General features: G+C 66.8%; 31 protein-coding genes and 4 pseudogenes. 22 read left to right on the top strand and 13 right to left on the bottom strand.

The annotated features are described in order from the left end of the window. Nucleotides 1-604: 604 nt before the first annotated feature. From ACIRG5_RS48000 to ACIRG5_RS47985, 4 genes are all read left to right on the top strand, one after another. On the top strand, nucleotides 605-1,060 hold the full coding sequence (locus ACIRG5_RS48000; protein ID WP_402918339.1) for a glycosyltransferase: 456 nt from the start codon (nucleotides 605-607) through the stop codon (nucleotides 1,058-1,060). Next, nucleotides 1,054-1,761, top strand: coding sequence for a class I SAM-dependent methyltransferase (locus tag ACIRG5_RS47995; RefSeq protein ID WP_402918329.1), 708 nt, complete (start codon nucleotides 1,054-1,056; stop codon nucleotides 1,759-1,761). The genes ACIRG5_RS48000 and ACIRG5_RS47995 overlap by 7 nt, the downstream gene beginning before the upstream one ends. Further along, complete coding sequence (locus ACIRG5_RS47990) at nucleotides 1,758-1,949, top strand: hypothetical protein (protein ID WP_402918326.1); 192 nt, start codon at nucleotides 1,758-1,760, stop codon at nucleotides 1,947-1,949. The genes ACIRG5_RS47995 and ACIRG5_RS47990 overlap by 4 nt, the downstream gene beginning before the upstream one ends. 123 nt (nucleotides 1,950-2,072) lie before the next feature. Beyond that, the gene (locus tag ACIRG5_RS47985) at nucleotides 2,073-2,693 is read left to right on the top strand and encodes a hypothetical protein (RefSeq protein ID WP_402918323.1); all 621 of its coding nucleotides are present in this window, start codon (nucleotides 2,073-2,075) and stop codon (nucleotides 2,691-2,693) included. 538 nt (nucleotides 2,694-3,231) lie between these two features. Here ACIRG5_RS47985 and ACIRG5_RS47980 read toward each other — a convergent pair. Then, nucleotides 3,232-5,964 (bottom strand): NACHT domain-containing protein, encoded by a 2,733-nt coding sequence (locus ACIRG5_RS47980; protein ID WP_402918320.1) that lies wholly within the window; start codon nucleotides 5,962-5,964, stop codon nucleotides 3,232-3,234. A 989-nt stretch (nucleotides 5,965-6,953) separates the two neighbouring features. Between ACIRG5_RS47980 and ACIRG5_RS47975 the strand changes: the two genes are divergently transcribed. From ACIRG5_RS47975 to ACIRG5_RS47950, 6 genes are all read left to right on the top strand, one after another. Then, complete coding sequence (locus ACIRG5_RS47975) at nucleotides 6,954-8,948, top strand: hypothetical protein (protein ID WP_402918317.1); 1,995 nt, start codon at nucleotides 6,954-6,956, stop codon at nucleotides 8,946-8,948. A 23-nt stretch (nucleotides 8,949-8,971) separates the two neighbouring features. Beyond that, a complete protein-coding gene (locus ACIRG5_RS47970) occupies nucleotides 8,972-9,181 on the top strand; it encodes a hypothetical protein (RefSeq protein WP_402918315.1) in 210 nt (69 codons plus the stop codon). A gap of 201 nt (nucleotides 9,182-9,382) precedes the next feature. Next, nucleotides 9,383-12,292: an NACHT domain-containing protein gene (locus ACIRG5_RS47965; RefSeq protein ID WP_402918312.1), complete on the top strand. Its 2,910-nt coding sequence runs from the start codon at nucleotides 9,383-9,385 to the stop codon at nucleotides 12,290-12,292. Between the two features lie 326 nt (nucleotides 12,293-12,618). Continuing rightward, nucleotides 12,619-16,248 (top strand): TIR domain-containing protein, encoded by a 3,630-nt coding sequence (locus ACIRG5_RS47960; protein ID WP_402918309.1) that lies wholly within the window; start codon nucleotides 12,619-12,621, stop codon nucleotides 16,246-16,248. A 67-nt stretch (nucleotides 16,249-16,315) separates the two neighbouring features. After that, the gene (locus tag ACIRG5_RS47955; protein ID WP_402918306.1) at nucleotides 16,316-17,488 is read left to right on the top strand and encodes a hypothetical protein; all 1,173 of its coding nucleotides are present in this window, start codon (nucleotides 16,316-16,318) and stop codon (nucleotides 17,486-17,488) included. 236 nt (nucleotides 17,489-17,724) lie between these two features. Next, entirely contained in the window at nucleotides 17,725-20,181 is a 2,457-nt protein-coding gene (locus ACIRG5_RS47950; protein WP_402918303.1) for a preprotein translocase subunit SecA, read from the top strand. Between the two features lie 544 nt (nucleotides 20,182-20,725). Here ACIRG5_RS47950 and ACIRG5_RS47945 read toward each other — a convergent pair. From ACIRG5_RS47945 to ACIRG5_RS47935, 3 genes are all read right to left on the bottom strand, one after another. Then, the gene (locus ACIRG5_RS47945) at nucleotides 20,726-21,304 is read right to left on the bottom strand and encodes a zinc-binding dehydrogenase (RefSeq protein ID WP_402918301.1); all 579 of its coding nucleotides are present in this window, start codon (nucleotides 21,302-21,304) and stop codon (nucleotides 20,726-20,728) included. Nucleotides 21,305-21,410: 106 nt separating this feature from the next. After that, nucleotides 21,411-21,593, bottom strand: coding sequence for a hypothetical protein (locus tag ACIRG5_RS47940; protein ID WP_402918299.1), 183 nt, complete (start codon nucleotides 21,591-21,593; stop codon nucleotides 21,411-21,413). A 77-nt stretch (nucleotides 21,594-21,670) separates the two neighbouring features. Then, entirely contained in the window at nucleotides 21,671-22,510 is an 840-nt protein-coding gene (locus ACIRG5_RS47935) for an alpha/beta fold hydrolase (RefSeq protein WP_402918296.1), read from the bottom strand. 306 nt (nucleotides 22,511-22,816) lie between these two features. Here ACIRG5_RS47935 and ACIRG5_RS47930 point away from each other — a divergent pair, with 306 nt between their 5' ends. Further along, nucleotides 22,817-25,558, top strand: a complete 2,742-nt coding sequence (locus ACIRG5_RS47930; RefSeq protein WP_402918294.1) for an ATP-binding protein — start codon at nucleotides 22,817-22,819, stop codon at nucleotides 25,556-25,558. Between the two features lie 70 nt (nucleotides 25,559-25,628). On the opposite strand, the gene ACIRG5_RS47925 is transcribed toward ACIRG5_RS47930, so the two are convergent. The 5 genes from ACIRG5_RS47925 to ACIRG5_RS47905 form a co-directional block, all read right to left on the bottom strand. Next, entirely contained in the window at nucleotides 25,629-27,455 is a 1,827-nt protein-coding gene (locus ACIRG5_RS47925; RefSeq protein WP_402918291.1) for a carboxylesterase/lipase family protein, read from the bottom strand. A 183-nt stretch (nucleotides 27,456-27,638) separates the two neighbouring features. Further along, nucleotides 27,639-28,583: a DUF5996 family protein gene (locus tag ACIRG5_RS47920; RefSeq protein WP_402918288.1), complete on the bottom strand. Its 945-nt coding sequence runs from the start codon at nucleotides 28,581-28,583 to the stop codon at nucleotides 27,639-27,641. Between the two features lie 84 nt (nucleotides 28,584-28,667). Continuing rightward, nucleotides 28,668-29,393: a flavodoxin family protein gene (locus ACIRG5_RS47915; RefSeq protein ID WP_402918286.1), complete on the bottom strand. Its 726-nt coding sequence runs from the start codon at nucleotides 29,391-29,393 to the stop codon at nucleotides 28,668-28,670. 43 nt (nucleotides 29,394-29,436) lie between these two features. Beyond that, nucleotides 29,437-30,165, bottom strand: coding sequence for a MerR family transcriptional regulator (locus ACIRG5_RS47910; protein ID WP_402918283.1), 729 nt, complete (start codon nucleotides 30,163-30,165; stop codon nucleotides 29,437-29,439). Between the two features lie 180 nt (nucleotides 30,166-30,345). Further along, nucleotides 30,346-31,011 carry a DUF3159 domain-containing protein gene (locus ACIRG5_RS47905; protein ID WP_402918281.1) on the bottom strand — a complete coding sequence of 222 codons (666 nt, stop codon included), beginning with the start codon at nucleotides 31,009-31,011 and terminating at the stop codon, nucleotides 30,346-30,348. 972 nt (nucleotides 31,012-31,983) lie between these two features. Here ACIRG5_RS47905 and ACIRG5_RS47900 point away from each other — a divergent pair. Next, nucleotides 31,984-32,715 carry a MerR family transcriptional regulator gene (locus tag ACIRG5_RS47900; protein WP_402918278.1) on the top strand — a complete coding sequence of 244 codons (732 nt, stop codon included), beginning with the start codon at nucleotides 31,984-31,986 and terminating at the stop codon, nucleotides 32,713-32,715. Between the two features lie 310 nt (nucleotides 32,716-33,025). On the opposite strand, the gene ACIRG5_RS47895 is transcribed toward ACIRG5_RS47900, so the two are convergent. After that, on the bottom strand, nucleotides 33,026-33,949 hold the full coding sequence (locus ACIRG5_RS47895; protein ID WP_402918337.1) for a LysR family transcriptional regulator: 924 nt from the start codon (nucleotides 33,947-33,949) through the stop codon (nucleotides 33,026-33,028). Between the two features lie 180 nt (nucleotides 33,950-34,129). On the opposite strand from ACIRG5_RS47895, the gene ACIRG5_RS47890 reads away from it, so the two are divergent. The 7 genes and pseudogenes from ACIRG5_RS47890 to ACIRG5_RS47860 all read left to right on the top strand — a co-directional run bounded on the left by ACIRG5_RS47890 (nucleotide 34,130) and on the right by ACIRG5_RS47860 (nucleotide 37,833). Beyond that, entirely contained in the window at nucleotides 34,130-34,684 is a 555-nt protein-coding gene (locus tag ACIRG5_RS47890) for an NADPH-dependent F420 reductase (RefSeq protein WP_402918275.1), read from the top strand. Between the two features lie 43 nt (nucleotides 34,685-34,727). After that, on the top strand, nucleotides 34,728-35,390 hold the full coding sequence (locus ACIRG5_RS47885; protein WP_402918272.1) for a hydrolase: 663 nt from the start codon (nucleotides 34,728-34,730) through the stop codon (nucleotides 35,388-35,390). A gap of 122 nt (nucleotides 35,391-35,512) precedes the next feature. After that, nucleotides 35,513-36,046 (top strand): annotated as a pseudogene (locus ACIRG5_RS47880) (ABC transporter substrate-binding protein); the annotation flags it as partial. Further along, nucleotides 35,991-36,593: an ABC transporter substrate-binding protein gene (locus ACIRG5_RS47875; protein ID WP_402918334.1), complete on the top strand. Its 603-nt coding sequence runs from the start codon at nucleotides 35,991-35,993 to the stop codon at nucleotides 36,591-36,593. The pseudogene ACIRG5_RS47880 and the gene ACIRG5_RS47875, both read left to right, overlap by 56 nt. Nucleotides 36,594-36,733: 140 nt before the next feature. Next, a complete protein-coding gene (locus tag ACIRG5_RS47870; protein WP_402918269.1) occupies nucleotides 36,734-37,042 on the top strand; it encodes a GNAT family N-acetyltransferase in 309 nt (102 codons plus the stop codon). Nucleotides 37,043-37,129: 87 nt separating this feature from the next. Next, nucleotides 37,130-37,441: a MoaF-related domain-containing protein gene (locus ACIRG5_RS47865; protein WP_402918267.1), complete on the top strand. Its 312-nt coding sequence runs from the start codon at nucleotides 37,130-37,132 to the stop codon at nucleotides 37,439-37,441. Next, nucleotides 37,438-37,833: a nuclear transport factor 2 family protein gene (locus ACIRG5_RS47860; protein WP_402918265.1), complete on the top strand. Its 396-nt coding sequence runs from the start codon at nucleotides 37,438-37,440 to the stop codon at nucleotides 37,831-37,833. Before ACIRG5_RS47865 ends, ACIRG5_RS47860 begins: the two co-directional genes overlap by 4 nt. Here the strand turns inward: ACIRG5_RS47860 and ACIRG5_RS47855 are convergent. Continuing rightward, the gene (locus ACIRG5_RS47855) at nucleotides 37,811-38,047 is read right to left on the bottom strand and encodes a hypothetical protein (protein WP_402918262.1); all 237 of its coding nucleotides are present in this window, start codon (nucleotides 38,045-38,047) and stop codon (nucleotides 37,811-37,813) included. The two genes, ACIRG5_RS47860 and ACIRG5_RS47855, sit on opposite strands and share 23 nt — an antisense overlap. 263 nt (nucleotides 38,048-38,310) lie before the next feature. On the opposite strand from ACIRG5_RS47855, the gene ACIRG5_RS47850 reads away from it, so the two are divergent. The 3 genes and pseudogenes from ACIRG5_RS47850 to ACIRG5_RS47840 form a co-directional block, all read left to right on the top strand. Then, nucleotides 38,311-38,490: a hypothetical protein gene (locus ACIRG5_RS47850; RefSeq protein ID WP_402918259.1), complete on the top strand. Its 180-nt coding sequence runs from the start codon at nucleotides 38,311-38,313 to the stop codon at nucleotides 38,488-38,490. A 397-nt stretch (nucleotides 38,491-38,887) separates the two neighbouring features. After that, a pseudogene (locus ACIRG5_RS47845) lies at nucleotides 38,888-39,133 on the top strand (transposase); the annotation flags it as partial. A 127-nt stretch (nucleotides 39,134-39,260) separates the two neighbouring features. Continuing rightward, nucleotides 39,261-39,722, top strand: a pseudogene (locus ACIRG5_RS47840) (IS3 family transposase); the annotation flags it as partial. Here the strand turns inward: ACIRG5_RS47840 and ACIRG5_RS47835 are convergent. Both ACIRG5_RS47835 and ACIRG5_RS47830 read right to left on the bottom strand, forming a co-directional pair. Then, nucleotides 39,711-40,067: a transposase gene (locus tag ACIRG5_RS47835; RefSeq protein ID WP_402918331.1), complete on the bottom strand. Its 357-nt coding sequence runs from the start codon at nucleotides 40,065-40,067 to the stop codon at nucleotides 39,711-39,713. The pseudogene ACIRG5_RS47840 and the gene ACIRG5_RS47835 overlap by 12 nt on opposite strands. A gap of 253 nt (nucleotides 40,068-40,320) precedes the next feature. Then, nucleotides 40,321-40,569 (bottom strand): annotated as a pseudogene (locus tag ACIRG5_RS47830) (transposase); the annotation flags it as partial. Between the last annotated feature and the right edge of the window lie 298 nt (nucleotides 40,570-40,867).

Here is a 40,867-nt window from a genome sequence, read left to right as displayed (position 1 = left end):
CGGATGCGTTGAGAGGCGCACGTCCGGTGCGGGAGGCGGCTCGGGGAAACGGACTGGCTGCGAGGCCAGCACCGCGTCCCGAGTCGACCTCACCCACCCGCCCATCGTTGTCACGCCACCACCCGGACACCTCAGAGCGGAGCACCCGCCTGCCGGCCGATTACCGAACCGGCACACCACCTCGATCTCAGGCTTCGCCCCAGCGTTCTGAGGACAACCACGCAGCCATAGGCCCCTTTGTCCGGCCACAGGCGAGGCTGCTCCGCCAGCAGCGCCCGCTGCGCGGGAACCGGTGCAGCCCGAGCTCCGCGCTGCCGATCAAGTGGTGTGAGGGTTCGAGGCCCACGAAGATCAGCAACGCGATCTGCGCGCACGCTTCCGCCCACGTGAAGCTGAAGCCGGGGTTGTCCTGCGCCATCGGCCCCGCCCAGGAGACTGTTGTGCGACAGCCTCGCCATGTCGGCGGCCAGGTCGCGCAACCACGCCATGAGCAGCTGTGCGCTACCCCAGCCAGGACTCACACTGCGACCCTCCTCGTCAGGTGAGCGCGCAGGCTCACTCCTCGCCCCGACCCTTTCGACGTGGAACAGGCTGAGAAGGTCCCATCAGAACTTCGCCGGAGGAGTGGGCCCGGAAACTGATCGTCGTCGGCAACGTCAAAGGACCGCTGCCCGACCGCGTTACTGTCCGAACAGGACTTTCCGAGCAGGATCTCGCGGAACTGCTGTGCTCAGCCGAAGTGGCATGCGTTCCGTCACTGTACGAAGGCTTCGCGCTGCCCGCGATCGAAGCGATGGCGTGCGGCACTCCCCTCGTCGTCTCGGACGGAGGTGCTCTGCCGGAGGTCGTCGGCGACTGCGGCGTCGTGGTCCCAGCAGGCAACTCGTCCGCGCTCGCCCACGCCCTGCGGACGCTGTTGAACGACCACCAGCTCCGCCGTGAGCTCGGCGACCGCGGCGTGATCCGCACCGCCGGTTACACCTGGCACGCCACCGCCGAGGCGACGGCACAGGCGTACCGGCTTCTTCTCGACGACCAACGAAACGGCGTGACGTGCTGACGATCAACTTCGACCGGTTCCCCACCACCACGGGGAACCGGGTGCTCGACTTCGGCTGCGGTGACGGCCGGCACGCCTTCGAGGCCTACCGCCGGGGCGCCGACGTCATCGCGCTCGACCTCGACGACACCGCGCTCAAGAACGTCCAGGGCATGTTCGAAGCCATGGCGGACGTCGGCGAAGCACCGCCACACGCCACGGCTCGCGCCGTACGCGCCGATGGCGCCGCACTGCCGTTCCCGGATGGCGCATTCGACCGCGTCATCGCCGCCGAGGTCCTCGAACATCTTCCTGACGACGCAGCGATCTTCGATGAACTCGTCCGCGTGCTCGCGCCAGGTGGTCTGATGGCGATCACCGTGCCGCGCTGGTTCCCCGAACGCATCTGCTGGGCTTTGTCGACGCCCTATCACGAAATCGAGGGCGGCCACGTGCGCATCTACCGCCGCTCGACCCTCACCGACCTCGTGTGCAAGGCCGGATTGCGGGTGATCGGCAGCCATCACGCTCACGCGTTCCACTCGCCCTGGTGGTGGCTCAAATGTCTGGTCGGGGTCGACAATGAGACCCGGCTCGTCAAGGCCTATCACGACGCGCTCGTCTGGGAGATGAGGCGAAACCATCCACTGACCCGGCTCGCGAAACGCGCCCTAAATCCGTTGCTGGGCAAGAGCTTCGTCCTCTACGCGGTCAAGCTGTGAACGACACCGCCAAGTCCATCGCCGCGGTACAACACTCCAACGGAGCCATCCCCTGGGAGGCTGGGCGGCACGTCGACCCGTGGAACCACACCGAGGCCGCGATGGGCATGGCCGTCGCCGGCCTGCTGGACGAAAGCCGCGCCGCCTACGAGTGGCTCGCCCGCACCCAGAACGACGACGGCTCCTGATACACGTCCTATCAGGACGGTGAACCGGCCGACACCGCACGCGACACCAACTACAGCGCCTACATCGCCGTCGGCATCCACCACCACTGGCTCCTGACCGGCGATCATGGCTTCCTGACGGCCATGTGGCCCACGGTGCACGCCGCGATCGAGTTCGTGCTCGGCCTTCAACGAGCCGACGGAACCATCCCCTGGCTGCCCGGCTCTGACATCACACTGCGCGCGGGCTGCTCCAGCATCCACCACGCGATACGAAGCGCGAGCCACCTCGCACACGCCGTCGAGGATCCACGACCATCGTGGTCGGCCGCCGCGGGACAGCTGGCGGACGCGATCCGCGGACCCGAGAAGTTCCTGCCGAAGCCTCACTCGATGGACTGGTACTACCCCGTGCTGGGCGGAGTGCTCGACACGACGGCGCTGAGCCGGAGGTGGCACGAGTTCGTCGTCGCCGGCCTCGGCGTCCGCTGCGTCGACGACCAGCCCTGGGTCACCGGTGGCGAGACCGCCGAACTCGCACTCGTACTCGCCGTACGCGGCCACCTCGACCAAGCCGATCAGCTGCTCCGCGACGTCGAACGCCTCCGCGACACCGACGGTTCGTACTGGACCGGCTACCAGTACGAGAACGACGTGCTGTGGCCCGACGAACGCACCACCTGGACCGCCGGAGCCGTCCTGCTCGCACACGCCGCGCTCGCGGGAGAACCCGCTACCACAGCCACATTCACCCCGTCGGCCTGACCGACCAGGACAAGCTCGGCATCGGCGCTTCGCACCAGGACGAGTACCTCAGCGTGGCGGGAGGAACCATTCAGTGCGGTGCTCGGCGTTTGTCTGCGCGACGTTCCCGTCCACGCAGAGAGCACGACCGAATCCGGCATCGCCGAACACACTCTCATGCCGAGAACGGACGGCACCCAGTGCCGGGCCTACGGCACAGAGCCTCGTTCATCAACGAGGCGGGTTGGTGTTCCCAGGAACACATCGGCGTCGACCGGGCTGTAAGCGATGTTGAACGTATCCATCCAGTAGACCAGTCCTGCATTCCCGACGCGCTGCTGAACCGGTAGTTCAGGCCAGTTGGAGTTGTTGCGCCGGCAGTCCACCCTCGTCGAGGGTCCGGCGCACGTCGTAAATCAACTCAGGATCACGCGCTTGTCACTCGGCGATGTTCACCGACATATACGGTGCCGCGTCACCGAACTCAGTCAGCCATCGCCGCTCCTGCGGACAGGCCTCACGTAGCACCCATCGTCCCAACGGGACAATCAACTCGCTCTCAAGGTTCGAGAGCACGGCGTCGACGGGGCCTCACGGGGCTGGGATCCGGCCAGCCCAGTATCTCCAGGCTGACCGGCATTCCTGAACGTTCGCGCCGAGATCCTTCTTCCGTGGCCGGGCCGACCACGCTGAAGTCGCGCCTGCACCAGCCCTCCAAGAACTCGCGCACGTTGTCGGGAAGGTCCAGATGCCGAAGGTCAACCCGCCCTCCTGCCTGGCGAATGTCTCCCAGCGAGGGTTGGGCGCGCCGAACGTCCTGTGGATACTGCTGGCTCTCGATAGCGGTTTCCAGGAACGGCAACGCGAGCAACGAGTGCCTCATGTTCGCCTCCTTGGTGATCATGTCTCCCCGGAGACGGGACAGCCTGCGTTGCTTCCACCACGTGCCGCCGTCCAGCCAGGGCAACCGCGCCCGAAGCAAGACCTCGGGGTCGAACTCCAGGGGCGTACCCATGAGCATCTGCTGGGCCAGACTGCGGCCGATTGCTTGGGGTGACCAGTAGCAAAGGTAGAGCACGTGTGGGCCGAACTCCTCCACTAGGCCGGACAAATCGCCTGAGCTGTGCAGCACACTCGCCCAAGGTTTTGGTCTGTTCCTGCGCGGTCTTGGCCCAAACCAGCTGTACCTCAACCAGTTGGCGAGGCCTGTCTCGTACTCGCCGGAGTCCAACTCCGCGTCGAGCGCCTTCTCCACGGCTGAACGGTTGTTCCGCGAGCACTCACCGAGAATGGTGAGTGGTTCATCGTCGCGCACCTGATAGAGCTCGACCTGCCAGGGCAACCAGTAGTGGAATCGATTTTCGACCGGGTGACCGGCGGCCAGGCGCACAGCTGAGCGCACCACCGCCCGCGTGGCCTGGGGACTGGGCTGGATGTAGCGGAGCGATTCGGCGGCGAACCGCGTGCTCAGGAAGCTTCCTTCCTCTACTACCAGCCGAAGCAGATCACTCGCTCCATCGTCGTGTTTCTGATCGTAAAGTTGCAGAGCGATCTGCGGTACCACTCCACCAGAGCCCTTGAGCAGGATCGGCCGCAATGCTGCCCACAATGGTCCGGCCGTCCGGTTCGTGCGCACCAGATGATCGGCGGCGAAGAACTCCAGGAATGTTCGGTGTGTGAAGCCGTACCTCAGTTCCGCCTGGCCCGTACCGGTGTCGGTAAGAACCCAAGGGCGGCCTGTGCAGAAGTCCACAAACCTGTTTGCGTTGTCTTCGGCCTCCTCGGCGTCGAAGCCCTTGCGTTCCAGGTACTGCGTCAGCATTGCCACGATCCGGCCTCGTGGCCATGCCGTTCCGGAGTTCTCCGCGGTCAGCTGTCGCCAAGCCAGGTAACCGACCGCGCCACGAAGATGGCTTTCGAACCGGGTCGGCATCGGCAGGTCCCGCATCCGATCCCACTGGTCGAACATCATCAGCGCGCACTTCTCGTACGCCTGCGCCAAGTTGGTGGGCAGGTAGTGCTCGCTGGAGTACATGGCGCACAACAGCGCGAGCATCAACGGGTTCTTGCGCAGTTCGCCCAATGACTCGCTCTCCCGCAGGAACGACTGTGCGAGCTTCGGCCGCTCGTTCACCGGGGTGCTGCTGTCGAGCACGAACCACGATCTCACATAGCGGTTTACTCTCGGATCGTCGAACTCCTCGATCACGGCGGTCTGGAACGATCTCGGGTTCAACGGCGCGATCTCGTAACCGATCTTGCGTGCGGTCACCACGAGAGGCACGAGCGGGTAGAGCTCGGCGAACGACTCGACCAACCTCGCGAACCGCTGTCGCACGTCGGGGTCGATGAGTTCGTCGACGCCGTCCAGAAGCACCACCGCGCGGCCGTTGCGCAGGAGGTACTCGACCGCGTCCGGTGGAGGCTCAAGACCGTACGGCTCGCGGCAGACAGCCTCCAGATGCGACACGAGGCTCACCCCTCCGGCACGAAAGGCAGAGGTGAAATTCCTGAGCACCACGAGGAACGGCACTCGTCCGTTCTTGGCAGACGCGACTTCCCAGGCCATCTTCGCGACGAGCGTCGACTTGCCCGCGCCAGGATCGCCCAGTATCACCGAGCGCCTGCCTGGCAGGGTGATGTCTTCGAGATTTCCCAGGGAGGGTTTGACGTACAAGCGGTCGTACGAGACCGACCTGCTCATTCCGAGATGAGGCATCCGCATTTCAGCGTGCTGAGAACGGACCTGTGACCCCATGCGTCGTGCGAAGGAGTGAAAGGCCGCAAGAGACTCGACCCTCATGAGGAGGTTGTTGTTGCCGATGGCCGCGTTTGCGAGTTGTGCGGCCGACACGCCCACTGCTTGATCCACATCGCCCGGCTGCAGAGGGGCGATGCACCTCATCACCGCGCCCCGCATCTGGTCGTACACCACCTTCGCCGCAGTTACGAGGTCGTCTGGCCGCCAATGCCCCGCATGTCCCAGCCCCAGGTGTACCGCTTCGCGCAGGCCCTGCTGGACGTCTTTGGGTGCGGTGCGATCGGTAAGGAGCCTCCACAACGCGAATTGGCGGGTCACCTCCTCGAAGTCCGGCGATTTGAGGTATCGCCCGATGGCCTCCGTGCAGGCCGGGTTGAGAGCCTCGACGAACGCCGCCGACTCCTGCGAGCTCATGACCTCGCGCATTGCGTCACGGGCACCCTTGTGCAGCTGGTCGCGTATATCGCGCCTGACCAGCTTGTTGGTGGCTACGACCGCGACGTGGGCCGTGATGTTCGCCAGTTCGGACATAACGATCACCAATACCTGGTGCACCAGGTCAACCGCACGCCACCACTTCGACAGCCGCGAGATTGTCCACTTTTTGGCATGTCTTTCTGCTGTGGAATGGCCGACTGCGGGCAGTTCGCGATAATGTCCCCGTGACGGAGAACGTGCCGATCAGCAATGCACTCAGGCCACAGGGTGGGTGCGCTTTGGTCCGGCCGTAGAAGAAGATCGTGCAGCCTTCGTAGTGGCGGGTCAGGGTGGGGCCGCCCTCGCTTCGCAACCGCGCTGCCGCCTCAGCATGCGGGACCAGCAACTCAGCAACGTCGGTCCACCGGTGACGATGGCGCAGCTCCAAGGCCTTGATCTGTCATGCGGGCCTCGCTGAACCGAGCGCCCGTCACGGGGATCCCGTTGAGATGCTCGACGCCCCTGGTGGGGATCCGCCCGGATGGTGTGTTGATCCACGCGATGACGGGCCGAAGCCAGCCTCGGGATGGCGGCTACCTGAGCCCGCAGAACTACCGACCGGGTGATTTCTTGATCACGAAAGGACAACCGGCCGAAGCCCGAGGTCGGAACCATCAGGCACACGCGCGTGCTTCGTTCGAGCGATCCGGCCAGCTGACACCAGCAGATCCCGGTGCTCTACGCAACTACGAAGGTACTGCAACCCGTTCAGGTTGATGCCACTCACTCTGTTCAGCGATGTATTCGATCACCAAAAGTAGCTCGACTTGGAGATCTTCCAGTGTCACTCCGTTGCTAATTTCCGCGTCGGCGATCGCTCGCCGACGAAGAGCAGTGCGCTGGCGGTGACTTCTGTTTCCCCGTCAACGAACCCAGCACGAGCACCTCGTGGCTGCTGAACACCGTTCGCGCGTCGGCGCGCTCCACCCCATCGGCTCGAGCCTTCTCGTGACCGCCAGGGTGGCGATGCCGAGGGCTTCTCGCATTGATCGCGCAGGACGAGCGTGCCGACGTGCGCGCTGGACGAGCGTACGAGGAGAGTTGTGCACAGTGACGCTACGAGTGGTGACTACGCGTTCGACACTGGTTCAGAGCTGCTGACTCGCGCGGCGCAGATCAGCAGGCTCACCTACGCCCAGTTCACGACGATCCGGGACCTGGCCGTCGAGGCTGGCCTGAACCCCCAGGTCGGTGCGGTGACCGCCTGGCTCGCGGCGGATCCGCAGGACGCCATCAAGCAGTTGAAGAAGCCTCGCGAAGAGGTGCTGGCAGCGGGGGTCACCGCCAAGGTCATCAAGATCGACGTGCTCACCGCGCCGTTGATCCGCGCCCCCGAGAACCTCCGGATGTCGGCACACCGGCACGAGGGCAGGTACCGCATGCCCGCGTACACCTCCGCCGAGGACAACTCCACGTTGAAGCTGTGCCTAGACGGCACCACCGACGTGGACACGGCGATGAGGTTCTACTTCGGCGAGCTCGCCAAGGTGGACGACGAGATCCTGGCGAACAACCAGTACGGCGACGACATCAGGGCCAACGGCATCCGCGTCGGCGGCATCCTGTTCCCACTGGTGATCGAGTTCGCGCAGATCCAGCCTGGAATTGCGGGCTGGGAGACCGCCGACAGCTATGGTCGCACCTACTTCGCCCAGGACGCCGAGGGTGTCGAAGCGGCTCACGTCCTCGAGTGGCTGCGGACGATTCCCGCGAACGGCCAGGACTTCGCGAGGCATGCGCTGTCGAAGCGGCGCGCCGAGGTCCTCTCGATCGCGGGCAAGGTGCTGGCCGGCAACAGGATCGCGCGCAGTGAGGGCAAGAAGCTCCGGCGCGCGGTGATGCCCAGCGCCAAGATGGTCGTGTCCGTGACGGGCAAGGTCCGGCTCGACGAAGTGCGGCGCCGGGTCGTCGCGCAGCAGCACTTGGACCGCCCGACCCCGTTCAGCCCTGCCACCGACTGGCAGACCCGAGCGGACGCGGTCGTCTCCTGGCTGCACCAGAAGGGAACTCTCGTGGTTCCGCCGGGAGGGCACACAACCGACGACATCCGTTGGTGGCTCGATCAACCACACGCGGCTTTGGCGACCGGAACCGTCCGCCCGGACGACATCGCCATGATCGCCGTCTCGTCCATGCTCACGGTGCCCAAATCGGCTCGGGACAAGGACATCAGCGATGCGCTGAGAACCCGCGGTGTCACCGGCAACGTACGAACCCACGCCCGCAGCGAGGTCGTGGCGCACGTCGTGTGCCGGTTACTCCGGGGATGTCACGACCTGGATACCCGGCGTTCGGCGATGGAACGTGCACTGAGATGGACGGACCTGCGCGCCCAGAAGTTCGACCCGCGACCGCCGGAAGCGCTCCTCGCCGAAGCCCTCGCCGAACTCGACGAGACCGCGCCTGGCGTCCTGGACCGTGCTCTCGGGGGCAAAGCCGAGGCCGGGCCGGCCACCCTTCAGCTGGTCACCAGAGGCGCGTTCTACCTGATCTGCGCACCACAGGGTGGTGCTCCTCAGCTGACCCGCAGCAACCCCGGCGAGGGCAAGGCCGCTGAACCTGACGTGGTGCTCCAGAAACTTGCCGGTACCGCAGCCGGCCTGCAGCAGCTCGCCCAGGCAATCTTTGACGGCCGCCGGCGTCTGCCCGTGCGCCGAGTCCCCGCGGGTGGCTGCGCGTGGGACACCCCGGTGGCGCCCGACGAATCCGACGTGCTGACGGCAGCTGACCTGCGTCAGCTCGCTGTCGACCAGCGGCCGGCCCTCACCGACTCGTCCGCGGCCGCCCAGCTCGCAGCCGACTCGCACGAACTGCGATTGCTGCTCGACAGCGCCGTTGACACGGTGCGCCGGATGGCCACACGCTCGGACAGCTCGGTCCCCCTCCTCGAGGACCAGGGCTGGAACGACCCCACCGGTTGTATCCCCCTCATCGACGAACTGGCCAAGCACACCAGCTACTGGCGCCATCGCTTCACCGCGGTGAACCGGCAACGACCGGCGGACGACTTCCCGTCCCTCAGCGGGCACTCGTGGTGACCCATCGCCGTAATCTTCGAACGATGGCACAAAGTCTCGACGAGCTCCTCACCAACATCACTCTCTACTGGTTCACCAACACGGCCGCGACTTCCGCTCGCCTGTACTACGAGGCCCAGCACAACGAGGGCATGCTCGCGCCCGGCTCCGGCGGCACGCCCACCGGTTTCGCTCTCTTCGCCAAGGAAATCGTCACTCCGCCCGAGGAACTGGTGCGCCGCAGCTACACCTGACCCGATTCACCGCCTTCGACCGCGGCGGTCACCTCGGGGCATTGGAGCAGCCGGAGGAACTGGTCACCGAGATCCGCGAGTTCTTCCACCCGCTCCGCTCCTGACGCATGCGCCACACCTGACACCAAGCCGACGGAGTTTCCAGCGGCGCACCCGCACTCAAGGTGTAACGATCACCTCACCGAGAGCGACGATCTCCTCGTGGCGAGAAACCCGGCGATCTCATTCCGCGGCGCGCTGAAAATCTTCGGAGCGGACACACCAAGCTGGGTGAAAGCCCTTGACCTCGTGCTCGGGGGCTTCATCCTCACCGCGGGTGGCCTACCGACGACCAACCCCCTGAGCGCGGTGTGGGGGTGGGTCGACCAAAAGAACGAGGCGATGCGTCTTCTTCGTGAGGGTGTTGACACGGTGACGTCCAAGTTGGCCGACAAGCGTGGTCTCGAGCGACACGAACTGGTCATCGCGGCGCACACGATCATCGTGGCCACCGCGTTCTTCGACGCGGTCCGAAGCGTCTTGGACGTGCGACTCAAAGGCACGCTCGATTTGAAGGAGCCGGCCCACGCCCTCCTTCACCACATCTACACCGGTCCCGTACCGACTCCCTCCGCGACCAAGAACTTCGATCAGGTCGTCAAGGCCGTTGAGGGTTGGGCCAACGTCGCAGTGCTGCACGGCGTGGAGACAACGTTCGGCGCCTTCAAAGAGGAGGATCGGCGTCGGGTCGTGCTCGAGACCGGAGAGCGCTATCGACATCTGTATCAGCAGCTGAAAGTGAAGGTGCCGGAGTTCGCGGTATGGGCGGACCAGATGGAGCACAGATACACCCACACAGCCCTGGGCCGCCTGGAGACGCTTCTGCAGCCAGGACCGCCCGCACGTGGCGCCGCCACGACCGTTGCCACCATCAACCGAAGCGAACTGGCCCGGCCAGTAGTCGACAGCCACGGATACGGAGGCGGACTGACCTTCCCCACGGTCGACGAGATCTTCATCAGCCCCAGGTACGAGCAGGGGCATGAGACTGGCACCGATCTCGAGCTCGTCCTTGCTCGACATTTCACCTCCTTCGAAGCGACAGAACGCCCACTGGTCGTGCTCGGGCATCCGGGCGCGGGGAAGTCGCTGCTCACCAAGGTGCTCGCCGCACGTCTCTCTGAGAGGGGATACACGGTGGTGCGGGTACCGCTGAGAGCAGTGGAGGCCGATGCGTCGATCAGCGAACAGATCCGCGAAGCGCTGGTACAAAGCAGCAACGGGCGGGTCTCGTGGGCTGAACTCTCCGACCAATCCGAAGACAGCGTCCGGGTAGTTCTGCTGGACGGCCTGGACGAGCTGATCCAAGCCAGCACGCACAGCCGGCTGAGCTACCTCCACGACGTCATCGAGTTTCAGCGTGTAGAAGCTGTGCTTGACCGTCCGATAGCGGTCGTCGTCACCTCCCGCACCGTCGTCGCCGACCGCGTTCTGCTTCCAGACGGCTGCCCGGTTCTCAAGATCAAAGACTTCGACGACTCGCAGATCGAGGAGTGGCTCTCGCGGTGGAATCGGGTGAACACGAACGACTCCACCCGTCAGATACCTCTCGACATCGCACTCGCTCAACGCGACATCGCCGGACAGCCCCTGCTGTTGATGATGCTGGCGCTCTACTTCTCCGACCCTGACGTAGAACTGCGCACGGACCTCTCCAAGGCCGAACTGTACAAGCAACTGCTGGAGGCCTATGCAGAGCGCGAGGTGGCACGACCAGACCAACCCAATGTCACCGAAACGGTCCCCGATCTGCTTCGCAGGCTGGCGATCGCCGCGCTCGGCATGTTCAACCGCGGCAGCCAGAACATCAGCGAAGCTGAACTCGCAGCAGACCTGACTCACCTCGAAGAGCTGGTGACCTCCGGCGAACATGTACTCGGCCAGTTCTTCTTCGTCCACACGGCTACAGCGACCACGTCGGCGAAACAGCAACGCAGTTATGAGTTCCTGCACGCTACGTTCGCCGAATATCTGGTCGCCTCTCAGCTGTACGACACCGTAGCCGAGATCGCGGTTATCACAGCGTTGCGCGGCAAGACAAAGCCTGACGACGATCTGCTCTTCGCTCTGCTCTCACATCAACCTCTCTCCCGGCGCTCACCGATCACGAGTTTCCTGGCTCACAAGTTCCGAGTCGACCCGAACGGCTCGAACCTGGTCGGTGCAGTGGACTCGCTCATCCGCGGATTCCCGACCCGTGCCGAACCGAGGCGCTACATCGCCTACCAGTCCCTGCAACGCAACCACATCCGCACCTTGGCCGCATACTCCGCTAACCTGTTCGTACTGCGTCTCGCCATCGCCGACGGACGCCCGGTCGAGCTCGCCAGCGTCTGGCCCGATGACTCCCAAGAACACTGGAATTCGTGCGTATCGCTCTGGAAGGCGGGCTTGGACCAGCCCCAGTTCCAAGAGCTGGTCAATTCCCTCAGCATCGACAACGGCCACTTGCGTTGGAACCAAAGGCCTCTAGGGCGAGACCTCGATGTCGGAGTCCACACCTACTTGCTGGCCGACCAGAACGAAGCCGCGCAACTCCTGGCAATCGGTCATGCTGCGGTTGGCCTGAGCCAGGCGGACGAGGTGCTCAGCAACCTGAACATCGCGCACCGCCTGTTCGCCGTCCTACGTGCGGTTCCGATCAACAACTGGCCGGCTATAACCATCGAGCTGCTCGAAGAGGCGGCGGAGTACAACTCGCGGCCCGCCGAAGAAGTCTGGAACCTACTGCGCAACAAGACAGGGACGTTCCCGCACGGCTTGGCAGGCCTCCTCGCGGCGTGGGCCGTTGGTCGCGAAGAGCAGCTACCTCCGATCGCGGTAGCCGCCGCAGCCTACCGTCTCCCTGAGGTCTTCGATGTCATCGAACCGCTTGCTGAGCACCTTCCCGCGCAAGGGAAGCCGCTCTTCGAACTCGCACGGCACAAACATGGCCGAATCGACGACATCGAGCCCATGGAAGGAGCAGCAGTACATCTTCTGATCGCAGCCATGATCGAATGGTCGTGGTCAGAGGCCGGTCGGCGTCACTACCCCCCGACGACGTTGGGCGGCACCGCACCGCAATGGTGATGACAACCCCTTGCACACAACACCGAAGTGGCCCGCCCTCCAGCTTCGGCCAGACGATTTCCTTCAACCAAGCCATGATCCGACCAGCGGCCTGCTCGCTACCCAGCTCAGGGGCCGCATTTGCCCGTGGCCGGTGCGGTATCGCCGCACGCCCCGCAGATCCGCCGCACCTTAAGTCTCCACGCCAGCGGCCAACGGATCGTCGTCCGCCGCAACAGGCACGGGCCGACGGATCAAAGCGGCCGCGTCGTCGTCTCCCCGAAAGGACCACCGGAGGAAACGGGAAACGGGTGGTGCTCGCTCCGGTTGCAGAGCACCCTTCCTCCATGCTGTTCATCAACTTCCGCGTCCGTGATGGCAACGACATGGCGGGCTGGCTGGACGCAGAGCTCAGGTCGGTCTTCGGCGACGACCAGGTCTTTCGCTCAAGCAGGTCCATCGAGCTCGGACGCGACTTCGAACCGCTCCTCTGGGACGCCGTGGACAACTGCTCCGCGATGATCGTGGTGATCGGCGAGAGGTGGCTGACGGAGTTCGGAGAACGGTTGTTCACCCCAGATGACATCGTCCGCCGGGAGATCGCGACGGCGCTTGCCGCAGGTAAGCCCGTCATCCCTGTCCTCGCGCACACAGGCCCGATGCACGGAGCACAGGAGTTGCCCGAGGACCTGGCTGGTCTGGCCAAGTGCCAGTACGTCCGGCTCACCTATCGTGACCAGCACGTCTTTCCTGGTTTGATCAACCGGCTGATCAACGATGTGCCCGAACTGGGGATCGGTGTCCGGGACGGGATCAAGGACCTGGCCGCCTGGAGCCACGAGCTGTCGCTGTTCGGCGGCTCCGCGCTCCCCTCGGATCTCGTCCTCCTCGGACGGGAGGACGCCGCCGAGACCCTGCGGTCGTGGTTGGCCGGCCCTCCGGGAAACCTGGTCGTCCAGGGGCAGACCATGGACGAGGTGGCCGCGTTCGTGGCAGCGGTTCTTCACCGGCACGATCCGCACCACCGCGCGGTTCTGCTGACTTCCGAGGCCGGCTGGGACCATGCGGCCAAGATCCCGATGTCGTTTCCCGCCGTGGTGATCAGCGACAGCGTCCCGGTCAAGCAGATGCAGAACACCAGGCACGTGATCATCGCCCGCGACGGGTTCGAAGCCCTGCGAGACGCCGTTGTCCTGCCGCGGGTCCCACGCGACCGAGCACGTGACGCCTTTCTCGCCCAGGACATGCCGCTGCACGAAGCTGACGAGTACGCGGGCCTCATACGGCGCAGTTGGCGAGCGGTGAACCGCAGGCTTCACCCGAACCAGCCTCGTCCCGCCTGGACGAGGGCACCTGACGCGGCACTCGCCGCCCCGTTGGCGCTGGTGAGCAGGTGGTCCGCCACGAACGAGGCCGACCACGGCGTCATCGCGCGCATCACCGGCCACGATTATGCAGAGGTCGACAGGTTCGCGACGGCCACGGCAAACCATGGGGACCCGCTGGTCCACCGCAGCGGTTCGCGCTGGCAACTCGCTGACCCGTACGACGTGTGGACGCAGCTGAGGTCCCTGCTCACCGCCACAGACTTGCGGTTGTTCAGCGAGTCGGCGATCGAGGTGTTGAGCGAGGTCGATCCGGTGCTCGACCTTCCTGAGCCGGAGATGATGTCGGCCGGGATCAAGGGCATCAAGCGCACCTGGTCCGACGAGCTGCGCGAGGGGCTCGCTCACGGTCTGGCCCGTCTCGGTGACGCCGGAGCCGCTCTATTGGGGGGCGTTGAAGCGGCGACACACGCTGCACGCGTCGTCATTCAGCTTTTGGGGAAAGCCAACGAGGACCGCACCGGCTTGTTGTGGCGGTCCCTCAGCGATGTGCTGCCGCTGCTCGCCGAGGCAAGCCCACGAGCTTTCCTCGACGCGGCGGACTCGGCACTACGAGACGAGAACGCACTCCTTCGAGTGATGTTCGAGGATGAGACAGGCCACCAACTGCACCGGCACTCCGCGCACACGGGTCTGTTGTGGGCGTTGGAGACGCTGCTGTGGAATCAGGAGCACCGCGGCCGGGCAGTGCTGATCCTCGCCCGCCTGGCCGAGGTCGACCCGGGAGGCCGACTGAGCACCCGACCAGCCCTGTCACTGGTGAACGCGCTCACCGTCGCCCCGGTGAGCCCCATCCCGCTGGACCGCCGATCGACCATGGTCAACCAGGTCCGAGCTCGCCACCAGGCGGTGGGATGGCAACTGCTGATGGACCTGACCGAGCCGAACGGTTTCCTGTTGTACCTTGCGCGGCCAACCGTCCGGGTCGACTGGACTGGCGCCGAACAGGCATCACCTGAGGCAGCGGAGGCGTACCGCGATGACCTGCTCAGCGCCGTGCTGGCGGATCTGGCAGCTGTGCCTCAGCGCTGGGCTGATTTCCTGCAACGCATCCCCTCGCTTCACCCTGCTGGCCGTGATCGATTCCTGACAGCTCTGAAAGCGCTCGATGCCGAGGGGCTGGGCGACGACGGCGCACGAGCGTTGTGGGAGGAGGGCAACAAGATCGTTCGCCACGAATCAGGCGCCGTCGAGCTGCCCCGCAACCTCTCCTCCGAACAGCTCACGCGGTTGTCGGCCTTCCTGGACCGCAACGAGCCGGACGCCGATCCGACACGACACGCCTGGCTGTTCGGCTGGCACCCTGATCTCTCCGGCGTCGACCGCACCGACCTCGACCGCCACCGCGCAGTCCTCGAACAGCGGCAACGCGAGGTCGTCGCCGCGGAGTTCGCACGGCACGGCACCGAAGGCCTGGTGCGGCTGGCGGCGGCGAGCGATCGGGGGAACCTGGTCGGCTGGACGCTGGCGCAGGTCGCAGGCGACACGGTGCGAGACGAGGTGTTCGCCGTGCTGGGCACCGACTTCGCGGACGGGTGGGTACGCCGCCAAGCGCACGACGGTGGGCGCGGCTGGATCACCGAAGCGATCGCGTCCTTGCCGGAGGAGACCTCTGCCAGGACCGCGTTCCTGTTCTCGCTACCGGTGAACTGGGCCGTGGAACTGGTCGCAGAGGAAGTCCCAGAGGTGCGCGACCGGTTCTGGATGTTCGTCCCGGCTTTCCCCTACCCGGACGAACAGCCGGAGAGGTACCTGGCCGAGATCCTCGAACACGACCGACCGGCACCCGTCATCGATGCGTTGTCGTTGGCGTTGCACGAGAAGAGTGGAGACTGGCGGCCTTCAGCCGATCTGATCGAGGCCGCTTTCGACAGCCTGCTGAAGTCCCCTCAGTCGATCAACTCTCACACCGCCTACGCGCTGGAACGTCTCGTGACCTACCTCCACACGAGCGGGCACGACCTGCATGCCGTCGCGTGGTGGGAAATCGCGTTCACCGGCGTGTTCCACGACCGGCCTCCTCGGGCGTTGCTGGCGCTGATCGCCGATGACCCCAACGAGTTCGTCAAACTGCACCAGTTCCGCTACCTGCCGACCGAGAAGCTGAACCCCAAGGCACTGCGGTTCTACATGACCGGGGAGCGCATGCGCTGCATACCGGGGCAGACCGGTGATCAGGTGGACCGGGCGTACCTGCTCGGCTGGGTGCAGCATGTGCGCGAAGCCTTGGGCGAGGACGGCATGCGGCGCTCGGGTGATCGAGCCATCGGATCGCTGATCTCCGCCGGTCCGAACGGAGAGGACGGTGCCTGGCCGGCTGAAGGTGTCCGCGATGTTCTCGAACTCCCGGACGCCTACGAGCTGCTCGCGGGCTTCGGCCTCGGTCTGGCCAACGACGGAGGCGTGTCGGCCAGGGGCGTGTACGACGGAGGGCAGCGGGAGCGGGAGGAGGCGGCGCGCTACACCGCCTGGGCGGACAAGGTGGAACGCAACTGGCCCCAGACCGCGCAGATCCTGCGCGAGCACGCCGAATACGTTCTGTCACAGGGAAAACACTGGGATCGGGAAGCCGAGGACGACCACGACGAGTAGCCCGGAGGCGGGCGAACTCCGTGTCGTGCCGCAGAAAACGAGTGGACATGACCTCATCATTGAGAACATGCCCCGTGAACTCCTGGCCGTTCATCACATGCGCGACGGGACCGTCGTGCTCGCGTTCAGCGACGGCAGGGCGGTAACCGCAGACCTGGGGCACCCTGTGTTCGAACCGACCAGCATGCTCGACTCGTCGACGTTCCTGCCGCAGGTCTTCCGGCTCGTTCTGCGGACGACCAGGGGTGACGAAATCGTCCTCGAGCTGCCCCGTCCCACCGATCTGGCACCGTTGCGCGGACGACCGACGATCTACCTGGATCAGAACCACTGGAGCACTCTCGCCAAGACGATCCACGATCCCACCCGAGTGCGGAACGAGGACGAGCGTCGCGCCTCCCAGAGGCTCATCGACCTGGCACGGGCACACGAGGTGGTACTGCCCATGTCGGCTGCGCACATGGCCGAGACCAGCAAGCAGAACGACCTGGAACAACGCTACGGCCGCGCGCTCACGATCGCACAGCTCTCCGCCGGATGGAGGCTGAGAGACCCACTTTCCCTCCGCCAGCTCGAACTCCAGCAGATCCTGACCTGGCAGTACCGCGGCGAGAGCCTCGCAGTCCCTGCCGCGGTCACCCTTGAGCCCGATGTCGTCCACGAGGCTCGCGGCCTTGCGATCCCGCCGGTATCGCCGGATCTATCTCCTGAGATGCAGTGGTCGGTCCGGTCTCAGACCAGCGTCCTCGCCGACATCGACGCGATGCTGGACACCGAGCCCTGCCCGATGGACGGCGTCGCGGGCTGGGTCACCGGGTTCCAGGACTTCGCGACATTCCTCCGCGACAACCCGGCCGGCCCCGAGATCAGGCGTCAGCGAACGCATCTCAGGTTCGTCGCCGACCTCGGCAAGGAGCTCGCCGAGGCGGCGTGGCTGACGGGCGTCACCCGGCCTGAGGACCTGTCCGACTGGCTGACGAATCGCAGCGAAGCCGACATCCGGGAACTGCCCGCGCTAGGACTGTTCCGCGAGGTCCTGCACGAGAAGCTGTCCGATCCCAACCTCAGGTGGACCGAGAACGACCTGACCGACATGATCTACCTGACCGCCGCGGCCGGCTACTGCGATCACATCGTCGGCGAGAGAACCCACATGTCGCACATCGCCAACAGCGCTCGACGCCTGGGCCGCACGATCAACCTCCACCGCACACTCCGGTCACTCGTCGAACAACTCTGATCCTTCACGCCCCGGCGATGTGCTGCTTTCGCAGCGAACAGCGTGCACGGGCGGCCATCGTCCAGAGGATCGCGCTCGTGGTGATGGGACAGCAGTCGGGCGAACGAGTCCTTGACACTCGATCAGCGGCGATCGCAAGCGAGGCTCGCGTCGAGCATCGTCGTGGCTATTGGCCACAAAGTGGACAGCTCGCGCACTCCGCAAACCCACTTGGCGCAACGTGATTCACTTTTAACATGAATGGTAAGTCCCGCCGCCGCGCCGCGCGGAAGCAGCGACAGAAGCAGGCACGACTGGCTGAGGCCGTGCCCTTTGACGTGCACACGCTCACAGTTCTCGACTCACTGACGGCGATGGAGAAGCTGATCCAGTCGTTCACGCCGTCTGACGACCCCGCAGCGAGTATCGGAGCGACGTTCGACGAAGCCGTCAGCCAACTCGTCGCCGACGTCCGCCAGTTCGACACGCTGCGGCTCGTCGAGGTCGCCCGACTCATGTTCCTGCCGTCGAGTTTCGGCGGTCCACCTGTGTCAGCTCTCGACGCAGTCGCCGCCCACGTCGAACTCCTGGCCTTGATCGCGCTGGCCGCCGAAGGACCCAATGGTTCCAGTGGCTCCGGCAGCAACCTGTCGACGACCGAATTCGTGCCCGCAGCGAAGAGCCAGCTCGACCACCTGATGCACCTGTCGCAGCTGCGCGTCATGGCGACCACGAAGCCCACCGACAAGCTCGCCATGATCTCGGCCTACGTCCGGGGCAACGAGGTCTGGATGCGCAGCACCTCCTACGCCGACGTGGCCGAGGCGACCGTCCACAGCCTCTTCGAGGATTGTCCAGAGGTTCGGCAAGCGCTCCTTGCCGACCTCGGCTTCTCCGCCGCGGATGTCCTTGCGGTGCTACAGAGTTGCCACGACATCCAGATCGCCAAGTTGAACACCCGCATGCAGGCGATGTTCGAGTCCGTTGACATCGCGATGAACTCGACGACCGAAACCGGGCCGGACCCAATGCTGCGCAACGCCGCACAAGAACAGTTCTCCGCGATGTGGGAGCCCGCGATCGAGACGGTCACGGCAGGAATCGAGGAGATCTCAGCAGCAACAGGACAGCCGGCTGACCGTGTCAGCGCGATCGTGGACCAATTCCGCCTCGATCTCGGCACGAGCACTCCCGCCGAAGTCGCGGACGACTTCATGGCCGGCAGGAATCCTCTGCGCACGCACCCTGTGCTGGTCCACGACAGCGGTCGCATCATGCTGCCGCACAGTGCTCTCATCGCGGGGGCGATCAAGGAGAACTTCGAGGAGCACCTCAAGTCGTCGCCGGTCTGGGAGACCTACCGCAAGCACCGCGGCGATCTTCTCGAAAACCGGACGCGGGCCGCGCTCGAGAAAGTTCTTCCTGGCGCGAGCCACCGCGGCGGCGCAGAGCGCTTCGAGTACTTCATCCCAGCAACCCCGAAGGAACAAACAGCAGGAGATCCCGCCAAGTACACCAAGCGCGTCGAAGGGGACCACCTCTTTCTCCTCGACGACGTGGCGATCATCGTCGAGGACAAGGCCAACGCGCTGAGCGCGCTATCGCGTGGCGGCAAGGTCAACCGCATCAAGACCGACCTCACCAGCATCATCTCCAAGGCAGCCGAGCAGGCCGGCAGACTGCGCGATCTGATCGAAGGCGACGGCGGTGTCCGAGTCGAGGGCGAAGGCTGGGTCGACCTGACGCATATCCGGGAGATCCACACGATCGCGGTGAGCCTCGACGACCTGTCGAGTGTCGCCACGGCGACCGCCGAACTCGTTCGAGCCGGACTGCTCGCGCCGGAGAACATCTGCTGGACCGTCTCGATTCACGATCTGGAACTCATCACGGAGCTCATCGACCGGCCCGCAGAGTTCCTGCTGTACCTACGACGACGACGCAACCCACAGGTGACGGTGCTGTACTCCGCGCCGGACGAACTAGACCTGTTCCTCTACTTCTTCGAGTCAGGGTTGTGGGTCGAACCGGACCCCGACCAAGAGCGCGCAGCATTTCCGTTTCTCCCCGAACCCAAAACCGCTCAACGCCGCCGCTATCGCGGGCAAGTTAGGTCGTTGATCACATCTCGCACCGACTCGCTCGACCGGTGGCACGACGCCAAGCTGAACGGCGCGGACGCCTCCGCGCTGAAACCCACCATGGTCGAGGCGCCGCTCGCACCACTCGCCGACCTCCTCCATACGCAAGGCGTCTACGGGTGGCTCAGCATCGGCGCCACCCTTCTCTCAGGCGCCTTCGAAGCCCAGCGCAAGCTGGCCGGCTCGGCGCAGCATCTGCTGTCGGAACCGCGAAGCGATGGCCAAGGCCGCAGTCTCACCTGGCCCGTCACCGGCACAGTAGAACCTGCAGAAGGATGGTTGCTCGTGTGGGCTACCCATCCTCCGCACGAAAGTCTCGCGAAAGCCCACAAGCGCCTAGCCGGTTATCTGAAGGCCAAGAAGCACCAGCTGTCCCTGCCGCGGGCGGTCGTCTTCCTGTACGACGAGGCAACCCGACAACTGCAACACGTCCAGTACGACGGCGACATCGGCCCACTTCCCGATGAACTCAAACCGTGGCTGGGCAGTCTTCAACCGCCGGAGGCCATGCAACCGATTCGGCAGTCTGCACGCGAGCGACAACGAAGGAAAGCGAAGCGCGCCACGAGGTGATCTTCCACAAAAGGACGGTCTACACCGCTTGTTAGTTGGGCCTCACAAATGCTGTTCATGGCGACCCTCAATTCAGATTGTGAACGCCAAGGCGTCTCCTTTGGAGACTTGGGCCATGCCTTGGGAGCACGGAGTGGGAGCAGATTGGGAGCAACTCCGTGCGTTAAACAGACCTGAACGGTCCTCAATAGGCCTGGACGGACCCGCGCCAACCTGCAGAAGTGTTGTTTTCGCAGGTCAGCGCGGTCTCGTGGCCATAGTTCACACCGAAGAGGTCACTGGTTCGATCCCAGTATCGCCCACAGTGTGTTTTACCAGGTCAAGGGGCCTGCCAACGATCTTTGTTGGTAGGCCCCTTGCGTTGTGTGGGAGCAAATTGGGAGCAGAAGTCGTCCTCCAACTCCCGAGATCTGCGCGAAGTCTTGTCACCGAGATTCACGAATTCGCAGGTCAGCGAATCGACACTCAATGGACTGCCGGTGACCTCTTCGCCGCCACCTGAGAGGTCACCAGGCGTCAGACTTGCCTGACACGGCATCGCCTTCTAGAACTCCGTTCCGTGCGGCGACTGGTCCAGGGGGTGCACGGCGATGGCGATCTTGCCTCGGGGGCGCCTGCGCCCCTCGTCGGCGGAGCCGCCTTCCAGCAGTGCGTGTGCCTGCACGATGTCGGCCAGCGACAGCACGGCACCGATCACCGGTCGGAGTTCTCCCCGGTCGACCAGTCGGCCGAGGGCCTCGACCTTCGCCCGGCCGGGACTGACGAAGACGAAGTGGTAGGTCGCGTTCACGCCCCACGCGGCGAGCAGGTTCTGGGGTTCGGAAGTGTCCATGATGGACACTACGCGTCCTCGGTCGGCGAGAATCTCGGGGCTGCGGGTGAGGGTGCTCCCGCCCACGGTGTCCAGGATGACGTCCACCCCGCCCATCGCGCGGATCCGCGGCTCGTAGTCACCGATGGAGAAGTCGATCGCGGCGTCGGCGCCCAGAGCGGTGACGAACTCGTGATCACTGGCCCGTGCGGTGGTCACGACCTCGGCTCCGAGCGCCCTGGCGATCTGGATGGCGGCCGACCCGACCCCGCCCGCTCCGCCGTGCACCAGGACCCGTTCCCCGGCCCGCACCCCGGCGCGTTAGACCAGCGCTTCCCACACCGTCACGCCTACGAGCGCGAGGCCGGCTGCCTCGACGTGCGACAGGCGCGCGGGCTTACGGGCGACCAGCGCCTGGTCAACCATCCTCGCCCCGCTGCGCGAGCGCGGGGTACCGGTCACCTATCTCGCCGACGACGAGGGTCACGGTTTCGCCGACCCCGAGAACCGGCTGTGGCTCTACCGCGCGATCGAACGGCACTTCGCCGAACACCTCGATGGCCGCCGCGGCGAGGGTGGTGCCTGATGGTGCGCGGACCACAGAGTCGTGCGCACCATCAAGCACGGAAATCTCACCGCGGCAACCGGCGGGGGCACGGCGCCCGGCGTCCTGGCCGATCAGTCCAGGAACGCGCGGAGTGCGGCGTTGACCTCGTCCGCGTGGGTCCAGAGAAGCCCGTGCGGGGCGCCGTCGATCTCCACGTACCGCGCCTCGGGCAGGGCTTGGCGGAAGCGGTGTGCCGTGGCCTCGATGGGGAGGATCCGGTCGGCGGTACCGTGCAGGATCAGGGTCGGCTTGCCGCTGCCGCGGACCGCCTCGACGTCGGCGCGGAAATCCTCGATCCAGGCGGAGACGACGGCGTGGGCGGCCACGGGGGCACTGGAGATGGCGACGTTCCAGCTTGCGGTGACGGCTTCCTGGCCGATGCGGTGCCCGAGGTTCTCGTCGAGGTTGTAGAAGTTCGAGAAGAACTGCTCGAACCAGGCGTAGCGGTCAGCCCTGGCCGAGGCCTCGATGCCGTCGAAGACCTCCCGCGGCACGCCCTCGGGGTTGTCGGTGGTGGCGACGAGGAAGGGCTCCAGCGAGGCCAGGAACGCCAGCTTCGCGACGCGCTGATGACCGTACCGCGCGACGTAGCGGGCGAGTTCGCCCGTGCCCATCGAGAACCCCACGAGGACGACGTCCTGGAGGTCCAGGGTCTCCAGGAGGGCGTTCAGGTCGACGGCGAAAGTGTCGTAGTCGTACCCGGACCCGACCTTCGACGACTGGCCGAAACCACGGCGGTCGTAGGTGATGACCCGGTAACCGGCTGCCAGTAGCTCGCGCGTCTGACGTTCCCAGCTGTGACCGTTCAGCGGATAACCGTGGATGAGGACGACCGGCCGGCCGGTGCCATGGTCCTCGTAGTAGAGCTCGACGGTGGTGCTGTTCTCTTTCCCGGCGGTGATGTAGCCCATGGTCTCTTCCCTGTCTGGGGCCCGTTCAGGACGAGGTCTGGGAGGACCTCGTCGTCACTGGACCGTTGCCATCGCCAGGCTCATAGCGGTGGCTCTCGATTCGCGTCGGTAGAAATCCCTTAGTTGACCGCGCGCTCACCGAGCCGTGTGGTGGGTGGTCACCGCGGCGCAGCCCACGCCGCACCTGGCACGGGGCGCTCGGATCGCCCATCCTGTCCGCGTCGGGATACCTGTCCGAGGGGTGTGGTCGGCTTCGGCCACAATGATCCGTACTGGTGTGGACGGACTCAGGAGGAAGCGAACCTCATGGATCTCCTGGGCCGCCATGCGGAACGCGAGGCGGTCGAACGCCTTCTGGTGCAGGCGCAGGCCGGACACAGCGGGGTCGTCGTGGTTCGCGGGGAAGCCGGCATCGGCAAGACCGCGTTGTTGCAGCACCTCCGCGACGTCTCCGCCGGATACGGGTTCCGGGTCGAGGTTGCCGCCGGGGTGCAGTCCGAGGCCGAGTTCGTCTGTGCCGGCCTGCACCAGCTGTGCGCACCGTTGCTGGACCGCGCCGCGGCGCTGCCCGAGCCGCAGCAGGCCGCCCTCGGGGTGGCGTTCGGGCTTCGCGACGGTGCCGCGCCCGGTCGGTTCCTGGTCGGGCTGGCCGTGCTGAACCTGCTGGCCGAGGTGGCCGAGGAGAAGCCCCTGCTGTGCCTGGTAGACGACGCGCAGTGGCTGGACCAGGCGTCCGTCCAGGTCCTCGCTTTCGTGGCGCGCCGCTTGGCGGCAGAACGGATCGTGCTGGCGGTCGGGTGGCGCGACGCCGGCGATGGCGCTGCCGACCCGTTCGCCGGACTGCCCGAGCTGGACCTGGCAGGGCTGGGCGACGGCGACGCTCGGGCGCTGCTGGCCTCCGCCGTCCGCACACCGCTGGACGATGTCGTGCGCGACCGGATCGTCGCCGAGGCACGCGGCAACCCCTTGGCGCTGCTGGAACTGCCCCTCGGCGCCCATCCCGCAAAGTGGGCGGGCGGGTTCGATCTGCCAGACGGGGTGGGGGTTCCGCGCCGGATCGAGGACAGCTTCGCGCACCGCTTGGGCAGCTTGCCGATCGAGACGCGGTCGCTGCTGCTGGTCGCCGCAGCCGAGCCGACCGGCGACGCGGAGCTGTTGTGGAGCGCGGCGGCCCATCTGGGGATCAACCGGGACGCGGCGTCGCCCGCGGAGGCCGCCGGGCTGTTCACCGTCGACACTCGGGTGCGGTTCCGGCACCCGCTCGTGCGCTCGGCGGTCTACCGGGCCGCCCCGCCATCGGACCGGCGCCGCGCACACGCCGCGCTGAGCATCGCGACCGACGCGCAGCGCGATCCCGACTGGCGGGCCTGGCACCGCGGGCAGGCGGTGCTGGGCACCGACGAGGACGCCGCGGCGGAGCTGGAACGCTCGGCCGGGCGGGCACGCGCCCGTGGCGGGTTCGCCGCCGCGGCCGCGTTTCTGGAGCAAGCGGCCGCATTGACTCCTGATCCTGCTCGTCGTGCGGGTCGAGCGCTGGAGGCCGCGCACGCCAAGCACGCCGCGGGCGCTTCCGATACCGCGCTGGAGTTGCTGGCGGTGGCGGTGTCCGGGCCGTTGGGCGCCCTGCAGGGCGCCCGGCTCGAACTGCTGCGCGCCCAGATCGCGTTCACGCTGACGCGCGGCAGCGAGGTGCCGGGGATGATGCTGGACGCGGCCAAGACGCTCGCCCCGCTCGACGCCGCACTGGCGCGCGAGACCTACCTCCACGCGCTCGACACGGCCATCATCATCGGCGGCCCCGCTCTGTCTCAGGTGGCCGAAGCCGCACGAGCCGCACCCGCACCGCCAGGACCGCCGGGGCCGAGTGACTTGTTGCTCGACGGACTGGTGACGATCTACACACGAGGGTTCGCGGCCGGCGTGCCCGAACTTCGCCGGGCGCTCCGGGCCTTCTGCGACAACGATCCTGACGTCGTGAAGACGGGCGACGGCGGCACCCGCCGCTGGCTGTGGCTGGCCAGCCGCACCGCGCTGACGGTTTTCGACGACGAACTGCTCTCCGTGCTGGCCCACCAGCACGTCCGACTCGCTCGCGAAGCAGGCGCACTGGCCACGCTGCCCCCGGCGATGCTGTTCCTGTCGGCCGTGTCGGTGCTCGCCGGCGAGCCGGCTCGGGCCGCCGAGCTGATCGCGGAGGAAACCGCCATCAGACAGGTGACCGGGGGCGTGCCGCTGCGGTTCGGCCGGCTGGTGCTCGCTGCCTGGCAGGGGCGCGAGGCAGAGACCGTCGAGATCCATGCAGCCGCCGTCGAGGAGGCGACCGCACGCGGGAACGATGCCGAGGTCTCGCTGGCACAACTCGCTCATGCGGTGCTCCACAACGGTCTGGGCAACTACGCGGTCGCGGTCGACGCCGCTGAGCAGGCGTGCGAACCTCTCAGCGCACCGCACGCCAACCTGGCCCTTCCCGAGCTGGTCGAGGCTGCCTCCCGCGCCGCGCAGCCCGAGCGTGCGGCAGCCAGCCTGGAGGAGCTCGGCCTGCGGGCCCGCGCCACCGGCACCCGGTGGGCGCTGGGGATGGCGGCGAGGTCGCGAGCGCTGACCAGTACCGGGCTCGTCGCGGAGAAGCACTACCGCGAGGCGATCGAGCTGCTGCAAGGGTGCCGGATGAAGGCTTACCTCGCCCGCACGCACCTCGTCTACGGGGAGTGGCTGCGCCGCGAGGGCCGCCGTCAAGCTGCCCGTCAGCAGCTGCGCACCGCCCACGACATGCTCACGGAGATGGGCATGGACGCGTTCGCCGCGCGCGCCGAGCGGGAGCTGCGCGGTACCGGCGAGCGTCCCCGCAAAAGGACCGCCCAGCCGGCTGACGCGCTGACCGCGCAGGAACTGCAGATCGCACGGCTGGTGGCGACCGGGGCGACCTCCCGGGAGGCCGGCGCGCACTTGTTCCTGAGCCCGCGCACGATCGAAGCCCACCTGCGCAGCATCTTCCGCAAGCTCGGCATCACCTCCCGGCGGCAGCTCCGCGACCTGCAGCTCCCCTGACCGGCGAGCGTGCCGGTGCCGCCGCCGTCAGTCTCCCGTCCTCGGTCTCTCGTCCAACGGTGCTCGCAGGTCACGCGATCGGTCCCTGGTGCCGAAGCCAGAAGTCGACCGCCTCGGCGCGTGGTCGTGGACGCATACCGCTGCGCTCGCCCCACTCCATGACCTGGTCGGGGAACTCGGCCGCGGACGGCCAGCGGGTCAGGCCGGGTCCGTTCGGGTCCCCGGTGGCCGCGAACCGGACCCAGCGGTCGGTCATCTGTCCCGACAGCCGGTGGTCGAGGTCCGTGTATTCGGCGTCGCCGGTCGCGCCGAGGGTTCCGTAGGCGTACATCAGCTCGGCTCCGTGGTAGGCGCCGAACTCCGGCAGCGCCGGATCAGGGGGTACTCGGGTGAAGAAGTAGACGTAGGCGTCAGCCTTCCTGCTGTGCTCACGGGCCCACAGGTGCATCGCCCGGTGCATGAGCCGGTCGGTGTCCGCGTGCAGGAGCGAGTCGAGGACCTCCTCGTCCGACCCGCCCGGATAGAGACGCAGGTACTTCCCGGCATCCGCGCCGAAGCGACGCTCGATGTCGGACCGGTAGGCGGCCGGGTCGGTGTCGGGCGGGGCGGCTCGTGCGAGTGACGCCTCGTCGGCGTTGCTCCCGACGAGGATCGGGACGTCGTGCTGCTCCCCCGCGGCGAACACCTCGGCTGCGGCCCGGCGCAGCACGTGCCCGTCGAGCGACGGCCGCCAGTGCGCTGCGAGCTCGCGCGAAGCAGCGAACACCCGGTCGGCGGGCATCGCCCGCAGCTGCGCCACAGAAGCACCGCCCAGGCGGTCGCTCAGTTCCCGGCCGGCCCTGCGAGCCACCTCGCGGGTGTCGACCTGGTCTCCGGCCTCGGTGTCCCCCGCTGTCCCCAGGCAGCCCCCGCTCCCGCCGATCACCCGGTGGAACAGCCCCTCGGCCGCCGGCATCGTCGACAGCAGACACACGCTCTGCCCGCCCGCGGACTCACCCGCGATGGTGATCCGCCGCGGGTCCCCACCGAACGCCGCGATGTTGTCACGGACCCAGCGCAGCGCTGCCACCTGGTCGAGCAGGCCGTAGTTGCCGGAACTGCCGTGCGGGGACTCGGCATCCAGCTCGGGGTGGGCGAGGAACCCGAACACACCGAGCCGGTAGTTGACGGTGACCGTGATGACATCGCCACGCCGGGCCAGAGGACCTCCGTCGAGGACTGGCAGCTCACCCGAGCCCGTCGCGAACCCGCCGCCCGGAATCGTCACGATCACCGGCAGCGCTGCCGAGTTCGCCCGGGTGCTGCGCCAGACGTTGAGGTAGAGGCTGTCCTCGCTGGTCGGATACGGGTTGACGAACACCTCCGCCAACGGGACGTCCACCGTCTGCTGCAGCGCTCGCAGCCAGAACGCCGACGACGGCTGCACCGGCACGTCGGCGAACGCCGCCGCCTCCCGCACCTGAGTCCACGGCCTCGGGGGGACCGGGGCGCGCCACCGCAGCTCGCCGACGGGTGGCTGGGCGTAGGGCATGCCCGCGAACACCTCGACCGCCCCGTCCGCGGTCCGCAGCCCGGATACCGGGCCGTACGCGGTGTGGACGGTCGCGCCGGGAATGGTGCCCTCGCCCGCCGCGGCGCGGTGCCGCGGGCCTGGATGACTTCCGAACACCGTCGCCGCCAGCAGGGCCATGACCGCGCCCCACGCGGTCACGCGCGCGGCCCGGCGGCGCAGGCGCACGACCACGACGGTGATCCCGGCGAGCAGCAAGGCGGCGGCGAACCATCCCCACGTCGCGCTCCGGTTGAGGTACAGCAACACCGACGACGCGAGCGCCAGCACCACGAGCGGCAGCAGGAGCCCGAGCAGGCGGCGGGCTTCGGGCTTGATGGTCGGCAAGGTCTACTCCAGCTGGGGGTCGTCGGGGTCGTGCGAGGGCGGAGGAACGGTCATGAGGTCCCTCCGCCGGGCCGCGGCCCCAGTGGCACCGGCGCGAGGCGCTGCGCCGGTGCCACTGGGGCCGCGCGGATGACGCACGAAGCGGTTCCCGGTGCGGCGGGTTGCGCACAGTCAGGCGTCGTCCTACCGAGTCGTGCCGGTTCCGTTCCACCGAAAGGGGTCGTCCTCGAGCGAGGAGCGGTCCCACCGTCCGAGTTCGGCGGCGGCCTGGTAGGTCGTGTGGAGGAACTCGGCGACCGCACGATCGGGATCGGGCGCGACGCGGGCAACCTCGTAGGGCAGCAGGAACTGCTGGAACTCGGTGCTGTAGAACGCACCCTCGGGACCGATCGGCTGATCGGCGAACCCCTCCGGTGCGGGATAGGCGTAGGAGTAGAAGGCGCCTTCCTCTCCACCGCCGGGCCAGAACCCGCAGCTGGACAGTTCCCGCGAGTATCCTTCGACCATCACCCAGTCTCCGCAGTTGGGCGCTCCACCTGGATGCGGAGGAGCACCTCGCCCGGAGAAACGGGTACAGGCCAGGTCCATCGCTCCCCAGAAGAAGTGCACCGGACTGACCTTGCCGACGAAATGCGATCGGAACTCGCCCATCACCTGGTTCGCCCGGAGCAACTGCCGCCAGAACAGGGTGGCCGCCTCGGGTTCGTAGGAGGCGTGAACGCGGTCCTCGGTGAAGGGGATGGCCGGCTCCACCTCGTTGGGATGCGGCCGGATCGGTGCCTCGATCCCCAACTGGCCGAGCAGGTCGAGAACCTGGGCGTAAAACTCGGCGACCGTCATCGGTCGGAGCGGGAGACACCGCGTACCGCCGTTGCTGCTGCGGATCTCGAGCGAGTGGCTGATGAAATCGAACTCGATCTCGAAGGCCCCCTCGCGGTACGGGATGGCCGAGGTCGTCAACCCACGTGGGCTGACGTACAGGGTCACCTGCCACCAGTGGTTGAGCAGCGGGGCATGGGCCATGCGGATCTTGCCCACGATCTGGGTCCACATGTGCAGTGTGTCGCGAGTGGACGTCCAGTCCGAGACCCGCAGACTCGGCCAGCCCGTCGTTGCCGGGTTGATCATTTGTTCTCGCATTCTTCAGAGCCGTTGGTAGAGCACAGGTCGTGGTGTTCGAGGATCCGTCATCCCGGAGCCGGCCGCAGGTGATCAGCGGTACTCGGGATTGGCATCGTCGAGGCGACAACCGGCGTCCCATGCCGCACGCTGGTTGCCGTAGGCCGGGATCCCGCCGGCGCGCCGGATCATCGACGCGAGGTGAAGCAGGTTGTAGGTCATGAACGCGATGTTGCGGTTGGTGAAGTCGTTGTCCGGACCGCCGGAGCCCTCGTCCAGGTAGGAGGGGCCGGGCCCGACCTCGCCGATCCAGCCCGCGTCTGCCTGGGGCGGAACGGCGAACCCGAGGTGCTGCAGGCTGTAGAGGATGTTCATCGCGCAGTGCTTGAGGCCGTCCTCGTTACCGGTGATCAGGCAACCGGCGACGCGCCCGTAGTAGGCGTATTGGCCATGCTCGTTCAACACTCCGGAGTGACCGTAGAGCCGTTCGATCACCCTCCGGGTGACGGAACTGTTGTCGCCCAGCCAGATCGGCCCGGCGATGACGAGGATGTCGGCCGCGAGGACTCTCGTCAGCAGGGCGGGCCAGTCGTCGGTCTCCCACCCGTGCTCGGTCATGTCCGGGCGGACGCCGGTGGCTATGTCGTGATCGACGGCGCGGAACTGGTCCACGCCGACCCCGTTCGCCTCCATGATCGCCACACTCCGGTCGATCACGCCCTGGGTGTGGCTGAGGGCGGGAGATCGGGTGAGGGTGCAGTTGATGTAGATCGCGCGCAGCCCGCTGAAATCAGGCCGCGCGGTCACGGAATCGGTCATGAGGATCCTTCCGGATGGTCGGTGCGTGCTGACCAGACACCTCTCAGGCGCCGTTCGGCCACACATCGGTTGCCAGGAGTCGCCAAACCCGGCGAAGCACGTCGGCCTGGGCGGGGTTGTAGAGCTCCTGCAGGGCGGCCGCCGCGATCCGGGCTGCCGACCGCGTCTCGGCCGGGGCGTCCGAACCCGCGAGCTCCGGATGCTCGCCCAAGACCCGGCGGATGTAAGGGACCATGCGTTCCGCCAGGCTCTGCCGGGCTTCCTCGCCGGTGCCCGGGACCAGTGAGTCGAACTCGTCGTCGGTCGGGTCGTGGGGCACGCTGCGCAGCATCTCGGCGTAGGCGTCCCGGCGCCGCGAGCCGAGAAGCTGGGACATGATGAGCACGAGTGACCGGTCGGTCTCCGACATCTCGGCCGCCGAGGCGACGCCGACGGGCAGATCGGCGGGCGCACCGTGCCGCAGGATCAGCCCGAGTTCCACCCGCGCTCGCGCCAACCGCTCGATCGTGGCGCTCAGCTCGGCGTCCAAGGCCCGCAAGGCCTCCGCCGGATGATGATCGCCCTCTCCCATTTCCGCGATCCGGGACAGTGAGAAGCCGAGATCGGCCAGGCGCTTGATGCGCAGCAGCCGGACCAGGTGCGTGACTCCGTACTGCTTGTAGCCGTTGGATCGCCGCTCCGGTTCGGGCAGCAGCCCGAACTCGTGGTAGTGCCGGACCGCCCGCAGACTGGTTCCGGCCAGCTCGGCGATCTCCCGCGTGCTCCAGGCCATGTCCGCACTTCACACCGTGCCGCTGCGGCATGGTCAAGGCGACGGTCCTGGCGGCACCTTTTCGAGAATCGCGCCCGGCACCCGCATCCTCGCCGAACCGGGCAACGAGGCCGCGCGGCGACAGGAGGTGGCCGAGGCCCGACGAACCAGGAAGATCAGCGGGGCGGGCACGAGGCACGGTCAGGCCGACGGCAGCAGCCGGGTGCCGCGCCTCCACGCCCAGACCACGACCAGCGCGGCGAGGATGGTCAGCGGCCAGCCCATCGCGATCCGGGCGACGCCGAGCCAGCCGGTCTCGTTGCTGACGTAGAGCCATTGCTGCACGGCGAACCGGGCGCCGAACACCGCGGCGGCGGCGAGCGTCGCGACGTCATGGGCGTGCAGCACGCGGCGGTCGGCCCGCCAGGCGTGCTTGCCGCCGTGCACGAGGCTCCACGCGACACCGGTCAGCGGTCGGCGCAGCAGCACCGACCCGAGCGTGATGACGAACGCCGCCAGATAGGTCCAGATGCCGATGACGAAGAAGTCCCGTGCCGACCCGGTCAGGCTGACGATGCCGATGGCGACGGCCAGCCCGAGAAGGCCGCCCGCGGCCAGGCTGAACCGCTCCCCGCGCAGCAGCCGGTAGCCGACGATGGCCAGTCCGAACGCGACCGACACCATGATCGTCACGTTCAGCGGCAGGAACGCGTTGGCCGTCACGAACACGAAGACCGGGAGGGCGGAGCAGACGAACCCGACCGGGCCGCCCATCTGTTCGAGCGGCGTCGGCCGCCGCTTCGGGACGGGCGTTTGAACGACCCGCTCCTCCCCTGCCGGTACACGGTTCCGATCGGTCGTGGTCATGTCTCCTCCTGGAGCACCTGTTCGAGTCTCTCCAGAGAAGTCCGTGCCGCAACGGCACAGTCAAGCCGCAGTGGCCGGGACCACGCGCGGGCCTGCCGGTCGGTCGACTTGACCCGGCTGCGCGACCTCGCACGGCTTGTGAGCCTGGGTAGTTCGGCACGCGCCGAGCACCAGCGATCGAGGACGACCTTGCCGCCGGAGCACGGTGATGGTTACCGGCGGGTGGCAGGAGCGGACCCTTGGCGTCGCACGAACAACGCAGTGGCACAGGTGACGAGGGGCATGCCGTGCGCGCTTGACCGTGCCGTGACGTCACCGTCTGCACTGGAGCGTGTCCAATCGGAACGGCTGCCGGTGAGCGGCACCTGATCACGCGAATCTCGGCACGGATCACGTCCACGGGACAACCCCGACGACCTTCACCGCCGGACGGGAGCGGGACTGTGCGCACGGTGTTCCCGGGTGAGGGCCTGATCCCGGGCAGATCGGTGGCATCGGCCTCGTGATCGCAGAGTTATTGGCCTTCGCGCTGGGAAAGCGAGCACTGAGGGGCTCGATCGATTCGGCCGGGGCCGGTCCTGTCGAGCCGACGGCGCCTCACCCACGAGCCCCACAGCACGCACGACGCCCGAGAGGTCCCCGTGACTGAACGGCCGGGCTCTGGCCGGGAGGGCGGTCCGTCCGGGGTGCCCGACAGCCTGGTGTCCGGCGAACTCAACCTGTCCTTTTCGGCGGCCGCATGTGTGCGATTGCGGTGATTGTCACCGATGCGAACTTCACCAGCCTGATCGGCTTGTCACGCCGACGGCCTCCTAGGTGCCCAGCACCGCAGTGCAGGCGGGGACTGCCACCGACGCGAAGAGAGCGTGGTCGAAGCGACCCTGGTGGCCGGACGTGTCGTCCACGTCGGCCGACATCGGCGGACGTGCACCTGGCCGTCCGTCACCGCCCGACATCGCGGAGGGATGAGCTGTGTCCTGGAGCACCCGCGAGCTCGCCGAGCTCACTGGCACCACCGTGCGAGCGGTGCGGCACTACCACGACGTCGGCCTGCTGGAGGAGCCACGACGTCGCGCCAACGGCTACAAGCTGTACGGCGTAGCGCACCTCGTGCGCACCTTGCGGATCAAGCGCCTCGCCGACCTGGGGTTCTCACTGACACAGATCGCGGAGCTGGGTGACGAGGACCAGCATCCCCGGAAAGCCCTGTGTGTGCAGGAGATTCACCTCGGTAGGACCCTCGACCGGTTGCAGGGGGTACGCACCGAGATCCGCCAGATCCTCGAGCAGGCCGCACCCGTCGACCTCCCACCGGAACTCGCCGCGCGAATCCGGCACACGGGTCTGTCCGATGCCGACCGTTCACTGCTCGTCGTGATGAGCCGGGTCCTCGACCCCGCTGTGCTCACCGCCTTCTTCGAGACTCTCCAGGCGACTCCCCCCAGTGCTGCGGCGACCACGTTCGAGCACCTTCCGGCCAACGCCGACATGCGCACCCGTCAAGAGCTCGCGATCAGTTTGCTCCCCCGGAGCAGGACCATCTGCGCGATGCTTCCCAGGCTTTGGAACACGACCGGCTTCAGGGACACCGCGGCTGGCCGGACCATTGAGCAGGCCGTCCGGGACCTCTTCAACCCCGCACAGCGCGATGTCCTGCGTCGAATCGGCTTGATGATCCGGCGATCGGGTGACCACTCGAGATGAATGAACGGCAGGAGAGACGACCAGCGACCTCAGCGCGTTCTCGGACTCGATGCCGGTAAGGGCGAACCCCATGCCGGCGGCCTGGACCCGACCGCCAAGCGACCGCACGACGCACCGCTGCCCGATGTCGAACAAAGCCGCGGGCGTTGTTCGACAAGCTCGCCGCGGTCGGGGCGTTGTGAGCGCGGAGGTTCTCCCATCGAACACGAAGCAGTTACGACCACGCCAGCCGGGCCGCGTGACCACAACTGTCACCTGACTCATGCAGCGGACGTTCGGTGGTCAAGGCTGCGGGTCGCGGCGTCGCACGCTACGCGCTGGGGTCGCGTAGCCATTTGTTGCGTTCAGCGCATCGCCGGGCGGTGTCGACGACGCTCGCGATGGCGGGGGACGGATCGTTCGCGCGCCACAGCACGGAGAGTTCCGCCATGATCGGCGGATCGACGACGTCACGAACGACGATACCGGTGCTGGTCTTGACGGCGTGCTCGGCGAACGATGTCGGGGACAAGCTGAGCTCGCGCCCGCTGAAGAGCCGGGCGAGCATGGCGTTCACCGGTGGTTCGTCGAACGTGCAGATCTCGGGAGAGAAGCCCGCCTCGTGGCACGCGGCGACGATGCTGTCGTAGTACACCGGGGCGTGGTGGCGGGCGAACAGCAGCAGCGTCTCGTCGCGGAGGGCCGTCACCGGGATACGCGGTGCGTCAGCGAGGCGATGGTGAGCGCTGAGGACCGCGGAGACGGGCTCTTCGCGAAGGAGCTCGCCATTCACCCCGTCGACGAGTTGCGGTGACAGAGCGAGGCCGACGTCCAGCTCTCCTGCCTGGAGACGTTCGGGAATCTCGGCGCTGAAGAACTCTCGAGCGTCGACCATGAAGTCGGGGTGGTCTTCCCGGAGAGAATCCAGGAGCGCCGTGAGCGTGTCGAAGCTCGTCACCGGTGTGTAACCCAACCGGATCGTCGTCGCGATCCCCGCCCCGGACAGCCGGGTGAGCTGCACGGCTTGCTCCAGTGCGGCCAGCGCTTTCGGCGCCTCGCGAGCCAGTGTCCTGCCCGCGGCGGTGAGCTGCACGCTACGGCTCGAACGCACGAACAGCGGGGTGCCGAGGGTCTCCTCGAGCTTGCGGATCTGATGGCTCAGGGACGGTTGAGCGATGTAGAGCCGCGTGGCCGCGCGGCCGAAGTGGAGTTCCTCGGCTAGGGCCACGAAGTAGCGGAGGACGCGGGGACTGATATCGATAGAAGGATCCTACTGCCGGGCGTCCGGACAAGTCTTGGACGCCCGCGGGATGGCCTCCGTAATGTCGTTCCCAGGCCACGAGAGGCGTACCAAACCGCCCGTCGGACCTGGTCGGAGCTGGTGTCGGTTCGCGTGACCGGCCTCCATCCCACTTCCCCAGGCAAGGAGAGAAGCATGAACATCGCCGTGCTCGGACGAGGCAACATAGGCGGCGGGCTGGCCGACCTGTGGGAGCGTGCCGGGCACCAGGTGACGCGGCTGGGGCGTGGCGGTGGCGACGTCGGCGCCTCGGACGTGGTGCTGCTCGCCGTCCCGGGAACCGCTGTGGAAGTGGCTCTGTCATCCATCGTCGGGCTAGAGGGCAAAACGGTGCTCGACGCCACGAACCTCTACGGCGGTGCCCTGCCTCCGGCCGGATCGTCCTCCAACGCCGAGTACGTCAAGTCGGTGACGGGCGGGCCGACGGCGAAGGCGTTCAGCACCAACTTCGCCTCCCTCTTCGGGCAGGTCGCCGACGCCAGGGTACGGCCGAGCAACCTGTGGTCCGGTGACGACGAAGTCCAGGGCGTCGTCAGGCAGCTCAGTCTCGACGCCGGCTACGAGGCGGTCCGCCTGGGCGACCTGAGCATGGCCGCCACGCAGGAAGGACTGGCCGGCCCGATCTTCGCGATCGCGCAGTCCGGGCTCGGTCAGTTCGTCTACCGGCTGGCATCACCCGAACAGCTCTGATCGTGATCATCGGACGTTCAACCCAACACGCGGAAGGAACATCGTGACGCGAACCGCCAAGGCCGGACTCGATGCGCTGCTCACCCCCGAAGAGAGCGTACTGGTGCTCATCGACCATCAGCCCTACCAGTTCGCCAATCTCAACAGCCACGACTCGACCATGATCGTCAACAACGTCGTCGGCCTGGCCAAGCTCGCCAAGGCGTTCGCCGTCCCCACGGTGCTGACCACGGTGCTCGAAGAACGTGGCGGGTACCTCATCAAGGCCCTCCAGGACGTCTTCCCCGACCAGAAGCCGATCAATCGCACGTACATCAACACCTGGGAAGACCGTCGTGTCGTCGACGTCGTGGAGAAGACGGGCCGCAAGAAGCTGATCATCGCCGGGCTGTGGACGGAGATCTGCGTCGCCATGCCCGCCATCCAGGCACTGGCTGAGGGCTACGACGTCTTCGTGGTCACCGACGCCTGTGGCGGGGTCAGCGCCGAGGCGCACGACATGGCGGTGCGCCGCATGGTGCAGGCCGGCGTGGTGCCCATCACCTGGCTCGCCGTGTCCGGCGAATGGCAGCGCGACTGGGCGCGCGAGTCGACGCTCGCCGAGCTCACACAGGTTGTCCAGGAACACGCCGGCGCCAGCGGGATCGCGTTCGCCTGGGAGCTGCAACTGCTGGCCACACACGCCACCGATGGAGCTGGCGTGTAGCGCCGACGCCTCGCTGGAGGCGGGTCTGGCTCGTACACCGTGTGCCGGACCCGGCTCCTGGTGTGTCAACGAGTGGCCAGCGACCACTCACCACGAAAGACAAACGCGGAAACGTCGTAAGGATGGTCATGTCCGCAACCGCCGCTGGCGCAGAGGTGCCAGACGAGGGCGGCACGGGAAGCGGCGCAGCTCACTCGGAGCGCGCGGTGCGGTACCCGGCTGCCGACGCCGCGCACGAGGCGATCACGATCGGGGTGAGCATGTCGCTGACCGGCGCGCTCGGCCTCAACGGGCGTTCGGCCCTGCTCGCGCAGAAGATCTGGATCGACGACGTCAACAGCCGCGGTGGGCTGCTCGGGCGCCCCGCCCAGCTCGTCGTCTACGACGATCGAACCGATGGCACGCGAGTCCCCGGCATCTACCGGCGGCTGATGGACGTCGACGCGGTCGACCTCGTGCTTGGCGGCTACGACACGAACACGCTCGCTCCGGCGATGCCGCTCATCGCCGAACGCAACCGCTGTTTCGTGGGGCTGACAGGACTCGGCGTCAACACCGAACGGCAGTACCCGAACTACTTCGCGATGATCCCCGCCGGACCTGACCCCAGCTCCGCGCTCACCGAGGGCTTCTTCGAACTCGCCGCCCGGCAGGTGCCGCGCCCCCGCACCGCGGCCTTCATCTCGGCGGACGCGGAATTCGCCCGCAAACCACATCATCGGTGCCGCGGAGAACGCCAGGAAACACGGATTCACCGTCGTCGACGAGAGAACCTATCCGCTGTCTACCGACGAGTTCACGCCGATCATCGCCTCCGTGGCCGACCAGGACCCGGACCTGCTCCTGCTGTGCTCCTACCTCGACGACTCGATCGGCCTGATCCGGGCGCTGCGCGGCAGCGACTGGGTGCCGAAGATGGTCGGCGGGGCCGTGATCGGACCTCAGTCGACAGCGGTGAAGAGCGCACTCGGGCCACTTCTGAACGGGCTGGTGGACTACGAGTACTGGCTCCCCGTGCCGAGCATGATGTTCACCGGTGTGCAGACGCTCATGAACACCTACCAGCTACGGGCACCAGCCGAGAACGCGGATCTGATCGGCTCCTACATGGCACCCCAGGCGTACGCACAGATGCAGGTCATCGAACAAGCCGTCGCCGCAACGGGAAGCCTGGACGAGCAGGCGTTGGCGCAGTCGGGATGAGGTCGTCTCGCACGCGCAGGCGATCCGCGCTGCGGTCACCGAGGCCGTACTGATCGATCAGACCGGCGTCGACGTGGTCACGTCGGGTGAGCGCCACCGGCCGGAGTTCGCGATCGGACATGAAAACTGACGGAGGACGCATGGCAGTGAAGGTGAAGGATGTCCCCGAAGCCAAGCAGTACGAAGCTCGAGTCGAGGGAGAGTCCAAGGTCGCGGGTGTCGCGCAGTACATCCGCACCGCGGAACTCATCGCGTTCGTACACACCGAGGTCTCGCCGGAGTACGAGGGCAGGGGGGTCGGGGCGGCCCTTGCCCGCGCGGGCCTCGACGAGGCCCGCGCCGCAGGTCTGCTGGTTCTGCCCACCTGCCCGTTCTTCGCGGGGTGGATCGCCCGGCACCCCGAGTACCACGACCTGGTGTACCAGTCCCGCAGCAGGGTCAGCGACTGAACCGCAAGGCACGGCAGCGATGGCGAGTCGGTCCGAGCAGGTGGTCCGCGTGGTGCACCCAGACCGGTTCAAGAGGGTAAGGACGTCATGACCGAGCAGATGATCGGCAGAAGCTACCGGTTCAACTTGGGTGAGCTGAAGGTCCGGTTCACCTTCGATTCGCAGACGCAGGGCAGCTTCGTCGTCGAGAGCGGCGGTGGGCTTGCGCCCGACGGTCACGCGGAAACCGTGAAGCTCGACCTGAGGAAGATCCGCGACGGCGTCTACCTGAACTCGTGGACGGAGGCCAGCGGTGCCACCGTCACCCACGTCGAGGACTTCGCCAACGCGACGCTGTATTCCAACGTGACCGTCGACGGCACTCTCCACAACTTTGTCGGGACTATCGAGGAGGCATGACCATGGCCGCGAACACGGCGACCGACCAGGCTCAACGCAACACCGAAATCGTACTGACGGCCATGCGAGAACTCTTCGCCGAGAAAGACCTCACGGCGCTCGACCGGTACTGGTCCGAGCCTTACGTCCAGCACAGTCCTCAGATGGCCAGCGGTCTGGACGCGCTGCGCGCCGTCGTACCGCGTCTGGAGGGCTTCTCGTGGGAGCCGAAGCGGATCGCCGCACAGGGCGACCTCGTGTTCACCCACAGCATCGTGCACGGCTGGGCACCGAACCCGGTCGTCATCGTCGACATCTTCCGGCTCGAGAACGGCCGTATCGTCGAACACTGGGATGTTGTCCAGGACCTCACCTCCCCCGAGGCGACCGTCACCGGCAACCCGATGATCTGACGTTCCGCGGGCGGGAGAGGGCGGCGTATCCGGCACCCCACCTGACCGGGCGCAGCCACACCGAAGGAGAGTGGCAACTGGGCTTGGCCATCGCGGCGAAGGCCTCGTCGACATCGGCGGCGACCCACGCCGCCAGATCGTCCTTGCTGACGCCTTTCAGGTCGGGGTCAGCGGCGAACGCGGCCTTGAGGTCCTTCTCCAGATTGGCGAGCACCGCCTTGGTGAACTCCGCCTTCGACGGCAGCGCGGCACGGAACGCCTCGCGCTCCTTGGTCTTCGCGGCGGTCGACTACTTGACTGGATTTGCCTTGGTGGCCTCGACCTTCGCGGTCGTGGCCACCGGTTCCTTCAGCTCCATCGGGCATCCCTCGGTCGGCGGACGGAGTGTCAACCGGCAGTCGTCCCGGTAGTCGACGTCGTTACCCGACTGAGGGGATCCCACCCATTCAACTCAGGTGGTGCACGGATGACGCCGCGGTGCCGACCGCCCCGAAGTGGACCATCAGCGACCTGGTCGCGAACGTGGGCCAGACCCAGCACGGGATCGCGGAGATCGTCGAGCGGCGCATCACCGACTCTCACACAGCTTCGGTCGAACGGTCTCGCGAGCGGTGCCAGGCGAACGTTCGCGGCGGCAACGTCCGCTTCTGCCGCTGAGCGTGCGGCCGACCACAAGCAAGACAGCGCCGATGAGCCTTGGGAGCACGGAGTGGGAGCAGATTGGGAGCAACTCCGTGCGTCGAACGTACCGGAACGGTCCTCAATGGACCTGAACGAAACCGCGCCGACCTGCAGGAGTCTCGGTTTCGCAGTTCAGCGCGTTCTCAGTGCCATAGTTCACACAGAAGGAGTCCTCGAAGCGGCCTGAACTGCGCTCAACGGCATCAAACCGCAGTTCAACGGCCCTGAACGGACGCGTACGGCGATCACGGCACAGATGAGCACTTAGTATTTCCGGGAGCAGGAGACACGACCGGATCTGGTAGATCCGGTCGCACGCTCATGTTCCGTACCGGGTTTGATGGAGACCGTCAAGCCTGGATGATGAGGAGCAATGGCCGCACCGAAGAAGTACCCAGACGAGCTGCGTGAGCGGGCGACCAGGATGGTCGTGGAGGCCCGCCGGGATCCGGCGTCCGCGGTCGGGGCGATCAAGCGGATCGCCGACCAGCTCGGGATCCACCCTGAGGCGTTGCGGACCTGGGTCAAACGCGCGGAGATCGATGGCGGTGACCGGCCGGGCACCACGTCGAGCGATGCGGAGCGGATCGCGCAGCTCGAGCGGGAGAACCGGGAACTGCGGCGTGCCAACGGGATCCTGAAGTCCGCGTCTGCTTTCTTCGCGTCAAGCTGGACCGCCCCTCCCGCTGATCGTCGCCTATATCGACGCCCACAAGCACGAGTTCGGAGTCGAGCCGATCTGTGCCGTGCTGACCGAAGCCGGCGTCAAGATCGCTCCGAGCACCTACTACGCCGCGCGTTCCCGCCCGCCTTCGGCGCGCGCGGTCCGCGACGCGGTGGTCACCGAGAAGATCAAGGAGGTGCACGAGACGAACTACGGTGTGTACGGCGTGCGCAAGATCTACGCCGAGCTGGCCCTCCAGGGCGGGGTCACCGGGCTTCCAGTCGCCCGCTGTACCGTCGCCCGCCTGATGAAAGCTACTGGGCTGCAAGGGATTTCCCGACTGAAGACCCCGCGCATCACGCGCAGCGGCAAGGGTAGCGACCCGCGCCCGGACCTTGTCAGGCGAGAGTTCGCCGCGGCGGCGCCCAACCGTCTGTGGGTAGCCGACATCACCTACATCCGTACCTTCAGCGGCTGGGTCTACGCCGCGTTCGTGCTCGACGTGTTCTCCCGCCGCGTCGTCGGCTGGCAGCTATCCACGTCGCTGCGCACCGATCTGGCGCTCGACGCCCTGGAGATGGGGCTGTGGACCCGCAGCGAACTCGGACTCGATCCAGTTCAACCACGACGAGTAGGTGGGCACGAACACCAACTCGACCTGGTTGCCGGCGCACCAGATACGAACGTCGGCGTGGCGGTGTGGGGAGAAGTTGTCGCAGACGACATACAGCTTCTCGCCGGGCCAGCGGGTTCGCAGAGTCTTGAGGAAGGCCAGGAACTCCTGGCGGCGTTTGCGGGATCGGATCCGGTAGGAGATGTGGCCGGTGGTCAGGTCGAGTGCGGCGAGCATGTGCATCACGCCGTCGTTGCGGTTGTAGGTCGCCCGCAGCCGTCGCGGCCTGGCCTGCAGGCGCCAGGACTTTCCCTTGCGGGGTAAACAGGTTGAGTGGACCGAACTCGTCCACGCAGATGACCCGGCCGTCGGTGGGCGGGTGATCGTAGAGGTGCATCTTGGCGATGAAGTCCGGGTCGGTCGAGGCCTTCCACGTGGTGCTGGCCTGCCAGGAGATCCCGCCCGCGCGCAGGATGCGGCGCAGGGTTTCCCGGCTGATCGCGGCGACGGTGCCCCGGTCGAGCAGGTGGGCGCACAGCTTGCTTAGCGACCAGGTGGAGAACGCGGTGATGCCCCAGTCGGAGGGAGACGTCCGGGCGATCAGGCAGATCCGCTCGCGGATCCGGTCACCGATCGTCTTCGGGCGTCCCCCGCTCCATTTTGGGTCCAGCGCCGCGAACCCCCGTTCGTTGAACGCGTGGATCACGTCCCGCACGTAGTCCTCGCCGACCTGCATCAACGAGGTGATGTCACGGACCGCCTGGCCTTGGCCGGACATCAGCACCACGATCGCCCGCCGCAGCTTCACCGGGTCCTTCGCGGTCCTGGTGATCCGCGCCAGCTTGCGTCCCTCTTCCGTCGATAACCCGCGGACGAACACGCCCGGACGACGAGCCATGACCACCTCCCGCACTCGACAAGCGGGACCAGCCTGACCCGATCAGCCTGGAAGATCAATTACCTGGTCAACGATCTGGGCAGCACCACTAGTAGACCGTCGCTTCTAACCTTTGGGGTAGAGGTGGCGGAGTCGGGTGCGGGCGTCCTGGGTGGTGAATTGCCAGTCGACTCCGCGC

This window comes from Lentzea sp. NPDC102401, from assembly GCF_044765805.1.
GTDB lineage: Bacteria > Actinomycetota > Actinomycetes > Mycobacteriales > Pseudonocardiaceae > Lentzea > Lentzea sokolovensis.
The sequence above is the reverse complement of the archived record's forward strand: the minus strand, read 5'-3'. Positions and strand labels throughout refer to the sequence as shown.

Bases quoted from the DNA above. Each gene is read 5' to 3' on its own strand.
- ACIRG5_RS47985 (WP_402918323.1), top strand. From the start codon at position 2,073: ATGTGGCCCACGGTGCACGCCGCGATCGAGTTCGTGCTCGGCCTTCAA.
- ACIRG5_RS47980 (WP_402918320.1), bottom strand. From the start codon at position 5,964: ATGTCCGAACTGGCGAACATCACGGCCCACGTCGCGGTCGTAGCCACC.
- ACIRG5_RS47970 (WP_402918315.1), top strand. From the start codon at position 8,972: ATGGCACAAAGTCTCGACGAGCTCCTCACCAACATCACTCTCTACTGG.
- ACIRG5_RS47960 (WP_402918309.1), top strand. From the start codon at position 12,619: ATGCTGTTCATCAACTTCCGCGTCCGTGATGGCAACGACATGGCGGGC.
- ACIRG5_RS47955 (WP_402918306.1), top strand. From the start codon at position 16,316: ATGCCCCGTGAACTCCTGGCCGTTCATCACATGCGCGACGGGACCGTC.
- ACIRG5_RS47950 (WP_402918303.1), top strand. From the start codon at position 17,725: ATGAATGGTAAGTCCCGCCGCCGCGCCGCGCGGAAGCAGCGACAGAAG.
- ACIRG5_RS47935 (WP_402918296.1), bottom strand. From the start codon at position 22,510: ATGGGCTACATCACCGCCGGGAAAGAGAACAGCACCACCGTCGAGCTC.
- ACIRG5_RS47930 (WP_402918294.1), top strand. From the start codon at position 22,817: ATGGATCTCCTGGGCCGCCATGCGGAACGCGAGGCGGTCGAACGCCTT.
- ACIRG5_RS47920 (WP_402918288.1), bottom strand. From the start codon at position 28,583: ATGATCAACCCGGCAACGACGGGCTGGCCGAGTCTGCGGGTCTCGGAC.
- ACIRG5_RS47915 (WP_402918286.1), bottom strand. From the start codon at position 29,393: ATGACCGATTCCGTGACCGCGCGGCCTGATTTCAGCGGGCTGCGCGCG.
- ACIRG5_RS47910 (WP_402918283.1), bottom strand. From the start codon at position 30,165: ATGGCCTGGAGCACGCGGGAGATCGCCGAGCTGGCCGGAACCAGTCTG.
- ACIRG5_RS47905 (WP_402918281.1), bottom strand. From the start codon at position 31,011: ATGACCACGACCGATCGGAACCGTGTACCGGCAGGGGAGGAGCGGGTC.
- ACIRG5_RS47890 (WP_402918275.1), top strand. From the start codon at position 34,130: ATGAACATCGCCGTGCTCGGACGAGGCAACATAGGCGGCGGGCTGGCC.
- ACIRG5_RS47870 (WP_402918269.1), top strand. From the start codon at position 36,734: ATGGCAGTGAAGGTGAAGGATGTCCCCGAAGCCAAGCAGTACGAAGCT.
- ACIRG5_RS47865 (WP_402918267.1), top strand. From the start codon at position 37,130: ATGACCGAGCAGATGATCGGCAGAAGCTACCGGTTCAACTTGGGTGAG.
- ACIRG5_RS47860 (WP_402918265.1), top strand. From the start codon at position 37,438: ATGACCATGGCCGCGAACACGGCGACCGACCAGGCTCAACGCAACACC.